This window comes from Stenotrophomonas pictorum JCM 9942 (assembly GCF_001431585.1).
In the GTDB taxonomy this organism is placed as follows: Bacteria; Pseudomonadota; Gammaproteobacteria; order Xanthomonadales; family Xanthomonadaceae; genus Stenotrophomonas; species Stenotrophomonas pictorum.
This window is the reverse complement of record NZ_LLXS01000067.1, coordinates 1-57,671: the sequence shown is the minus strand read 5'-3', so window position 1 is coordinate 57,671 and position 57,671 is coordinate 1. Positions and strand designations below refer to the sequence as shown.

The 57,671-nt window shown below is 66.7% G+C and carries 50 protein-coding genes and 1 rRNA gene (1 of these 51 running past the window's edge); 19 read left to right on the top strand and 32 right to left on the bottom strand.

The features are described 5' to 3' along the window. The 13 genes from hglS to ARC78_RS15580 all read right to left on the bottom strand — a co-directional run. Window positions 1-279, bottom strand: partial view of a 2-oxoadipate dioxygenase/decarboxylase HglS gene (hglS, locus tag ARC78_RS15640; RefSeq protein WP_054659548.1) — the beginning only. 1,080 nt of this gene lie to the left of the window's left edge; only the first 279 of its 1,359 coding nucleotides appear in the window; it begins with the start codon at window positions 277-279; its stop codon lies beyond the left edge, outside the window. Between the two features lie 94 nt (window positions 280-373). Continuing rightward, entirely contained in the window at window positions 374-844 is a 471-nt protein-coding gene (locus ARC78_RS15635; protein ID WP_145974375.1) for a hypothetical protein, read from the bottom strand. 116 nt (window positions 845-960) lie between these two features. Beyond that, entirely contained in the window at window positions 961-1,707 is a 747-nt protein-coding gene (locus tag ARC78_RS15630; RefSeq protein WP_057506616.1) for an HAD family hydrolase, read from the bottom strand. A gap of 82 nt (window positions 1,708-1,789) precedes the next feature. Beyond that, window positions 1,790-2,149: an EF-hand domain-containing protein gene (locus tag ARC78_RS15625; protein ID WP_054660413.1), complete on the bottom strand. Its 360-nt coding sequence runs from the start codon at window positions 2,147-2,149 to the stop codon at window positions 1,790-1,792. 221 nt (window positions 2,150-2,370) lie between these two features. Further along, the gene (locus ARC78_RS15620) at window positions 2,371-2,751 is read right to left on the bottom strand and encodes a hypothetical protein (protein WP_057506615.1); all 381 of its coding nucleotides are present in this window, start codon (window positions 2,749-2,751) and stop codon (window positions 2,371-2,373) included. 55 nt (window positions 2,752-2,806) lie between these two features. After that, window positions 2,807-3,469, bottom strand: coding sequence for a M15 family metallopeptidase (locus ARC78_RS15615; protein WP_057506622.1), 663 nt, complete (start codon window positions 3,467-3,469; stop codon window positions 2,807-2,809). Between the two features lie 50 nt (window positions 3,470-3,519). Then, window positions 3,520-5,604, bottom strand: a complete 2,085-nt coding sequence (locus tag ARC78_RS15610) for an N-acetylmuramic acid 6-phosphate etherase family protein (RefSeq protein WP_057506614.1) — start codon at window positions 5,602-5,604, stop codon at window positions 3,520-3,522. 57 nt (window positions 5,605-5,661) lie between these two features. After that, a complete protein-coding gene (locus ARC78_RS15605; RefSeq protein ID WP_096144994.1) occupies window positions 5,662-6,408 on the bottom strand; it encodes an N-acetylmuramoyl-L-alanine amidase in 747 nt (248 codons plus the stop codon). Window positions 6,409-6,549: 141 nt separating this feature from the next. Then, window positions 6,550-9,441 (bottom strand): TonB-dependent receptor, encoded by a 2,892-nt coding sequence (locus ARC78_RS15600; RefSeq protein ID WP_057506613.1) that lies wholly within the window; start codon window positions 9,439-9,441, stop codon window positions 6,550-6,552. Window positions 9,442-9,915: 474 nt separating this feature from the next. Next, entirely contained in the window at window positions 9,916-11,484 is a 1,569-nt protein-coding gene (locus ARC78_RS15595; RefSeq protein ID WP_241772768.1) for a serine hydrolase domain-containing protein, read from the bottom strand. Between the two features lie 22 nt (window positions 11,485-11,506). Beyond that, window positions 11,507-12,286 carry an N-acetylmuramoyl-L-alanine amidase gene (locus ARC78_RS15590; protein WP_057506612.1) on the bottom strand — a complete coding sequence of 260 codons (780 nt, stop codon included), beginning with the start codon at window positions 12,284-12,286 and terminating at the stop codon, window positions 11,507-11,509. Next, a complete protein-coding gene (gene lysA / locus ARC78_RS15585) occupies window positions 12,283-13,545 on the bottom strand; it encodes a diaminopimelate decarboxylase (protein ID WP_241772767.1) in 1,263 nt (420 codons plus the stop codon). Before lysA ends, ARC78_RS15590 begins: the two co-directional genes overlap by 4 nt. 105 nt (window positions 13,546-13,650) lie before the next feature. Then, window positions 13,651-16,647, bottom strand: a complete 2,997-nt coding sequence (locus ARC78_RS15580; RefSeq protein WP_054659150.1) for a TonB-dependent receptor — start codon at window positions 16,645-16,647, stop codon at window positions 13,651-13,653. Between the two features lie 407 nt (window positions 16,648-17,054). On the opposite strand from ARC78_RS15580, the gene ARC78_RS15575 reads away from it, so the two are divergent. The 6 genes from ARC78_RS15575 to ARC78_RS15550 all read left to right on the top strand — a co-directional run bounded on the left by ARC78_RS15575 (window position 17,055) and on the right by ARC78_RS15550 (window position 23,922). Further along, window positions 17,055-18,515 carry a C40 family peptidase gene (locus ARC78_RS15575; protein ID WP_054659148.1) on the top strand — a complete coding sequence of 487 codons (1,461 nt, stop codon included), beginning with the start codon at window positions 17,055-17,057 and terminating at the stop codon, window positions 18,513-18,515. After that, a complete protein-coding gene (locus ARC78_RS15570; protein WP_054659146.1) occupies window positions 18,512-19,609 on the top strand; it encodes a dipeptide epimerase in 1,098 nt (365 codons plus the stop codon). The genes ARC78_RS15575 and ARC78_RS15570 overlap by 4 nt, the downstream gene beginning before the upstream one ends. A 151-nt stretch (window positions 19,610-19,760) precedes the next feature. Further along, entirely contained in the window at window positions 19,761-20,609 is an 849-nt protein-coding gene (locus tag ARC78_RS15565; RefSeq protein ID WP_057506610.1) for a MurR/RpiR family transcriptional regulator, read from the top strand. A gap of 17 nt (window positions 20,610-20,626) precedes the next feature. After that, window positions 20,627-21,400 (top strand): L,D-transpeptidase family protein, encoded by a 774-nt coding sequence (locus ARC78_RS15560; protein ID WP_057506619.1) that lies wholly within the window; start codon window positions 20,627-20,629, stop codon window positions 21,398-21,400. Beyond that, window positions 21,397-22,677, top strand: a complete 1,281-nt coding sequence (locus ARC78_RS15555; RefSeq protein WP_054659683.1) for a dicarboxylate/amino acid:cation symporter — start codon at window positions 21,397-21,399, stop codon at window positions 22,675-22,677. The genes ARC78_RS15560 and ARC78_RS15555 overlap by 4 nt, the downstream gene beginning before the upstream one ends. A gap of 81 nt (window positions 22,678-22,758) precedes the next feature. Further along, window positions 22,759-23,922: a PQQ-dependent sugar dehydrogenase gene (locus ARC78_RS15550; protein ID WP_054659686.1), complete on the top strand. Its 1,164-nt coding sequence runs from the start codon at window positions 22,759-22,761 to the stop codon at window positions 23,920-23,922. Between the two features lie 59 nt (window positions 23,923-23,981). Here the strand turns inward: ARC78_RS15550 and ARC78_RS15545 are convergent, their stop codons facing one another. The 4 genes from ARC78_RS15545 to tsaD all read right to left on the bottom strand — a co-directional run bounded on the left by ARC78_RS15545 (window position 23,982) and on the right by tsaD (window position 29,230). Next, window positions 23,982-26,159: a glycoside hydrolase family 3 N-terminal domain-containing protein gene (locus ARC78_RS15545; protein WP_057506609.1), complete on the bottom strand. Its 2,178-nt coding sequence runs from the start codon at window positions 26,157-26,159 to the stop codon at window positions 23,982-23,984. Window positions 26,160-26,274: 115 nt separating this feature from the next. Next, the gene (locus ARC78_RS15540; RefSeq protein ID WP_054660368.1) at window positions 26,275-27,537 is read right to left on the bottom strand and encodes a mechanosensitive ion channel family protein; all 1,263 of its coding nucleotides are present in this window, start codon (window positions 27,535-27,537) and stop codon (window positions 26,275-26,277) included. 148 nt (window positions 27,538-27,685) lie between these two features. After that, a complete protein-coding gene (folB, locus tag ARC78_RS15535) occupies window positions 27,686-28,045 on the bottom strand; it encodes a dihydroneopterin aldolase (protein ID WP_054660366.1) in 360 nt (119 codons plus the stop codon). A gap of 147 nt (window positions 28,046-28,192) precedes the next feature. After that, entirely contained in the window at window positions 28,193-29,230 is a 1,038-nt protein-coding gene (tsaD, locus tag ARC78_RS15530; protein WP_057506608.1) for a tRNA (adenosine(37)-N6)-threonylcarbamoyltransferase complex transferase subunit TsaD, read from the bottom strand. A gap of 198 nt (window positions 29,231-29,428) precedes the next feature. Here tsaD and rpsU point away from each other — a divergent pair, with 198 nt between their 5' ends. The 6 genes from rpsU to ARC78_RS15500 all read left to right on the top strand — a co-directional run bounded on the left by rpsU (window position 29,429) and on the right by ARC78_RS15500 (window position 34,718). Then, window positions 29,429-29,644, top strand: coding sequence for a 30S ribosomal protein S21 (rpsU, locus tag ARC78_RS15525; RefSeq protein WP_002808376.1), 216 nt, complete (start codon window positions 29,429-29,431; stop codon window positions 29,642-29,644). A gap of 146 nt (window positions 29,645-29,790) precedes the next feature. Then, window positions 29,791-30,237, top strand: a complete 447-nt coding sequence (locus ARC78_RS15520) for a GatB/YqeY domain-containing protein (RefSeq protein ID WP_054659735.1) — start codon at window positions 29,791-29,793, stop codon at window positions 30,235-30,237. A gap of 252 nt (window positions 30,238-30,489) precedes the next feature. Beyond that, on the top strand, window positions 30,490-31,386 hold the full coding sequence (locus tag ARC78_RS15515; protein ID WP_057506607.1) for a YihY/virulence factor BrkB family protein: 897 nt from the start codon (window positions 30,490-30,492) through the stop codon (window positions 31,384-31,386). A gap of 57 nt (window positions 31,387-31,443) precedes the next feature. Next, the gene (gene dnaG / locus ARC78_RS15510; RefSeq protein WP_057506606.1) at window positions 31,444-33,177 is read left to right on the top strand and encodes a DNA primase; all 1,734 of its coding nucleotides are present in this window, start codon (window positions 31,444-31,446) and stop codon (window positions 33,175-33,177) included. Between the two features lie 21 nt (window positions 33,178-33,198). Continuing rightward, the gene (locus ARC78_RS15505; RefSeq protein WP_054659333.1) at window positions 33,199-33,690 is read left to right on the top strand and encodes a protein tyrosine phosphatase family protein; all 492 of its coding nucleotides are present in this window, start codon (window positions 33,199-33,201) and stop codon (window positions 33,688-33,690) included. 53 nt (window positions 33,691-33,743) lie between these two features. Further along, complete coding sequence (locus ARC78_RS15500) at window positions 33,744-34,718, top strand: bile acid:sodium symporter family protein (RefSeq protein WP_057506605.1); 975 nt, start codon at window positions 33,744-33,746, stop codon at window positions 34,716-34,718. Window positions 34,719-34,752: 34 nt separating this feature from the next. Here ARC78_RS15500 and ARC78_RS15495 read toward each other — a convergent pair whose 3' ends face one another. The 5 genes from ARC78_RS15495 to ARC78_RS15475 form a co-directional block, all read right to left on the bottom strand. After that, entirely contained in the window at window positions 34,753-35,562 is an 810-nt protein-coding gene (locus ARC78_RS15495) for a hypothetical protein (protein ID WP_054659331.1), read from the bottom strand. 156 nt (window positions 35,563-35,718) lie between these two features. Further along, window positions 35,719-36,612 (bottom strand): heme o synthase, encoded by an 894-nt coding sequence (gene cyoE, locus ARC78_RS15490; protein WP_054659329.1) that lies wholly within the window; start codon window positions 36,610-36,612, stop codon window positions 35,719-35,721. A gap of 4 nt (window positions 36,613-36,616) precedes the next feature. Next, complete coding sequence (locus tag ARC78_RS15485) at window positions 36,617-37,780, bottom strand: COX15/CtaA family protein (RefSeq protein ID WP_054659327.1); 1,164 nt, start codon at window positions 37,778-37,780, stop codon at window positions 36,617-36,619. 10 nt (window positions 37,781-37,790) lie between these two features. Next, complete coding sequence (locus tag ARC78_RS15480; RefSeq protein WP_083468491.1) at window positions 37,791-38,366, bottom strand: hypothetical protein; 576 nt, start codon at window positions 38,364-38,366, stop codon at window positions 37,791-37,793. 27 nt (window positions 38,367-38,393) lie between these two features. Then, the gene (locus ARC78_RS15475; RefSeq protein ID WP_057506604.1) at window positions 38,394-39,116 is read right to left on the bottom strand and encodes an SURF1 family protein; all 723 of its coding nucleotides are present in this window, start codon (window positions 39,114-39,116) and stop codon (window positions 38,394-38,396) included. Window positions 39,117-39,173: 57 nt separating this feature from the next. Between ARC78_RS15475 and ARC78_RS15470 the strand changes: the two genes are divergently transcribed. Further along, complete coding sequence (locus tag ARC78_RS15470; protein WP_054659890.1) at window positions 39,174-39,392, top strand: twin transmembrane helix small protein; 219 nt, start codon at window positions 39,174-39,176, stop codon at window positions 39,390-39,392. Between the two features lie 47 nt (window positions 39,393-39,439). On the opposite strand, the gene ARC78_RS15465 is transcribed toward ARC78_RS15470, so the two are convergent. The 6 genes from ARC78_RS15465 to ARC78_RS15445 form a co-directional block, all read right to left on the bottom strand. Next, on the bottom strand, window positions 39,440-40,315 hold the full coding sequence (locus ARC78_RS15465; RefSeq protein ID WP_054659888.1) for a cytochrome c oxidase subunit 3: 876 nt from the start codon (window positions 40,313-40,315) through the stop codon (window positions 39,440-39,442). A 22-nt stretch (window positions 40,316-40,337) separates the two neighbouring features. Then, complete coding sequence (locus ARC78_RS15460) at window positions 40,338-40,925, bottom strand: cytochrome c oxidase assembly protein (protein WP_256202371.1); 588 nt, start codon at window positions 40,923-40,925, stop codon at window positions 40,338-40,340. Beyond that, complete coding sequence (locus ARC78_RS17075) at window positions 40,922-41,056, bottom strand: hypothetical protein (RefSeq protein WP_275043996.1); 135 nt, start codon at window positions 41,054-41,056, stop codon at window positions 40,922-40,924. The genes ARC78_RS15460 and ARC78_RS17075 overlap by 4 nt, the downstream gene beginning before the upstream one ends. A gap of 14 nt (window positions 41,057-41,070) precedes the next feature. Beyond that, a complete protein-coding gene (gene ctaD / locus ARC78_RS15455; RefSeq protein WP_054659884.1) occupies window positions 41,071-42,681 on the bottom strand; it encodes a cytochrome c oxidase subunit I in 1,611 nt (536 codons plus the stop codon). 65 nt (window positions 42,682-42,746) lie between these two features. Continuing rightward, a complete protein-coding gene (coxB, locus tag ARC78_RS15450) occupies window positions 42,747-43,670 on the bottom strand; it encodes a cytochrome c oxidase subunit II (RefSeq protein WP_057506603.1) in 924 nt (307 codons plus the stop codon). A 17-nt stretch (window positions 43,671-43,687) separates the two neighbouring features. Next, a complete protein-coding gene (locus tag ARC78_RS15445; protein ID WP_054660081.1) occupies window positions 43,688-44,161 on the bottom strand; it encodes a DUF2244 domain-containing protein in 474 nt (157 codons plus the stop codon). Window positions 44,162-44,454: 293 nt separating this feature from the next. Here ARC78_RS15445 and putA point away from each other — a divergent pair, with 293 nt between their 5' ends. Continuing rightward, complete coding sequence (gene putA, locus ARC78_RS15440) at window positions 44,455-47,673, top strand: bifunctional proline dehydrogenase/L-glutamate gamma-semialdehyde dehydrogenase PutA (RefSeq protein ID WP_057506602.1); 3,219 nt, start codon at window positions 44,455-44,457, stop codon at window positions 47,671-47,673. Window positions 47,674-48,436: 763 nt separating this feature from the next. Here the strand turns inward: putA and ARC78_RS15435 are convergent. Then, a complete protein-coding gene (locus ARC78_RS15435) occupies window positions 48,437-49,888 on the bottom strand; it encodes an outer membrane protein transport protein (RefSeq protein ID WP_057506601.1) in 1,452 nt (483 codons plus the stop codon). A 216-nt stretch (window positions 49,889-50,104) separates the two neighbouring features. Here ARC78_RS15435 and ARC78_RS15430 point away from each other — a divergent pair, with 216 nt between their 5' ends. Both ARC78_RS15430 and ARC78_RS15425 read left to right on the top strand, forming a co-directional pair. Next, window positions 50,105-50,797, top strand: coding sequence for a rhomboid family intramembrane serine protease (locus tag ARC78_RS15430; protein ID WP_054660552.1), 693 nt, complete (start codon window positions 50,105-50,107; stop codon window positions 50,795-50,797). Window positions 50,798-50,832: 35 nt separating this feature from the next. Further along, on the top strand, window positions 50,833-51,156 hold the full coding sequence (locus ARC78_RS15425) for a DUF1820 family protein (RefSeq protein WP_057506600.1): 324 nt from the start codon (window positions 50,833-50,835) through the stop codon (window positions 51,154-51,156). 45 nt (window positions 51,157-51,201) lie between these two features. On the opposite strand, the gene ARC78_RS15420 is transcribed toward ARC78_RS15425, so the two are convergent. Next, window positions 51,202-52,620, bottom strand: coding sequence for a S41 family peptidase (locus ARC78_RS15420; protein WP_057506599.1), 1,419 nt, complete (start codon window positions 52,618-52,620; stop codon window positions 51,202-51,204). Between the two features lie 109 nt (window positions 52,621-52,729). Then, the gene (locus tag ARC78_RS15415) at window positions 52,730-54,010 is read right to left on the bottom strand and encodes a murein hydrolase activator EnvC family protein (RefSeq protein ID WP_057506598.1); all 1,281 of its coding nucleotides are present in this window, start codon (window positions 54,008-54,010) and stop codon (window positions 52,730-52,732) included. A 109-nt stretch (window positions 54,011-54,119) separates the two neighbouring features. Between ARC78_RS15415 and ARC78_RS15410 the strand changes: the two genes are divergently transcribed. From ARC78_RS15410 to ARC78_RS15400, 3 genes are all read left to right on the top strand, one after another. After that, on the top strand, window positions 54,120-54,773 hold the full coding sequence (locus tag ARC78_RS15410) for a DUF4097 family beta strand repeat-containing protein (protein WP_054660750.1): 654 nt from the start codon (window positions 54,120-54,122) through the stop codon (window positions 54,771-54,773). A 59-nt stretch (window positions 54,774-54,832) separates the two neighbouring features. After that, a complete protein-coding gene (locus tag ARC78_RS15405; RefSeq protein WP_057506597.1) occupies window positions 54,833-56,539 on the top strand; it encodes a M28 family metallopeptidase in 1,707 nt (568 codons plus the stop codon). Between the two features lie 188 nt (window positions 56,540-56,727). Next, a complete protein-coding gene (locus ARC78_RS15400) occupies window positions 56,728-57,192 on the top strand; it encodes a PepSY domain-containing protein (RefSeq protein ID WP_054660427.1) in 465 nt (154 codons plus the stop codon). A gap of 243 nt (window positions 57,193-57,435) precedes the next feature. Here ARC78_RS15400 and rrf read toward each other — a convergent pair. Then, window positions 57,436-57,550, bottom strand: a 5S ribosomal RNA gene (gene rrf / locus ARC78_RS15395). Window positions 57,551-57,671 lie beyond the last annotated feature (121 nt).

The window sequence follows — 57,671 nt, the reverse complement described above, 5'->3', positions numbered from 1 at the left end:
CATGCCCATCACCGCGAACAGCCGGCGCAGCGTGGCCAGCTCCTGGGCGGTGCCGACACGGATCGCGCCGTGGCGCTCCACGTCCAGGCGCTCGCGCTCGCCGCTGCGCTGCATCTGCTCGGCCAGCGCCGGCTGGGCGGCGAGCACTTTCGCGTTCACCTCTGCCACCAGTTCCACCAGCGTGCCGTACAAAGGCACTTCGGTGCGGTACATGTGCGACATCGCCTGCGAGAACAGGCTGCGGATATGGTCGGGCGAAACGAAACGGTCGGCGGTCATGACAAGGCGCGCTGGCGCGGAATCGAAGGAAGCGGCCATTTTCGCCCGGAAGCGGTCACAAAGCCTATCCGCACAGCAGCAAAGCCGCGTGTCCTCAGTCGCTGGCTGCCGCCTTGAGCGCGGCAGCGTCGCGCTGCGCGCGATCCCCGAGCTGGCGCTTCAGCAGCGGATCCAGCGTGATCGGCCGGTCCCAGTGGTCGAAACTGGCGACGATGGCGTGGCGCAGCGCGCGCCAGTGCAGGTTATCCGGCGCCGGCTGCCGGCTCTCCACAACCTCTCTCCAGCCGGTTTGCGGCAGGCGCGTGCGGGCGCGTACCCACTCGCGACAGCCGCCACCGGCGACCTGGCCCCAGACGCAGGCGAAATAGATATCCCCGGCGTTCCAGCCGTGCTCCTGCAGCAGCGCGGTCACATAGCGCGGATGGGCGCCGGCATAGCGCGCCAGCTCATCGACGAACGCATCGGGATAGCGCGCGGCATAGGCATTGATATCAGCCAGCTGGCGATCCACCCAGGCATCACCGGTGCCCGGGGCATAGGCCGGCGCGACCGTCTCCGTTTGCACGGGGGCGGGATCTTGCGCATGCACCCCCGGCACAGCCATCAGTGCCGCACACCAAAGCAGCACGCCGTGCAGGCGCCCGGTCCGGGGATGAGGCTGTGGCACCGGCGCGGACATGCTCAGCGGCCCTGCGGCGCCGCCTGTGCGGCGATCGCACGCACCGCGTCCGGCCACTGGTGGGCGGTATCGGCCTGGTGCAGCCGCGGCGCATCGGCCGACACCCCGTGCTCGGCTTCATGCGCCCAGGTCACCGCATACGGGGTATGGATGCCCCAGCCGCCCAGACCGAGCACCGGTTCGATATCCGAGCGCAGCGAGTTGCCGATCATCACGAAGCGCTCGGCCGGCAGGTTGAACTCGGCCAGCACCCGCGCATAGGTGGCGGGGTCCTTCTCCGAAACAATCTCGATGCGCGGGAACAGATCCCGCAGCCCGGAGCGCTCGATCTTCTGCTCCTGGTGGAACAGATCGCCCTTGGTGATCAGCACCACCGGATAGTCGGCGGCAATGGCCGCCACCGCCTCGCGCACGCCGTCGATGACATCCACCGGATGCTGCAGGGTGCGGCGGCCGATCTCGATGATCTGGTGCAGGTGCGTGGCGGAGATCTTCTCGCCGGTCAGTTCGATGGCCGCTTCCAGCATCGACAGGGTCATACCCTTGGCGCCATAACCGAACACGGCCAGGTTGCGGCGCTCCACCTTCAACAGGTGCTGGGCGGTGCCGGCGTCGTGCAGGTCGATGTAGTGGCCAAGGATGCTCTCGAATTCCTGCTCGGCGGCGCGGTAGTAGTCTTCGCTCTTCCAGAGCGTGTCATCACCATCGAAGCCGACCAGGCCGATGGCGGAAATGTCTGCGCTGTTCATGGGCACAGGATAAACCCGGCCGCAGGCAGCTCAAAGAAAAGGGCGGCAGCGGCCGCCCTTTCCTCCCTCACCGCGGGGCGGCCTAGTTCTGCTGGGCCGCGACGTAACTGCGGTACTCGTCCGGGGTCAGCAGGCCGTCCTTGTCGCTGTCGGCCTGCTCGAACACCTGCGCCAACCCTGCATTGGCCTGCGCCTCGGTCTTGCTGATGCTGCCGTCACTGTCGGCGTCCATGCTGGCCCAAGTCTGGCCGCCATTGGCCGCCGCCGAGGCCTGGGCCGCATGCGCGGAAGCGTCCGCGGCAGCTTCCTGCGCCTGCTGTGCCTGGACCTGTGCGGCGGCAGCCTGCTCTTGGGCGGCACTTTGCGCCATCGCCGGCAGCGCCAGCGCCGAACCCACCACAGCAACCAGGGCGAACAGCGGGGTTCGATTACGAAGGGTCATCGGGTATTTCCTCGTCAGCTTGGAAAAGCGCATCAACTGCGCGGAACCAACCCTGACAAGCCTTGGCTGAACGGTCTTGTCGCTGGAAAACAGCGAAAGACATTGCCTTAACCCTTGTCGCACCAGCAGCGGCTACTGCGGCGTTAGCGCCTCGTGACAGGAAAGTAAGCGGCGCATTCAAGCGTTCCACCCATCGCGCTGATATGCGATTGGAACGGTATTTAAGCGACATCGCTGTCGTCAGAAGGCTGATGGCGCGAGATGAACCACCACCAACCCAGCCCGACGCCGATCACCGCACCGAGCACTTCCAGCAGCACCCGCAGGCCCAGTTGATCCGGATCGTGGATGCCGGCCAGCGCCAGGCGCGCGTACAGCGGCGACTCCAGCCGCACCATGCCCAGATAGAACAGGTTCCAGCTGTCCACGCCCGCGGCGAGGGCACAGGCGATCAGGCTGGCCCAGGCGATCGCGTGCCCGTGTGACAGCCCGTTGCGCCGGCAGACCTGCCACCACAGCGCGAACACGACGAAACCGATCGCCAGCGCGATCAGCGCCGCCTCCAGCGAGCCCAGCAGGCCGAAATGCAGAACCAGATTCATGGGCGCGTCGACCGCTCCGGAACAGGGACACGCAGTCTACCCGCCGGCACCGGCGTCACTGCACCGGGAAATCGTAGGCGGTGTCGGGCGTGGGCTCGGGCTGGAAGGTGAAATGCCACCATTCCATCGGGTAGTTGGCAAAACCCTCGGCCTGCATCGCGGCGACCAGCAGCTGGCGGTTGGCGCGTTGCGCGGCGCTGATGTCCGGGCTGTCGGTATGCGCCTTCAGGTCGAAGTGGTCGAAGCCGGTGCCCATGTCCAGTGCAACACACGGCCCCTGGCGGCAATCGAGCAGACCTAGGTCGACCGTGGCACCGCGGCTGTGCCCGGAGTGCTCGGCGATATAGCCGTCCAGCAGCCGGGATTTGTCGATGTTCGGGTAGTAGCGGGCTTTGGCCTGCTGGTCGGCCGGATCATGCGCCCAGACCACGAAGGCCTGCACCGCGCGCACCGGCCGATAGCAGTCGTACAGACGCAAGGCATGGCCTTGCGCCTGCAAGGCGCGTTGTACCCGTGCCAGGGCCTGCGCCGGGGCGTCGAGCAGATAGCAGTGTGGCGCCTCGTAACCGGGCACCGGACGGCCGGTGAAGTTGTCGCTGCCGGCGTAGCGCATCTCCAGGTCGAACCCCGGCGCCAGCGTGGCCACATCGCGCATGCCGGCCTGCTGCGGACCACTGGCCGGCGATACCGCCGGGGCGGCGCCGGCACTGGCCGCCATCAACAGCAGCCCCCAGCCACCGGTACGCGAAAAAACCATGCCAGCCTCCCTCACCGTGATTGTCCATTGTCCACCGCAGCGGCCGGCGGCGCCTGCGGCTGCGCGGCGTCCGCCCAGCCGCGCAGATAACCATTCAAGCCATGGTCGCGCAGCTGCTGCGCGGCACCGGGCCAGTCCAGCGGGTTGCCACTGTCCAGGCGCTCCAGCGCCGCGACGATCGCCAGTTCCACTTCCGGCAGTTTGCCCGTTTCGGGCAACACCGCGCGCCGGGCGATGGCCTCAAACAGCAGCGCGTTGGCTTCGGCATAGCTCAAGGCCGCGGTGGCACCGTGCCGCTGCCGCCAGCGCGCACTCTCCAGCACCGGATTGACGTGCGCCTGGATCAGGTAGGTGGCGCGGCCGATCAGCTTGAGGTTGCCCGGCTGCACCGCGGTCATGGTGTTGCCGACGGTGCGGCCAAGCCGTGCCATCACCGCGGTGGAATGGGCATTGAGCGCCATCTTCAGTGCCAGCGTGCGGTCCAGACCGAGCGGATCGTTGCCTTGCGGCAGGTCCAGCACGATGTCCGGCCCGGCACCGGCAGGCACCGGCACCGATTGGCTGCCATCCCGGGGCTGGCCCACCGTCACGGTGAGCACCCCGGCCCCGGCACGGTCGAAGGTCTGCCACCATTGCCGGGCCAGCGTATCCAGCGGTTCGTCGGCATAGCGCAGCAGCACGCCCAGATCACCGGGCTGCGGCGGCAGCCGCTGGCGGTTGTCCGCCGACCACGACAGGTCGTACAGCGCCTGCTGTTCGCCGCCGGCGCGTTCCAGGCTGCGCAGCGCGGTCTGGCGCAGGGCCGGATCGTCCACCTGCTCGAACGCGGGGCGGTAACGGGCCGCCTCCAGGCCCTGGAACGGCCGCTGCAGCAGCGTCTCCCAGGCCGCCTGCGGCGTGTCCACCGGCGCCCACACGCGGATCCACGAGGCCGGCGGCGCGGTGTCGGTACGGTCCAGCGGCGCCAAGCGGAAGGTCGGCGCGCGCTCGGTGACATCGACGAACACCGGCATCAGCGCCTGCCCGGCCAGATAGGTCGCGTGATGGCCGTCGGCATAGGCCTGGGCCTCGCGCTGCGTCCAGCGCGCCAGCTGCGGCGCATGGGCCGCCACGGCCTGCTGCAGTCGGGCAAAGCCACGCAGGCGGGTGGCGAGGGTGTCGCGCGAATCCAGCCCCAGCCGCTGCGCATCGGCCGGCGCCAGCTGCGGCAGCAACAGCGCGCGCAGCGCATCCTCCAGCACCAGTCCGAGCACATACAGGCTGGTGGTGGTGGCCTGCATGCGGGTCGAGCCGGTGATCGCCTGCGGCCCGGTCGGCAGTGCGATCTTGCCGATGCGGGCGTCATCGAGCACCCGCTGGCTGCGCTCGAACGGGCGCAGCACCGCATCGGGGTTGTTGTAGACGAACCAGACCCGGTCGGTGCCGGGACCGCGCTGGTCGGCGGCGGCCAGCGCGGTCCCGATCACCGCCGAGGTCTCGCCGCCTTCGGTCACCGCGAACACCACATCCCCGGCGCCGATGCCGTCATCGCGCAGCTGCAGCGCGCCGATCAGCGGCAGGTCCTCGAAGCCTTCCAGCGAACTGATCAGGGCGCGGTCGCCGCCGGTGATCTGGCCGCGTACCCGCTCGCCCAGTGCTGGCGGCAGCCTCCCGGCGAGCTGCGGCCACACCGGATCGGCCTGCAGCCGGTGCCAGAACGGACGCCACAGCCCGCTTTCCAGGGTTTCGGCCAGACGCCCGGTCGAGCCGGTGCCGTAGAAATAGATCCGGTGGCCATCACGCAGCGCACCTTGCACCGCCGCCGAGGCGGCCTGCAGCGCGGCCATGCGCTGCGGATCGTCGGCCAGCGCCGCCAGCGCGATGGCCACATCCTCGTCCACCGACAGCAGCTGCGACAGCGCCTGCGCCGGATCGGCGGCGGCCACGTCGCTGAGGTTCCAGGTCTTGGGATGGCGCTGCTCGGTCAATAGCGTGTGCAGCTGGAACTGGCCGCGCTGCTGCACGAACTGGGTCGATTCCGCGGACGCCACCAGCCCCAGCCGCTCGCTGGCGGAGGCAAGCGGACACACCGCCAGCAGGGTCAGGGCGAGGCTCATGGCAAGGCACCGGTGACGGGAAGAAAAGACGGGTTTCAGCCGGGACATAGGCACCCCTCAGTGGCTTGCCGCTGGCGGCGGAAGATCGACCGGTGCCAGGGCATGCAGGATGCGCAGGTCCTCGGCATCGAGCGCCTCGCCGCCCTGGCCGCGATAGTGGTTGCGGAACGCGCGCACGGTGGCGGCGCGGTCCTCCAGCGGATAGCCGATCAGCCGCAACGCCGTCCACGGGTCGAACCCGGCCGGTGCCGGCGGCGCATCGGCGGCCGGCCAGCGGCCGAAGCCGGCCTCGGCCAGCCGCTGCCATGGAAACAGCGGGCCCGGATCGGGCTTGCGGGTGGGCGCCATATCCTGGTGGCCGATGATCTGCGTGCGCGGAATGCGCAGCCGCGTGCACAGGTCCTCCAGCAGCACCAGCAGGCTGTCGATCTGCGCCGCGGCGAACGGCGTGCTGCCATCGTTGTCCAGTTCGATGCCGATCGACACCGAATTGATATCGCGCCATCCGGCCCAGCTGCCGGCACCGGCGTGCCAGGCGCGGCGTTCGTCACTGACCAGCTGGAAACGCCGGCCATCGGCACCGATCAGATAGTGCGCGCTGACCGGGCCGCCACTGTTGCGGCCGCGCAGTGTGTCCAGGCTCTGCTGCACCGAGTCCTGCTGGGTGAAGTGGATGACGATCAGCACCGGCCGGCGCAGGTCCTGGTTGGCGGACGGCACCCAGGTCGCCAGCGGATTGCGCGACGGGGTCTGCGCGCAGGCCCCCAGCAGCGCCACCAGCGCCACGGGCAACAGCAGTTTCATCGGGGTTCTCATCATCACCGCGGTCCAGTAGCGACCCGTCCGGCGGTGGGCATTGCCCCGCAGCACGGGTCTGTCACGACAACCGTGCCACCGCCGGCGGACCGGCGGCGGCACCCTCGCACTTTCAGCATCCCGCCCGCATCAGCGGAAGCGGTATTCAAGCAGCACGTTGAACGAACGGCCGCGCGGGTCGGCCACGCGCGCCTCCCAGCCGGCGCCGTCGCCATCATCCAGATAGCGCACGGTGAACGGCGGATCGGTGTTGAGCAGGTTGCGGATGCCGAAGGTCGCCTTCAGGTTTTCCATGCCGCTCCAGGTCAGGCTGTAGTTGTAGGTGGTGTAGGCATCCACGTTCGGATCCCACGCCGGCGGGGTGTAGCCGTTGACGATGCCGCCGGGCTTCCAGTCCTTGTAACCGCCCCGGTAGACCTGGGTCAGCGTGTGCGCCCAGTCGCCGCGGGCCCAGCCCAGGCTGACGGTGTGCTTCCACTTGATCGGCAGGTTGAAGTAGCGCTCGTACTCGCCGACCAGGTTGTCGCTGTAGGGCAGGTTGTCGAAGGTCTTGGTCTTGAAGGTGTCCAGATAATTGCCGTTGAGGTGCACGTTCCAGGCACCGCCGGCCAGTTCGCCACGCAGGTTGGCGTCCAGCTCGATACCGCGGGTCAGCGTGCCACCGGTGTTGATGAAGCGCTGGTCGATCGCGATGATCGTGCCGCTGGCGTCACGGATGAAGTTGGACGCATACAGCGGGTAGTTCGCGGTCATCGTGGACAGGTTGAAACCGCTACGGATCGTGTTGGTGCGTTCGATCTCCCACCAGTCGACGCTGAGGTTGAAGGCATCCCACGGCGCCAGCACGAAGCCGATGCTGCGCTGTTCGGCTTCTTCCGGCTTCAGGTTCGGATTGCCGCCGGTGATGATGTCCGGGCGGATCTGCACGCTGCAGGCGGCCACGTCCGGGTTGTACTGGCCGCGCGGGCAGGTCGCCGGATCGGCCAGGTCCAGACCGGTGTACTGGGTCTCGGTGATGCCGCGGAACAGCTTGGCGAAGTCCGGCACCTTGAAACCGGTGCTGTAGGAACCGCGGAACACCAGCCAGTCGATCGGCTGCCACTTCAGCGAGTACTTCGGATTGGTGGTGCCACCGAAACCGTCATAACGGTCATGGCGCACCGCCAGGTTCAGCTCCAGGCTGTCGAGCACAGGCAGGTTGAACTCGGCAAACGCCGCTTTCACGTTGCGCTGCTTGGGCGACATGTAGTTGGCCGCATCGCCCGGCACGCCGAACACATAGGCGTTGCCGGCCAGCCATTCGGCCGGACCGCCGAATTCGTATTCCTCGCGACGCAGGTCCACCCCCACCGCGGCCTGCACCTGGTCCTCGCCCCACAGCGTGAAGCCGAGGCCGCCGCTGAAACTGGCATCGAAGGTGGTGGTGGTCGAGGTGCCCTCATAGATCTGCAGGCCGCTGGCATCGGCCGCGGCCAGCGCGTCACGGCCGGCCTGCGACTGCGCCTGGCCGGGCATCAGGAACGGATTGAGCAGGCCGCTCTTCAACGCGGCCTTCAGCTGCGGAGTGAAGTAGTAGCCGCCCGCGGTGGTCGATTCGGCCTTGCTCTGCGCGCGCGACAGACCGACATCGTAATCCCACGTGCCCAGCGTGCCGGTCATGCCGAACAGCAGGCGGTAGGCCTTGGTGCTGGTCTCGATCTGGCGCGGGCCGCAGACCTCGCAGCGCCAGCGGTAGGCGATCGGCCGGCCATAGACCAGGTTGGCCTGGTTGCCGAAATAGCCCTGCAGCTGGTTGTAGACCGCGTCGTAGGTGGCCTGGGTGTTGGCGTTGAGCTCGTAGGCGTCGAGCTGGGTGGCGCTGGCATTGATGCTGGTGGTGATCTGCTGCGCCTCGAACTGGCGCTTGGAGGTCACCTTCGAGCCCATCAGCTCGGCGTAGAACTCGTGGCTGTCGCCGAGCCGGAAGGTGGCGCGGCCGACACCCTGCACGGTATCCACCGGCTGCTGGATGGTGCGCGCGCGGCCATAGTCCCAGGCGCAGCCGAAGCTGGCGCCGGGGCTGGCCCAGATCTTGTCGTCGTACGGGCCCATCATGTCGCCGCCGGCCTCGCAGCCGGCACCGCCGGGCAGATCCAAGGTGTTGACCGTGGTCTTGGTCAGGCCGCTGGCCGGGTCGCGCAGGCCGCCGCCGATCAGGCTGCCGGTGCCGCTGACGATGTTGGCGAACGGGGTGCCACGCGTGTCCGGCGACAGCCCGCGCTCGGGCTGGAAGCTGTTGACGAAATCGCGCTGGTTGCCGCGCAGGATCTTGTTCTTCTTGGCGTTGACCGCGGCCCAGACGTTCCAGCGGTCGCTGTCCAGATCACCCCAGCCACCGAGCAGGCTGGCGTGGTAGATGTTGCCGCCGCCTTCCTGGGTGACGTCGGCGCCGGAGGTCAGGGTGATCCCCTGGTAGTTGGTGCGGGTGATGAAGTTGATCACCCCGCCGATGGCGTCGGTGCCGTACACCGCCGAGGCGCCATCGCGCAGCACTTCCACCCGCTCGATCGCGGCGAAGGGAATCGAGTTCAGATCCACCACCTGGCCGGCCAGGCCATGGGCGGCGACCCGGCGGCCGTTGAGCAGCACCAGCGTCGCGTCGGCGCCCTGGCCGCGCAGGTTGGCGCCGGACACGCCGTTGTTGCCGCGGGTTCCGGGTGGGGCGACGCCGCTGTTGGCGGCCAGGCTGTCCGGACCGCTGCTGGCGATGTTCAGCTGCTGCAGCAGCTGTTCGGCCGAGGTGATGCCCTGCGCCTCGATCTCGGCCTTCTGGATGATGGTGACCGGCAGCGCGGCCTCCACGTCGGTGCGCTGGATACGCGAACCGGTGACCGAGACGCGGTCCAGGGTGCGGGCCTCGGGCGAGCCGGCCGCAGCCGTGGCCGGCGAGGTCTGGGCGAAGGCGGCCAGCGGGCTGCCCAGTGCAAGCAGCACTGCGGCGCTGAGGTGGTGACGACGTGCGGGACGGGACAAGGCGGGCATGCTCTCTTTCTCTCCAAAGGGCGCATTACGGTGGGTGCTCTGGAAGCGGCCCGGTCCACTGCCCGCCCGTTTCCGGAAACAGGACGACCGTGCACCGCTCCCTCCTGCAATGGCGGCAACAAGGCCGCCAACGCATCACAGGGACGTCCCTCCCCGGGACGTCTCCCTCCTTCCCTGGTTGCACTGCCCGGGGTGCCTCCCTGTCAGCCCCGACCTGCAACTACCCGGGCCCGACCGGCGCCCGCCTGCTCCTGCCGCCCCCGCGGCCGGCTGCTGCTGGTGCCTGCGTGGACGCTTGCGTTCCGTTCAATACCGGCGCGGCTTGACGGACAGCACGGATTTACAGTTGTTTAACATGACCTGAATCAAACGGTCAATAAAGTATTCCCAAGCTTGGGGGTGCAGAAAAATAAAATATTTTTGTGCGCCGCAGCAGGCGATTCGCCGGGTGCCTGCCCGGCGCCGCCCGCCCGCTCAGGGGCAATCCCCCAGCCGGCGGAACTCCAGGTCCTGGAAGTCGTAGCTGAAGTCGATGTCCGGATCGATCGCGCGCAGCTGCATGCGCCGCTGCGTGCCGGCACCGGAGAACTCCAGCCAGGCCTCGGCGTCTTCGCCCAGCGCCAGCCACTGCAGCCAGCGCCGCCCACCGGACTGCACCAGCCGCGCGCGCATGGCCGGCGACTTGTCCGACACCCACAGCATCCCGCCTTCGCCGGGGCACAGCGTCACCCGGCCGAACCACGGATCGCTCCAGACCCCGGCATCGGCCCCGACCTGCGCCGGCGTCACCACCACCGGCGGCGCCAGCACCGGGCGCACCTGGCCGGCCGACCGCCGCTGCGCGGCCTCGCGCTCCAGCAGCCCGGCGTAATGCAGCACGTCGCCGGCCTCCTGCGGGGCGGTATAGCGCTTGAGCAGCGCCTGCATCAGCGCGGTGCGGGCCGCCTCGCCCTCGCCGTTGATCAGGATCACCACGCCGGTGCGCCGGTCCGGCAGCAGCGCCAGCGAGGAATACATGCCCGACAGCGTGCCGGTATGGGCGACCTTCCACTGGCCGTCCATGTCCGACAGCCGCCAGCCGTAGCCATAAGCGTGGAAGTGGGTGTTGTCCCAGTCGCGCAGGCGCTGGCCGACCGGCATCGGCATGTGCGCCGTCCACAGCGCGCGCCGCTGGGCGGCGTCCAGCCAGCCCGGCGCCTGCGCCGGATCGAGCAGCACCTGCATCCAGCGCAGCATGTCGTTGATGCTGCAGCGCACGCCGCCGGCCGCGGCGGACGGGAAGTCAGCCACGGTGTCCGGATCGGCGTCCACGGCGATATTGCGCGCGCCCTGGCGGTAATGCGGCCGGGCGATATTGCCGACCGCCGCGGCCGACCATTGCCCCACCTGGCAGCGCGTCAGCCCCAGCGGCTGGAAGATCTCCTCGCGCACCAGGGTCGCATACGGCTTGCCGGCCGCCGCCGCGGCGACCTCACCGGCGACCACATACAGCAGGTTGTCGTAGGCGTAGTCGGCACGGAAGCTGCCCACCGGCTTGAGGTGGGCCAGTCCGGCGAGGATGTCCTGGCGGCTGAAGCGGTTCGGCTCCGGCCACAGCATCAAATCGCCGGCGCCCAGCCCCAGGCCGCTGTTGTGGATCAGCAGGTCGCGCACCTGCAGATTGGCGGTCACCCACGGGTCGTACATGCGGAACCCGGGCAGATGTTTCGTCACCGGGTCTTCCCAGCGCAGCGTGCCGGCCTGGACCAGCCGCGCCAGCACCGCGCCGGTCATCGCCTTGGTGTTGGAGGCGATCTTGAACAGCGTGTCGGCATCGACCGGCGGCCCCAGACCGGCGGCCTGCTCGCCGCGGGTGACGACCTGCACGATCCGGCCATCCTCGATCACCCCGACCGCGATACCGGGCAGCCGGTAGTGCGCCATCGCCTGCTCGACCAGCGTCTCCACCGGTGCCGGCGAGGACGCCGGGGTGGCGGCAGAGGGAAGCGCCAGCCCGCAGGCGAGCGCCAGGGCGGCCATACGCGGCCAGGCGGTAAACGGCATCGTCAGGGTCCTCGGTCGTGGATCAGGGCGCCGGCACGGCGGCCGGCAACAGCGGCCGGGTCAGCGCATGCAGGATGCGGCGGTCTTCCTCCTCCAGCACCGCGCTGTCGCTGTCGATGCCGCGGAAGCGGTGGCGGAACGCGCGCAGCGTCGCCGCCGGATCCTCCAGCGGATAGCCCAGCGCGGCCAGCGCCAGCCAGCCATCGAACGCGGCTGGCGGCTCGCCGGCCGCCGGATCCGGCCAGATGCCGAATCCGGCCTGGTACAGGCGCCGCCACGGGAACAGCGGGCCCGGATCGATCTTGCGCCCCGGTGCCAGATCCTGGTGGCCGATGATCTGGCTGCGCGGGATGCCCAGGCGCGTGGTCAGATCGTCCAGCAGCACGATCAGCCGTTCGATCTGCACCTCCGGATACGGCGAGCGGCCATCGTTGTCGATCTCGATACCGATCGAGGCCGAATTGATATCGGTGATCGCGCCCCAGCGCCCGCCGCCGGCGTGCCAGGCGCGCTTGCGCTCATCGACCAGCTGGTACAGCGTGCCGTCCTTGCCCAGTAGGTAGTGCGCGCTGACCGGCCCGTTGCTGTTGGCCGTCTGCAGGGTGCGCAGGCTGCCTTCGGCGGTCTCGCCGGCGGTGTAGTGCAGCACCACCAGCACCGGCCGGCGCGTGTCGTGGTTGGGCGAGCGTGCCCACTGCGCGAGCGGATTGTGATGCGCACAGCCCGAGACCAGGGCCACCAGCAGCAGCGCCAGCAGGCCGCGCGCCCAGCGCGATCGGCATGCCACAGCGCCCGCGCTCATGTCCGCCTCCATTCGGTGGCCGGCAGTTCGGCCGCGAGCAGCTCGTCCAGCGTCTGCCGGCGCCGCACCAGCGCATAGCGATCACCGTCCACCAGCACCTCGGCCGGCAGCGGCCGCGAGTTGTAGGTCGAACCCATCGAGGCGGCATAGGCACCGGCGCCGAGGATCGCGACCAGCTCGCCGGCCGCGCAGGGCGGCAGCAGGCGATCGGTGGCGAAGGTGTCGCCGGTCTCGCATACCGGCCCGACCACGTCGTAGCGAACCGACGCCTGCCCGCCATCGATACGCACGATGTCGTGCCAGGCGTCATACAGCGTTGGCCGCAGCAGGTCGTTCATTGCCGCGTCCAGCACCAGGAAGCGGCGTTCCTGGCCGTGTTTTTCCAGCAGCACGCGGCTGAGCAGCAAGCCGGCCTCGGCCACCAGCCAGCGGCCCGGCTCGACCAGGATGCGGCCGCCGAAGCCGGCCAGCGCCTGCGCGATCGCCGCGGCGTACTCGCGCGCATCCGGCGCCTGTTCGCCTTCGCGGTAACGCACGCCCAGTCCGCCACCGACATCGATACTGGCGATGGGATGGCCCGCCGCTTCCAGCTCTTTCCAGAACGCGGCCATGCGTGCCAGTGCCTCGCGTACCGGCGCCAGGCTGAGCAGTTGCGAGCCGATGTGCATGTGCAGCCCGTCCAGGCGCACATTCGGCCATTGCGCCCGCGCCTGGAACCAGCCGCGGGCCTCGGCGATGGAAACGCCGAACTTGTTCTCGGCCTTGCCGGTGGAGATCTTGGCGTGGGTCTGTGCGTCCACGTCCGGATTGATCCGCACCGCGGCGGTGGCCATCAGCCCGCGCGCGGCGGCGATGCGCTGGAGGCTGTCCAGCTCGGCCCGCGATTCGATGTTGAAACGGCCAATGCCCACTTCCAGCGCCAGCACGATCTCCGCATCGGACTTGCCGACCCCGGAGAACACGATATCGGCCGCGGCGATGCCCGCGCGCAGCGCGCGTTCCAGCTCGCCGGCGGAAACGATGTCCGCCCCCGCGCCCTCCTCGGCCAGCAGGCGCAGCACCGCCGCGTTGCCATTGGCCTTGACCGCATAGCGGATACCGGCGTTCAGGCCGGACAGCGCCTGCCGCAGCGCCCGCACGCGCTGGCGCAGCGCCGGGGCCGAGTACACATACAGCGGCGTGCCTTCGCGTGCGGCCAGCGCCGGCAGATCCACCTGGTCGAACGTGGCCGGCAACCCGTCCCGGCGATGTTTTTCCACAACGTGCTCCAAAGCAGTGCTCCAGAAAAAAGGCGGCCCCACTGCACGGGGCCGCCGGAGGGGAATCTCAGAACCGATGGACCGTCATTGACGGACGCGGCCGGTTCAGAAGTTCCAGGTCACCACCAGATTCGTATAGCGCGGTGCCTGCCAATTGGTGCCTTCGCCGAAGTAAGGCATCTTTGTCCCCGGGGTGCTCTCGTAGCGGGAGTGCACATTGACCACGGTCTGCCGGTTGAGCAGGTTGTACACCGACAGGCGAGCCTTCAGGTCGATGCCTTCCACCGGCAAGGTCCACATCACGCTGGCACCCATATCGATCACCCAGGGCATGCGGCCGAAGGCGCCGCGTCCGGAATACTCCAGCTCGCGGGTCGCCCAGGTCGAGCAGTTGGCCTTGCACAGCCACCCGGAGCCACCGCCACTGTATTCACCCGGGCCACCGGCATTGCGGTTGTCGTCCGGCCACACCACGCCGAACGCGGTGATCGGGCCGCCCGAGCGGGCCGACAGCGTGCTGCCGAAGGACCATTGCTCATTGAGCTTGAAGGTGCCGCGCAGCTTGAACTGGTGGCGGGCGTCATTGAAGGTGACACCGAAACGCTCGTTGACGGCCGGGTGATCGTAGTACTGCACCAGGTTGGTGTCGTTGTAGCCGGTATCCGAATTGACCGGCCCTTCGATATTGCCCTCGCTCTTGGACAGCAGGTAGCTGGCATTGAACGACCACTTGTCATTCCAGGCACGGTCAACCTGGAACTCCAGCGCCTTGTAGGTACGCTTGGGACGCTTGTAGCCCATGATGTTGCCACTGCCCAGGGCCTTGTAGCCGTCCTTGGACGAATCCAGCGTCACCCAGCTCTCGGTATCCGGGCACCACAGCTGATTGGTTTCACCCGGGTTGATGATCGGCCAATCTCCGGAATACCAGGCGCAGCCTTCCACATGGTTGATGCGCGCATCTTCCACCGCACGCGTCATACGGCGGTAGGTGGCGTTCACGCCGTAGGACCACTCCTCGTTGATCGCCTGCTGGAAGCCCAGGATGTATTCGTCCTGGAAGACCTGCTTCAGGTCACGCGCCACCGCCGTGCGCACATCCGTCGGTGCCGGGGCATTGCCATCGGTGTTCACCGGGCCGATCTGCTGGCCGAGCACTGGAACCAGGTAGGTATTGCCGGTCGAGCTTTGCTTCTGTGCCCAGCCATTGAGCGCATAGTAGGTGTGCTCGTCGGTGGTACCACCACCGAAGTAGTCGGCGATCTTGTTGGTGAGCGGGGTGTAGTAGCGGCCGGCGTTACCAAACACCTTCATCGAGCCATCGCCCTTCACGTCCCAGCTGAAGCCCAGGCGCGGGGAGATCATGTCGGTGAACTTGCTCTTGGCAAAGGTCGCACCGGAAGCCAGCTTGTTGTGGAACTGGTCAAAGCGCACGCCAAGGTTCAACAGCAGGTTCGGCGTGACATTCCAGTTGTCTTCCACATAGAACGCCTGCGCCTTGGTGCTCACCGGCGAGCCGGTAACCTTGTAACGCGCATCGATGATGTCGGTGACGCCGGGGGGCAGCACCACGCCATTGACCGAACTACCGGCGTTCACCACCAGTGCCTGGTACATGAACCCGTCGCCCGGATAGACCACCGAGCTGTCCGAATCCATCACCTCCTGGTCCATGCCGAAGCGGACCAGGTGATCGCCCAAAGTCCATTCGAAGTCCAGGCGCGCCGCCTCTCGCTTGTCCTCGCGGCTGCTGATGGCGGCATTGGTCGGGTGGCAGCCCTCGTTGGTCTTGGGGCCGTACTTCTTGGTGTAGCTGGACGCCAGGGTGATGATGCTGCACTCGGCATCCAGCGGGCTGTTGCTCATGGCACTGCGCTTGTTGACGCCGTACATCGCCTTGGCGACAAAGTTGTCGGTGAGGCTGCCGGTATAGGTCAACGACCAGTTGTCGCCACCGGAGGAACCGCTGCTCTGGCCGCTGGAATCACCGAAGATGTTGGTATCCCAGTTGTAGTTCTCATAACTGGTGGTGACCGAATCGGCCTTGTCCGAGAATGCCAGCAGCTCCAGGCGGTTGTTGTCGTTGATGTACCAGTCGAGCTTGGTGCCCCAGAAATCGTTGTTGCTCTTGGTCTTCCACGCCTCGGTGGTGTCCACGTCCTGCGATTTGCTGTCGCGGTTCTCGTACATCGCGAAGAAGAACAGCTTGTCCTTCATGATCGGACCGGAAGCCCACACATTGGTCTTCGTCAGCGGGCTGCGATCGCGGCTGGTACGGTCGCGCTCGTCGATGGTGCCGTCGCTATGGAAATGGTCCTTCTTCGCCGAAGCCCATGCCGAGGGCTCCATGGTGACTTCGACGCCGCCCTTGAACTCGTTGCTGCCGGAACGGGTGATGGCGTTGATGACGCCACCGGTGCTGCGGCCGAACTCGGCCGAGTAGCCTCCGGTCTTGATCTGGAACTCTTCGTAGAAATTGAAGGGCACCGTCGAGAAGCCCTGGCGACGATAGGGGTCGGTGACGTTCAGCCCGTTGATGTAGGCCACGTTCTCGGCGACGGAGGAGCCGCCGAAGCTCAAGCCGCCGAAGCTTGAGCCCGAGCTCACCACGCCCGGCGCCAGCAACGCGACCGCGGCCACGCTCTGGTCCACCGGCATGCGCGAAAGCTCTTCGCGGTTGATGTTGAATGAGGACTCGGTCGAGTACACGTCCACGCGGTTGACGATGCGCGAACCAAGCACCTGCACCGAATCCAGAGTCACCGCGCCGCCGGCGGTGGCGCCACCGAGGTTGACCGTGGTGGTGCCGCCCAGCGACACGTTCACGCCCAGCGGTTCCTTGTCGGTCTCGCCATCACGCTTGACCTGCAGGCTGTAGTCGCCGACCGGCAGCTGGCTCAGGCGGTAGGCACCATCGGCGCCGACGGTCACGGTACGGGTCAGACCGGTGGCCTTGTTGGTGATGGTGATCTGGTCACCGGAACTTGCCCGGCCGGCGATCGCACCGGTGGCACTCTGTGCCATCGCGCTCGGCGCCAACGCCCCCAGGCACGCGCCCAGCGCAACCGCCAAAGCCGCTTTCTTCAACATTTTCGTGTTCATCCCCTGCTCTCTCCTGCAGATATTGAAAGTACCGCGCAAAACAACTTGTTATGCCGCTGCCCGTGGCACAGCCGGTCACTGGCAGTGGGAGTTCCCCTGATCGAAACGGAAAGGCTGCCTGTCCCGGCGCGCCAGCAGGCGACCGCGTTGCCCACCCTCGCCCGGCTCGCCTGTCGCTCCCTCCGACATGCCGACCGTCAGGCCCGGCAACGCACCGCCCGGACATCGATTGGCGGGAAGCAACGGGATGAAGATTTGGCGAATGGCTGGATCCACGGCAACACTTCTCTGGTGCAGGGTGGTGACGGCTGTGTACCACGCACCCGACAGCCGGTCAATAATTTATTCTTGCTTTAATTGGCGAAAGGAATAAATATTCCAAGGCACCATCAGAGGGGAACGCTCCAATGACCACCATTCCGGCGCAGCTGTTGCACCGACGCCTCGCCCCGCTGACCCGGGCCCTGATTCTTGCCACGGCGCTGTGCGCCGGACCGGCGTTCGCGCTGACCCTGTCACCGCCCAAGCCGGCCGCGCAGGCACCCGCCTACGCCGGCATCATCGGACTGGAGGAACGCCTGCTGGCGCCGCAGCCGTGGATCGCCCAACTGCCCGATGCCGACAAGCTGATCCTGGACCGCGCCGCCATCGCCGCGCAGAACGCGCGCATGCGCCAGCTCGACACTTCGATCATCGACCTGCGCGCCCTGCCGGCGACACTGCCGGAAGTACTGGTGCGCGAGCACATCGACGGCATCTCCCGCCTGCCAACCCGCCCGCTGTACGACGTGCAGGGCAAGCGGGTCGGCGCCGACCAGCTGCGCGCGATCAGCGACAACCTGGCGCTGGAGCGCATTCCGGCCAGCCGCCCGATCCAGTACGGGCTGGTGGTGCACCGCGCCGCGCTGCGTGCTTTCCCCACGGCGCTGCGGGTGTTCAGCAGCCAGGGCGACACCGACATCGACCGTTTCCAGGAGTCGGCGCTGTTCCCCGGCGACGCGGTGGCGGTGCTGCATGAAAGCGCCGACGGCCAATGGGTGTTCGTCGCCAGCGAACGCTACGCGGCATGGATGGAGAAGCGTTTCATCGGGATCGGCAGCGCCGGGCAGGTGTTCGGTTACGGCGCGCAAGGGCCGTACCGGGTGATCACCGCGGGCAAGGCCTTCACCGCACACACACCGGAGGAACCGCGTGTGTCCAACCTGCAGCTGGAGATGGGCCTGCGCGTGCCGGTGCTGGCCGACTGGCCGGCGATGGAGCCGGTCAACGGCCAGCAGGCCCATGCCGGCCATGTGATCCAGCTGCCGGTGCGCAACGACGATGGCAGTCTCGGCTTCGCACCGGCGCTGCTGCCGCGTTCGCAAGAGTCTTCCGACGACTACCTGCCGCTGACCCAGGCCAACCTGATCACCCAGGCGTTCAAATTTCTCGGCGAGCGCTACGGCTGGGGCCATTCCTACGACACCCGCGACTGCAGCGGCTTCGTCTCGGAGATCTACCGCAGCTTCGGCGTGCTGCTGCCGCGCAACACCAGCGCGCAGGCGATCAGCCCGGCCTTGAACCGCGTTCCTTTCACCGACAAGGACAGCAAGGCCAAGCGCAGTGATGCGATCGCCGGGCTGCAGGTCGGCGACCTGGTCTACATCCCCGGCCACGTGATGATGATGCTGGGCGACGCCAATGGCCTGACCTGGGTGATCCACGACACCTCCGGTGGCAGCTGGTACGGCGCCGACGGCAAGCGCGTGCACGCCAGCCTCAACGGCGTCTCGGTGACCCCGCTGCAGCCGATGATGGCCAGCGACACCGCCAGCTATATCGACCGCATCACCAACATCCAGCGCATCCGCCCGCAAGACACCAAATGAAGATCACCGACATCGAACTGGGCATGCTCCGCGTGCCACTGAAAACACCGTTCAAGACCGCATTGCGCACCGTGGAATCGGTGGAGGATGTGGTGGTTCTGGTGCGCACCGACACCGGCCATACCGGCTACGGCGAGGCCCCGGCCACGGCGGTGATCACCGGCGACACCCACGGCTCGATCATCGAAGCCATCAACAGCTTCATCAAGCCGCGCCTGATCGGCGAGGACATCGGCAACCTCAACCGGATCTGTGGCCTGATCCAGTCCTCGCTGGAACGCAACACCAGCGCCAAGGCGGCGGTGGAAATCGCCATCTACGACCTGTGGGCGCAGCTGCACGGCGCGCCGCTGTACCAGATGCTGGGCGGCGGCGACCCGGTGATCACCACCGACATCACCATCAGCGTGGACTACATCGACAAGATGGTGGCCGACTCGCTGTCGGCACTGGACCGCGGCTTCGAATCGCTGAAGATCAAGGTCGGCAAGGACATCGGCCTGGACATCGAGCGGGTCAAGGCGATCCACGCCGCGGTCGAAGGTCGCGCCCTGCTGCGCCTGGATGCCAACCAGGGCTGGACCGCCAAGCAGGCGGTGTACGCGATGAACGCGCTGGAGAACGCCGGCGTGGTGCTGGAACTGCTCGAGCAACCGGTCAAGGCCAACGACATCGCCGGCATGAAGTACGTCACCGAGCGGGTCAACACGCCGGTGATGGCCGATGAGAGCGTGTTCAGCCCGCACCAGGTGTTCGACCTGATCCAGCAGGGCGCCGCGGACATCATCAACATCAAGCTGATGAAGACCGGCGGCATCTCCAACGCGATCAAGATCGCCGACATCGCCGCGCTGTACGGCGTGCCGTGCATGATCGGCTGCATGCTCGAATCGAGCATCAGCGTTGCCGCCGCCGTGCACCTGGCGGTGGCCAAGTCCGGTGCGATCAGCAAGGTCGATCTGGATGGTCCGTCGCTGAGCCAGTTCAATCCGGTCGAAGGCGGGGTGATCTTCAACGAATCGGAGATCAGCATCACCAATGCGCCCGGCCTGGGCATCATCGAAGTGCGCGGCCTGGAGATGATCGCCGCATGATCGCGATGGCAGCGGCAACCGTTCTCTCTCCGGTTGCCGCTGCCGTCTGCGGACCACGGTCTGCCCGCGGCGGCGTTCCCCTCATCGCCATGAGGCGCCACGGCCGGCCGCAATCCCGTAGAGTCGCCCCCAGCCCAACCGCCGATCGCTCATGGCCCCGCTGCTGAAAATCCGCGCAGAACGCGAACACATGTCGGCGATCGAACGTCGCATCGCCGATTTCATCCTCGACAACGCCCACCTGCTGCGCGACTACTCCTCGCAGCAGCTGGCCAATGCGCTGGATATCAGCCAGTCCAGCGTGGTCAAGTTCAGCCAGAAGCTGGGCTTCAAGGGCTACCCGGACCTGAAGTATTCGGTCGGTGCCGCGGTGGCGGCGGCCGGCAACGGCGAGAGCACGCGCTGGCCGCCCGAGGAGCAGGCCGGCGGCTATCTGCTGGCGGCCGAGACCCTGCGCCGCGCCAAGGCCGGCGCCGAAGAGGAAACCATGGCGGCCAATCCGCAGGCCGATGTGGAAGCGGTGATCGCACTGATCGATACCGCACCGAAGGTCTTCATCTATGGTCTGGGCGACGACGGCCTGTACGCGCGCGAGTTCGCGATGCGGCTGTCGCTGCTGGGCATCCTCACCGTGCAGCACGCCGATCCGATTTTGATGACCGCCAATCTGTCGGCCGCGCGCGCGGGCGATGTGATGCTGGTGTTCTCCGAGTTCGGCAAGCTGCCGCAGCTGTGGCAACTGTCGCGCCAGTTCCAGGAGGTCGGCGGCAAGGTGGTGTCGATCACCCGCCATACCGCCAACCCGCTGCGCGCGCATGCCGATGCGGCGCTGGCGATCTGCGCGCACGACCCGCAGCCGCAGATCGCGCAGCTGCTGTACCGTTGCTCGCTGCAGTACCTGCTGGATTTCGTGTTCGTGCTGCTGTGCCAGTCCAATCCGGACCGCCAGCGGCAGCTGGCATTGAACCAGGAACGCATCCAGCAACTGATCGACAACTGATGACCGGAGCCGCCGCCATGTCTTTTCTGTTCCGTTCCACTACCCGGTGGCTGCTGTCCGCGCTGGCCTGCGTGGGACTTGCATCGAACGCCAGTGCCACGCCGCTGGACAACGCCCGCCAGCTGATCGTGGTCACCGCCCCCTCATGGGAAGCATCCTCCGGCCAGTTGCAGGCATTCGAGCGCACGGAGAACGGCTGGCAGGCGCACGGCACCGGTTTCGAGGTGGCCCTGGGCAGCAGCGGCAGCGCCTGGGGTATCGGCCTGCATCCGCCACAGAACGGCGGCCCGCAGAAGCGCGAGGGCGACGGCCGCAGCCCGGCCGGCATCTTCACCATCGGCCCGGCGTTCGGTTATGCCGGTCATCTCGGCACCGCACTGCCCTACCAGCCGATGCTGGCCACCAGTTACTGCATGGATGTGCCGGCTTCGCCGCTGTACAACCGCATCGTCGATGCCGCCAAGGTCGGCACCGGGGCGGTGAAAGGCTCCACCGAGGCGATGCGCCTGGACCTGCACAACAACGGCGATGTGCGCTACCGCGAAGGTTTCGTCATCGAGCACAACCCGGGCAACGTGGCCGGACAGGGCAGCTGTATCTTCGCGCACCTGTGGCGCACCCCGGGCGAAGCCACCGCCGGCTGCACCGCGATGGCACCCCGGCAGATGAGCGATCTTCTGGCCTGGCTCACGCCTGACGCCACCCCACTGTTTGTGCTGTTGCCGCACGCCGAATACGGGCGCCTGCAGTCCAGCTGGGGCCTGCCGGCGCTGGTGGAGACCGCACATTGAGCACGCCCGCACGCCGCTTCACCCTCTCGGCCCCGGTCAAGGTGCTGATCGCGCTGCTGATCGCCGCAATCGTGGGTCTGTCGCTGACCGCCTATGACCCGGCACTGGCACTGCGGATTGCCGATGTGCTGCGCCCGATCGGCCGGCTGTGGCTCAACGCCCTGCAGATGACCGTGGTGCCGCTGGTCACCGCACTGGTGATCGTCGGCGTCAACACCGCCAGCAATGCCGCCGCCTCCGGCCGTACCGCGCGCAACGCGATCATCGTGTTCCTGGTCCTGCTGGTGGGCTCGGCCGCGTTCTCCGCGGTCATCACGCCGGCGTTGCTGGATCTGCTGCCGCGCGATGCCGACAACATCCAGGCCTTCCGCGACGCGCTGCGTTCGCCCACCACTACGGCCACCCCGCCCAGCGCCGCGCAGTGGATCAGCTCCTTGATCCCCAGCAACGCGCTGGCGGCGGCCGCCTCCAGCGCGATGCTGCCGCTGGTGGCCTTTGCGATGTTCTTCGGCTTTGCATTGAGCCGCCAGGAACCGGAGCGCCGCGACCGCATCCTGGACATCATCCGCATCATCGCCGACACCATGATCACCATCGTGCGCTGGGTGCTGTGGGCCGCACCGGTCGGCGTGTTCGCGCTGGTGTTCGTGGTCTGCGCCGAAGTGGGCATGAGCATCCTCGGCGTGCTGGGCTACTACATCGTGCTGATGTGCGTGATCTACATCCTGATCACCCTGCTGCTGTACGTGGTGGCCCGCTTCGCCGCCGGCGAGCCGTTCGGCCGCTTTGCCCGTGCGCTGGTGCCGGTGCAGGTGATTGCCGGCAGCACGCAGTCGTCACTGGCCTCGCTGCCGGCCATGATCGACAGCGCGCGCAACCGGCTGGGCTATCCGGCCGGGCTCACCTCGCTGGTGCTGCCGATGGCGGTGTCGCTGTTCCGCATCACCAGCCCGGCGCAGTACATCGCCGTGGCCAGTTTCATCGCCTGGCTGTATGGCATCGACGTGCACGCCTCGCAGTACGCCGTGGCGGTGCTGCTGGCCGCGGCGATCAGCATGGGCTCCACCGGCCTGCCCGGCCAGGCCAATTTCATGACCAACAACCTGCCCATCACCCAGAGCCTGGGGCTGCCGGTGGAACCGCTGGGCGTGCTGCTGGCGGTAGACACCATCCCCGATGTGTTCTGCACCATCGGCAACGCCACCGGCGGCGTCACTGCCACCGGCATCGTCGCCAGGCACACGCCAGCAGATCCCCAAGCGGCCGCGGAAAGCTGAGCGAGGCGGGGCGCCGACACGGCGCCCCGACATGCGGTACAACACGCCCCTGGACATCGCTTCCCGCCACTGGAGATCCCCATGCCCCGTTCCACGCTGCTGGCCATGACCCTGGCTCTGGCACCGATCCTGTTCACCAGCGCCTGCGCCGCCGCACCCGATCCCGCTGCGGACACGGCGGTGAAAGCCGCGCACTGGCCCTTCGCCGTCACCGACGTCGCCCGCTTCCGCGAGCCGTGGGCAATGACGTTCCTGCCTGACGGCAGCCTGCTCATCACCGAGAAGGGCGGCAAGCTGATCCATTTCGACCCTGCCAGCGGCAACCGCGGCGTGGTGAGCGGCACACCGGCCGTGGCCTATGGCGGCCAGGGCGGTTTCGGCGATGTGGTCGCGCATCCGCAGTTCGCCGGCAACGGGCTGGTCTACTACAGCTACGCCGAGGAAGGCGATGGCGACACCCGCGGCGCGGCGGTGGCACGCGCCAAACTGGTGCTCGATGCCGACGGCGGCGGACAACTGCGCGAGGCGCAGGTTGTCTGGCGACAGACCCCGAAAGTCAGTGGCGGCGGCCACTACGGCCATCGTCTGGCGTTTGGTCCGGATGGCAAGTTGTGGATCAGCTCCAGCGAACGGCAGAAGTTCGATCCGGCCCAGGACATGAAGGCCAATCTGGGCAAGATCATCCGCCTCAATGACGATGGCGGCATTCCCGCGGACAATCCGTTCGTGGCCCAGGGCGCGCCGGCCGACCAGGTATGGTCACTGGGCCATCGCAATGCGCTGGGCCTGGCATTCGATGCCAACGGCAGACTGTGGGAACACGAGATGGGCCCCAGGGGCGGTGATGAGCTGAACCTGATCCAGCGCGGCGGCAACTATGGCTATCCCATCGTCTCCAACGGCGACCACTACGACGGTCGCGATATTCCCGACCATGACACCCGCCCGGAATTCATCGCCCCGGTAGTGACCTGGCGGCAGGTGATCTCACCGGCCGGTTTCATCATCTACAACGGTGCGCTGTTCCCGCAGTGGCAGGGCAGCGGCTTCATCGGCGGGCTCTCGTCCAAGTCGCTGGTGCGGGTGGCCTTTGATGGCGAGAAGGCCCGCGAAGCCGAACGCTTCGACATGGGCCAGCGGATCCGCGAAGTGGAGCAGGGCCCGGACGGCGCCATCTGGCTGCTGGAAGATCAGAAGGATGGCCAGGGCGGCCGGCTGCTCAAACTCACGCCCAAGGCCGGCTGAGCCGCCTGCGCATGCGCCGCCGGTCCGGTGGCGCATGCGTCACGGCCTGGATTGCCGCCTCAGGGCGGCGCCAGCAGCTCGAACGTCACCGCCTCGCCACTGACGGAGGAGGCGCATACCCACACATCGAACAATCCCGATTCGGCACGGAACTGGCCATCCACACCGGTGAACGCCAGTTGCTGGCGGTCCAGGTGGAACGTCACCGACTGCGACTGGCCCGGCGCCAGCGCGATCTTGGTGAACGCCTTCAACTCGCGCACCGGGCGCACGCGGCTGGCGACGCGGTCATGCACATACAGCTGCACCACTTCCTCGCCGGCCACGCTGCCGGTATTGGTGACCCGGGTGGTGATCCGCAATTGGCCATTCCACTCCAGCTGCGGCGCACTCAACTGCGGCGAACCGTAGGCGAAGGTGGTGTAACTGAGGCCATGGCCGAAGGCATACAGCGGTGCATTGGGAATTTCGCGCCAGCGCGCCTTGAACTCGGACATGCTCGGCAGTTCCGGGCGACCGGTCCGGGGGTGGTTGTAGTAGAACGGCTGCTGTCCGGAGACCTGCGGAAAACTGACCGGCAAACGCGCCGAGGGGTTGTAGCGGCCAAACAGCACATCGGCCACCGCATGCCCGGTCTGCGTCCCCAGATACCAGCTCACCGCGATCGCCTGCGCATCGCGGACCGCGCCCTGCAGCGCCAGTGCGCGGCCGTTGCGCAGCAGCACCACCAGCGGCTTGCCGGTCATCGCCACCGCCTCGGCCAGCGCCTGCTGCGCCGGCGGCAAGGTGATCTCCACCCGCGACTGCGCCTCGCCGCTGTACTGCTGCGGCTCGCCCAGCGCCAGTACCACCACGTCGGTGCGCAGGGCCGCGGCCACCGCCTGCTCGATGCCGCCGGGCAACGGGGCCTCCAGCGCACAACCGGCCACGACTTCCAGCGACGCAGGGTCTTCGAGCTGCGCCCGCAGCCCGCTGTCCAACGGCACATAGCGCGTCTTGTCGCCGAACAGCGTCCAGCAGCCTTCAATGTTGTCGCGGTCCGGACCGAACGGGCCGATCAGCGCGATCTTCTGCCCGCGCGTGCGCAGCGGCAGCAGGCCGCGGTCATTTTTCAGCAGCACGATCGAACGCCGCGCTGCCTCGCGCGACAGCGCGTCGTGGGCGGCGACGGGGGAACCATCGGCTTCGCGCAGCGGGTCCAGCGAGCGGTACGGATCATCGAACAGGCCAATGGCTTCTTTCAGCTGCAGCATCCGCCGCACCGATTCATCCAGCAGCGCCATCGGCACCTGCCCGCTTTCGACCAGCGCCGGCAGGTGTTCGGCATAGAAGCCGCTCTGCATGCTCAGGTCGAGCCCGGCCAGAAACGCCTTGGCGGTGGCATCGCGCTCATCGGCGGCGTAGCCGTGCGCAACCAGTTCCATGTCGGCGGTGTAATCGGACACCACCACTCCGGGAAACCCCCACTCCTGCCGCAAAATACCCGTCAGCAACGCGTGGTTGGCGCTGGCCGGCACGCCATTGATGTCGTTGAACGCACTCATGACCGCCAGCGCGCCTGCGTCGAACGCCGCCTTGAACGGCGGCAGGTGCACATCGCGCAGGGTCTGCGGCGAGATATCCACCTGCGCGTATTCCATGCCGCCCGCCACCGCGCCGTAGGCGGCAAAATGCTTGGGCGTGGCCAGCAGTGCGTCATCCGCCCGCAGGTCCTCGCCCTGGAAGCCGCGCACCCGCGCCGCGGCGAAGGCGCAGCCCAGCACCACATCCTCGCCCGCGCCCTCGGCACCGCGGCCCCAGCGCTGGTCGCGGGCGATATCCACTGCCGGCGCATAGGTCCAGTGGATACCTGCCGCTGTGGCTTCGACCGCCGTGGCGCGGGCGGTGCGGCGGGCCAGCTCCGGTTCGAAGCTGGCCGCTTCGCCCAGCGGGATCGGAAACACCGTGCGCATGCCGTGGATCACGTCGGCGGCCAGGATCACCGGAATGCCGAGCCGGCTCTGCTCCACCGCGACCTGCTGGATGCGGCGCCCGGCTTCAACGCCGACACCGTTGAACAGCGAGCCGACCCGGCCGGCGCGCACCTGCTCGAGCACCTGCTCGGCGTTGCGCACGTTCGCCTCCGGGTTCACGTCCGGCGCGAACGGACGGACCATGTCGGCGAACACCCCCAGCTGCCCGACCTTTTCCTCCACGGTCATGCGCGCGATCAGCGATTCGATACGGTCCGAGGCCACCGGAAGTCCTTTGGGCAAGACAGCTGCAAAGCGCGGATTCTAGCGCCGCGCATGTTAAGCGCCGGGCCAGCGCGGACCTGCAGGCCACCGGCCGGCCTGGCGACACCGGCCTTGTTCAGTCCCGCGGCGCTATGCGCTGCTCACGCACACTCATCAACATCGCGTCGCTGGACTCCTGGAACACCCGCAGACCGAACTCCGGCAGGATCGCCAGCAGGTGGTCGAACACATCGGACTGGGTACGTTCGTAGGTTGCCCACTCGGTGGGCGCAAAGCAGTAGATCTCCAGCGGCAGACCCTGCGGGGTGGGCGCCAGCTGGCGGACCAGCAGCGTCATGTCCTGCCTGATGTCCGGATGGCTGCGCAGATAGCGCTCGATATACGCGCGGAACGTGCCCAGGTTGGTCAAGCGGCGCGCGTTGACCGGCTCCGGGTGCTGCGCGGCCAGTTGCGCGTTCCACTGCCCCAGCTCCTGCTGCTTGCTGGCCAGGTAGTCGTCGAGCAGGTGGAACTGGCCCAGCCGCTCCAGCCCCGGCGCATCGAGAAACCGCACGCTGTGCTGGTCCAGATACAGCGAACGCTTGATCCGGCGCCCGCCCGACTCCTGCATCCCGCGCCAGTTCTTGAACGACTCGGTGACCAGCTTCTTGGTCGGGATGGTGGTGACGGTCTTGTCGAAGTTCTGCACGGTGACGGTGTGCAGGGCGATGTCGATCACGTCGCCATCGGCGTTCTGGCTGGGCATCTCGATCCAGTCGCCGATCCGAACCCGGCCATCGCCGCTGATCTGCACGCTGGCCACCAGCGACAGGATGGTGTCCTGGAAGATCAGCATGAACACCGCCGTGGCCGCGCCCAGGCCGGTGATCACGTGCAGCAGCTTCACTCCCGCCAGCGTGGCCACGATCGACAGCCCGGCCAACACGAACACCACGATCTTGGCCACCTGCAGAAAGCCCTTGATCGGCTTGTTGCGCGCATCGGCGCGGCGCTCGTAGAACGCGTTGAACGCATCCAGGGCATGCGACACCGCCAACGCGATGGTCAGCACGGTCCACGAGTGCGCCAGGGCCTGCAGGCCCTTGACCAGTCCCGGTGGCAGTTCCGGCACGATCGCCAGGCCGACGGCAATCACCACCGAAGGCACGATATTGGCCAGGCGGGCGACCACCCGCAGCGAGTGATGGGCGCTGTGCTGCGGGCCGGAGAAGCGCTCGATCACCTTGCGCAGACCACGCAGCAGGATGTGCTTGGTGAGAAAGTTGGCCAGCCAGGCCAGAAGCAGCAGGGCCACCAGCACCACCGCCGGATAGGCCATGGGATACGGCGCCAGCAGGTTTTCCAACTGGTCCAGCCAACGGATTCCGATTACCGCCATCGCGTGTTGTTCCTCTTGTTGGGATTGCAGCAACGCACCTCCAGCCCCCGCCGCGGATGGGCCGGGCCGTCGCGGGTGGCGATCAGAAGGAGGGCGTGCCGCTGCCGCGCCCGGCCCACCGCCGGACGTGGCAAAGTCAGGCGGGATTTCAGTCCGCCGCGCGCGTGCGCTCGATGATCACCCCGACCGCGCGAGCGCCACGCACCGCACCGGGCTTGCTCAGCTTCAACCGCAGCCAGTGCACGTTGAACTCGTCCAGCACGATCTGCGCGCAACGCTCGGCCAGTGTTTCCACCAGGCCGAAATCGGAGGCGCGCACGAACTCCATCAGGCGCTTGCTCACAGCCTTGTAGTTGAGCGTGTCGACGATGTCGTCGCTGGCGGCAGGCTTGCGGTTGTCAAAGCCCATTTCCAGATCGAACACCAGCGTCTGGCGGATACGCCGCTCCCAGTCGTAGATGCCGATCAGGGCGTCGATTTCCAGCCCTTCGATGAATACCTTGTCCATTGCATCCGTCGCAGTGAATGAATGGCCATGGTAACGGCAGCTTGCTGAGTCTGCGGTGGATGCTGACGGCACTTGGCCAAATACGCGGGTTTTCGTGCCCATTGGCCGCCTTCATCGGGAAGGCGGCCATCTGTGCCGCAGCGTTGCTCAGGTGCCGGCGTGCAGCGGCGGCAGCGTGGCCATATCCCAGCGCGGAGTGACCTTGATCTCGGCCGGACTGTGCTGGCCGGCCTGCAGGCGCAGGGCACCGGCAAAGGCGATCATCGCGCCGTTGTCGGTGCACAGCGCCGGACGCGGGAAACACACCCGGCCGCCACGGCGCTGCGCCGCATCCTGCAGCTTGGCGCGCAACCGCTTGTTGGCGCCGACACCGCCAGCGACCACCAGCACATCGCAGCCGGCCGCATCCAGCGCACGTCCGCACTTGATGGCCAGCGTGTCGACCACCGCATCCTCGAAACCACGCGCGATGTCGGCACGGGTCTGCTCACTCTGGTCACTGTCGCGCCAGGCCAGCAACACCTGGGTCTTGAGACCGGAAAAACTGAAATCCAGCCCCGGGCGATCGGTCATCGGACGGGCGAACTTGTAACGCCCGGGCGTACCGGTCTCGGCCAGCCGGGCCAGCTGCGGCCCGCCCGGATACGGCAGACCCATCAATTTGGCGGTCTTGTCGAAGGCCTCACCGGCGGCATCGTCCAGGGTTTCGCCGAGCAGGCGGTACCTGCCGATCGCGTCGACCGCGATCAGCTGGGTATGGCCACCGGACACCAGCAGCGCCACGAACGGCGGCTCCGGCGGATCATCCTCCATCAGCGGCGCCAGCAGGTGCCCTTCCATGTGGTGTACGCCGATGGCCGGCACGTCCAGTCCCCAGGCCAGCGCGCGTGCCACCCCGGCACCCACCAGCAGCGCGCCGACCAGACCGGGCCCAGCCGTGTAGGCCACCCCGTCGATCTCGGACATGGCGATGCCGGCCTCGTCCAGGGTCTGCCGGATCAGCGGCAGGGTCTTGCGGACGTGGTCGCGGCTGGCCAGCTCCGGCACCACTCCACCGTATTCAGCGTGCAGCGCGATCTGGCTGTAGACCGCATGGGCGCGCAGCGCCGCCGCACCGGACAGGCCGGTGTCGTACACCGCCACGCCGGTCTCATCGCAGGATGATTCAATACCGAGAACTTTCATGCCACTATTGTGGACCTGCGCGGAGGTCTTGGCGATGCATCAAGATCCGCCCGCAGCCTTGCAGTGGCGGGCTTGCAGCCACTGGCCGCGCGTAGGCGGATGACCTGCTTGGCCCTGCCCTCTTGCATGGCTCGCCAAAGCCGATATAATGCGCGGCTCGCCGGGCGTGACCCGGTTTCATTGTGTCCCGGAGATTCCATGCCCAGCGTTAAAGTCCGCGAGAACGAGCCCTTCGAGTTTGCTCTCCGCCGCTTCAAGCGCACTTGCGAAAAGGCCGGTGTGCTGGCCGAAACCCGCAAGCGCGAGTTCTATGAAAAGCCGACCCAGGAACGCAAGCGCAAGGCTGCTGCTGCCGTGAAGCGCCAGCTGCGTCGTTCCTCGCGTGACGTTACCAAGCGTCAGCGGCTGTACTGATCGTACGTGACTCCTGAACGGGGGGCTCTGGCCTTCCGTCCTGGAGTAAAAGCCGGCACGCGCAAGCGTGGCCGGCTTTTCGCGTTCGCGGCGCTTGACTATTCCCAGCGCCTCACCGTATTCCCGATCCCGCAACGAGGTGATCCATGAGCCTGAAGCAACAGCTGACCGATGACATGAAAGCCGCCATGAAGGCCGGCGACAAGCACTCCCTGGGCGTGATCCGCCTGATCAACGCGGCCATCAAGCAGCGGGAAGTGGACGAGCGCATCGAGCTGGACGACGCCGCGGTGATCGCCGTGCTCGACAAGATGGTCAAGCAGCGCAAGGACTCGGTGACCCAGTTCGAAGCCGCCAACCGTGAAGACCTTGCCGCCATCGAGCGCGACGAGATCGGGGTGATCGAGCGCTACGTGCCGGCGAAGATGGGCGAGGCCGAGATCCAGACCGCCATCACCGCCGCCATCGCCGAAACCGGCGCCAGCAGCGCCGCCGACATGGGCAAGCTGATGGGCGTGCTCAAGCCCAAGCTGGCCGGCCAGGCCGATATGGGCCTGGTGTCCAAGCTGGTCAAGCAGGCCTTTGCCGGCTGAACCGGCCCGCCCGCGCTGTCCCGACAAGGCCCGCCAACGCGGGCCTTGTCGTTTGCGCAACTGCCGCAGACCCGCCAGCACAACGCTCCGGAGCCCTCGGCAGGGAACATGAAGCACGCTCCGGAACCTGCCTTCCCGCCCCTACGGCGGCAACGCCACGCAATCCCCAACACCACGCCCGGCACCCTCGTTTCATCCCGGCCCACGCCCGGTTTTGCTAGAACAACGCCCTGCCTTCAGCCGAGACCACCGATGCCAGCGAGCCGCCCCGCTTTGCACACCTTCAAATCCCGCCTGGAGCGGCTGCAGCAGAGCCTGCCGGCCGCATTGGTACGTCGCTTCATCGACACCGATGTGATGACCCAGGCCGCCTCGCTGGCGTTCTACACCCTGCTGTCACTGGCCCCGCTGCTGATACTGCTGTTGTGGCTGACCGCCTCGCTGTATCCGCCCGCGCAGCAGGCGCTGATCGATCAGATCGTGTCGCTGGCCGGGCCCAGCGTGGCCGCGGTGGCGCAGACCGTGATCGCCAATGCCCGCGCCCAGCCCGATCTGGGCTCGCTGGCCGGGATCTGGAGCCTGGCTTTGCTGTTGATCGGCGCCACCGTCGTGTTCGCGCAGCTGCAGGCGGCACTGAACCTGATTTTCCGTACCGATTCGACCCGCTTTGACGGCTTTGCCGGCTGGCTGAAGAAACGCGTGTTCTCCGCCGGCGTGGTGCTGGCGCTGGGCTTTCTGCTGATCGTCTCGATGGTCGCCACCACCGCGCTGCAGGTGGTCTTCGCTCAATTGCCCTCGTTGCTGCCGGCGGTGGGCTACACCACGACGCTGCTGCTGTACGCGCTGGGCTTTGCCTTCCTCTACCACTACCTGCCCGACCGCCCGGTCGACTGGCGCCAGGCCTTTCTCGGCGGCGCCATCACCTCGGCGCTGTTCACCTTTGGCCGCTACGCGATCGGCCTGTACCTGGCCAATACCGCGCCCGGCAGTGCCTACGGCTCGATGGGCGCACTGGTGATCATGCTGGTCTGGGTCTACTACGCCAGCGTGGTGTTCTTCGCCGGTGCGCTGATCACCGCGGTGATCGACGAACGCGCCCATGTCGCGCGCAGCAGTGCCACCGCGCCTGCCGGGGCCACCGCACCCTAGTACACTTGCATCACTCTTTTGCCATGACCGCCTTACGGTGGTGTGTTCTTTCGCCGCATGGCCAGACTTCCCGACGCCTTCATCGACGACCTGCTCGCCCGCACCGACATTGTCGAGGTGGTCGGCACACGCGTGCCGCTCAAGCGCCAGGGCAAGGAGTACGCGGCGCGCTGCCCGTTCCATGACGAGCGCTCGGCCTCGTTCACCGTTTCACCGACCAAGCAGTTCTATCACTGCTTCGGTTGCGGCGCGCACGGCACCGCGATCAGCTTTCTGATGAATTACGACCGCCTCGAGTTTCTCGATGCGGTGGAGGAACTGGCCAAGCGTGTGGGCATGGAAATCCCGCGCGAAACCAGTGCGCGCACCGCGCAGCAGCAGGACGACAGCCGCGACCAGTACTCGGCGCTGGATGCGGCCAGCCGTTTCTTCCAGAAGCAGCTGGAAAGCAGCGACAAGGCCCGCGCCTATCTGGATGGCCGCGGCGTGGACGCCGACACCCGCACCCGCTTCGCCATCGGCTACGCACCGGACGGCTACAGCGCGCTGAAGGATGCGCTGGGCAAGGACGAGCGGCGCATGAAGCTGCTCGAGCGCGTCGGCCTGTTCTCCAAGAACGACCGCGGCCACGTCTACGACAAGTTCCGCGACCGGGTGATGTTCCCGATCTTCGACCGCCGCGGCCGCGTCATCGCCTTCGGCGGGCGCGTGTTCGAGAAGGACGACGGCCCCAAGTACCTCAACTCCCCCGAGACCGCGCTGTTCCACAAGGGGCGCGAGCTGTACGGCCTGTGGCAGGTGCGCCAGGCCAACCAGAAGATTGAGCGGCTGATCGTGGTCGAGGGCTACATGGATGTGGTCAGCCTGTTCCAGTTCGGCGTCACCCAGGCGGTGGCGACGCTGGGCACGGCAACCACGCCGGACCATGCCGAGCTGCTGTTCCGCAACGCGCCGGATGTGTATTTCTGCTTCGACGGGGACGCCGCCGGGCGCCGTGCCGGCTGGCGCGCACTGGAATCGGTATTGCCCCGCATGAAGGACGGCCGTCAGGCGTTCTTCCTGTTCCTGCCCGATGGCGAGGACCCGGACAGCATCGTGCGCAAGGAAGGCGCCGCGGGCTTTGATACGCGCCTGAAACAGGCCACGCCGCTGTCGCAGTTCTTCTTCGACGAGCTGACCCGCGAGATCAACCTGGGCACGCTCGACGGCAAGGCACGCCTGGCCGAGCGCGCGCGGCCGATGCTGGCGCAGATTCCCGATGGCGCTTTTGCCGACCTGATGAAACAGGAACTCGCGCGCCTGACCGGTATCGGCAGCACCTCCGGCGCCATGCCCGCCGCCCCGCGTCCTGCCGCGCGCAACACGGTGCCGGTGCAGAAGCGCAGCCTGGTGCGCGCGGCCATCGCGATCCTGCTGCAGCAACCCTCGCTGGCGATGAATCTGGAAGGCCACCACGCCTTTGCCGGCCTGCGCCTGCCCGGCATCGAGCTGCTGCTGGAGCTGCTGGAGCTGGTGCAGCAACGCCCGGACATCAGCACCGGTGCGCTGCTGGAGCACTTCAACGACCGTGAGGAGCAGGCCGCCCTGCACAAGCTGGCGGCACAGGTGTTGCCCGGCGATGAGGCCAGCTGGGGGCAGGAACTGCAGGACGCGGTGATCCAGCTGGAAAAGCAGCTGCTGCAGCAGCGGCTGGATGAACTGCAGGCCAAGCAGCGCCAGCAGGGGCTGGACGACACCGACAAATACGAACTGCGCGAACTGCTAAAAACCCGCGCCAGCCTGCGCCTCTGACATCGGCAAGGAAACATCTGCATGCACATCCACCGCCTGCCATTGCTGCTTACGCTGATGCTCTGCGTCAGCGCTTTCGCCGCTGACACGCCCCTGCATCAGCCGCGCCCGGACCTGATCACCGCCGGCCAACCCAGCGCGCAGCAGCTGCGTGAGGCGGCCGCAACCGGCGTCACCACGGTCATCGACCTGCGCGGGCCGGAGGAGGATCGCGGCTATGACGAAGCCGCCCTGGCGGCCCAGCTGGGACTGCGCTACGTGCGCCTGCCGATCAGCGGCGCGACCGACATCACCGAAGCCAACGCGCGCACGCTCGATCGCCTGCTCAAGCAGGGCGACGGCAAGACCCTGCTGCATTGTGCGTCGGCCAATCGCGCCGGCGCGCTGCTGGCGCTGATCGAGGCCCGCACCCATGGCGCCTCCATCGATGACGCCCTCCAGCGCGGCCGTGCGGCCGGCCTGACCTCGCTGGCACCGGTCGTACGCACCACGCTGGAGACGCCCACGCCCTGAGCGGGCGCGCCATTCATCCACCTGATCATCCACCTGAAAGGAGGCTCTTGCCGATGATGCACTGGTGGTCGCGCCTGCGACCGGACAACTTCACCCTTGCCCTGCTGGCCACGGTCGCGCTTGCCACTGTCGCACCGATGACCGGCGCCGCAGCCACCGGGCTGGACCACCTCACCGATCTGGCCATCGCGGCGCTGTTTTTCCTGCATGGCGCGCGCCTGCCACGTGAATCCATCCTCGCCGGGATGCTGCACTGGCGCCTGCATCTGGTCATCCTGGGCTGCACCTTCCTGCTGTTTCCACTGCTCGGGCTGGCGTTCAAGCCCCTGGCCGGCTGGGCGCTCACACCGGAACTGTTTATCGGCGTGCTGTTCCTGTGCGCGCTGCCGTCCACCGTGCAGTCCTCGATCGCCTTCACCTCGATGGCCGGCGGCAATGTGCCGGCGGCGGTATGCGCAGCCTCGCTGTCGAGCATCCTCGGCGTGTTCCTCACCCCCTTGCTGATGACCCTGCTCACCGGCGCCGAAGGCGGCATCGCCAATCCGCTGCACGCCGTGGGCATGATCATGCTGCAGCTGCTGGTGCCGTTCGTCACCGGCCATCTGCTGCGACCATGGATCGCCGGCTGGGTGGAGAAACAGCGCGCGTTGCTGCGCTACACCGACCAGGGCACGGTCTTGCTGGTGGTGTATGCCGCCTTCGGCGAATCGGTCAACGAGGGGCTGTGGCACAAGACGCCGGCGCTGTCCCTGCTGACTGCCGCGCTGGTCTCGGTGGTGCTGCTGGCCATCGCCATGCCCGGCATCACCTGGCTGTCACGGCGCCTGGGCTTCAGCCGTTACGACGAGATCCCCATCGTGTTCTGCGGTTCGAAGAAGAGCCTGGCCACCGGCGTGCCGATCGCCAAGGTGCTGTTCGCCGGCGGCAGCCTCGGCGCGATCGTGCTGCCGATCATGATCTACCACCAGCTGCAGCTGATCGTCTGCGCGCTGATCGCGCAGCGCTACGCCAGACAGAACGGGCAGTAGCGGCCGGGGACGACGTCCGCGCGTCCCCGCGGTCTCATTTCAGCAACCGTCCTACGCTCAACTCCGGCATCCACACCCACAGATCGTACTGGCGGCCGGGTTCGGTACTCACGCGCAGCTCCCGGCCAGGTCTATCGCGCAGCGGCAACGATTTGCAGGTATCCGGCAGACATCCCCAGATACTGCCTTTGCGCGCGTCCAGCCGCACGCTGTACAGATCCAGATCGGCCAGCGTGGTGGCCAGCGGCCGCAACTGCATATCCGGTGGTGCGTCTGCCGGGCGCTGGCGCATGGCATGCACATTGCCGGTGAGTACCAGCATCCGCGCATTTCCCGGCATGCGCGCATAAACCTGCCGGAGTCTGGCCGCCATGGCGTCATCGCGGACCTGGTTGCCGCGCGTGCTGACCACAAGGTCATAGCCGATCACCTGCACCGCACGGCCTTGCACCCGCAGCGCGCGCACCGCTTCGATCAGCTCCAGCATGTCGTGGCTCCGCCGACCGTCGTGGCGGTCGCCGATCACGCTCCAGTAGCGCCCTGAGCGCAGGGCTGTCATCGCATCGGCATCACCTTCGGAAGCGAGATAGGCCGCCAACGCCGCGTCCTCGCTGCGCGGCAGTTCCAGCGCCAGCACCACCGGCGTGCCATCGCGGCTGTAGTCATCGACCAGCTGCCGTACCAGCAATGGCGTCTCGCGCGTACCGTGATATTCACCCAGTACCAGCAGCCGATGCTCGCCGGCGTGCTGGCGTATCTGCATGGCGGTTTCATCGGCGCGCGCCGTCGTGACCAGCCCCGCGGTCAACAGCAGCGCGGCCATCACGCGGGTCCAGAGCTGCATCCGTGCGTCCTTCGTTCCATCAAGGGTCGAAGAAGCGATGGCGGTTGCGCCAGCCAAATTCAAGGCATGGCCAGGCCGCATGTGCCCCCAACCGATGCTGACGTGCCGTTCAGCGGTCAGAAACAGCCGAACGATACGTGGCGCATCAGCCCGGGATCACAGCCACGGCAGCAGCCAGTGATCGACCAGCAGGAAAGCGAACAGCGCCATCAGGTAGACGATGGAGTAGCCGAACATCTTCATGTTGAACATCTCATCCGGCGGGTTCTGCATCTTCCATGCGTACCACAGGAACACCAGGTTCAACACGGTGGCACCGCCCAGGTAGAACATGCCGCTCATGCCGATGGCCACCGGCAGCAGGGTCACCACCGCCAGCACCACCGAGTACACCAGGATCTGCCTGCGCGTGTGCGGCACGCCGTGGGTGACCGGCAGCATCGGCACATCGGCCTTGGCGTAGTCGGCGCGACGGAAGATCGCCAGCGCCCAGAAGTGCGGCGGGGTCCAGATGAAGATGATCAGCACCAGCAGCAGGGCATGGGCCCAGTCGGAACTGCCCTGCATGCCGGTGATCGCCGCCCAGCCCAGCAGCGGCGGGGTGGCGCCGGCCAGGCCGCCGATGACGATGTTCTGCGAGGTCGCCCGCTTCAGATACACGGTGTAGATCACCGCATAGCCGATCAGCGAGGCGAAGGTCAGCACCGCGGTGATCACGTTCACCCACAGCACCAGGATGGTCATCGACAACGCGGTGAGCGCACCGGCGAACACCAGCACCTGGCGCGGCGAGACCTTGCCCACCACCAGCGGGCGCCACGAGGTGCGCGCCATCTGCGCATCGATACGCGCATCCAGCAACTGGTTGATCGCCGCCGCCGCGGCCGCCGCCAGCCAGATGCCCAGGAAACCCAGCGCGCCGGACAGCACCTGTTCGATGGTCGGCAACGCCGGGACCGCCAGGAACATGCCCACCAGCGCGGTGAACACGATCAGGGCCACCACCTTGGGCTTGGTCAGATCCCAGTAATCGCGCCAGGTTGTAGTCATGCCATCACTCCGGCGCGCGCAGCCGCGCCAGCAGCGTGACCAGTACGAACAACAAGGCGACCGCACCACCGTTGTGCATCACCGCCACCGTCAGCGGCAACGACAGCTTGACGTTGAGAATACCCAGCGTGACCTGCAGCACGATCAGCGCGCCCAGCGTGGTCGCCCAGCCGCGCATGCCCGGCAGGCGGAACAGCCGCACCGACAGCACCAACAGGTACAGCGCCACCACCACAGCCATCATCCGGTGCGCCATCTGGATGGCGATACGCGAGGCGCCGTCGAGCACGCCGCCTTCGTAGTCCACGCCGATGCCACGCCACAGGGTGAAACCTTCGCTGTAGTTCTGCTGCGGCCACCATTGGCTGACGCAGCGCGGAAAATTGTCCAGCGAGGCACTGCCGCCGCCACAGGCCAGCGCCGCGTAATTGGCACTGACCCAACCGCCAAGCGCGATCTGCAGCGCCACCAGCACCACCGCCGCGCGCAGCCACCAGCGCAGGCGCGGCGCCTCGGCCAGCGTGATCGGCAGGTGGGTGGCTTTCCACGCCATCCATACCAGCATGCCGAACATCAGCATGCCGCCCAGCAGGTGGCCCATCACCACGATCGGCTTGAGCAGCCAGGTGACCGTCCACATGCCCAGCAGCGCCTGGAATACCACCACCGCCAGGGTCAGTACCGCCGCGCGGGCCAGATCGATGTTGGACCAGCGCAGCGCCGCCAGCAGCAGAATCGCTTCACCGCCGATGGCCAGGATGCTGGAAGCCACATGTTCGCCGCGCATATACAGCGGTATCGCCAACGCCACCAGCGCCGAAGCGGTGATGATCTGCGCGAGGCCGCGCTTGCGCCGGCGTGCCGCCAGCAGCGCCAGGGTCAACACTTCCACGCCCAGCAGACCGGCCAGGAAGCGGTGCACCTGCTCAAGCCATGCCTTGTGGGTTTCCAGCGGACGGATCTCGCTGGCCACGTGCTGGGCCGCTTCCATCTGTGTCTGCGGCCAGGTGACGCGGCCATAGCAGGTCGGCCAGTCCGGGCAACTCAGGCCGGCATCGGACAGCCGCACGAACGAGCCGAACATGATGGTGCTGGCGGTCATGATCAGCGCGAACCACGCCAGGCGGTGGAAATTGCGGTACAGCGCCGGACGCGCGGAGGCATTCATCGAACGGGACTCACATCAGTTTCAACAGCTTGGATAGATCAGCCCGCAATCCACCCGGCTCAAAACCCGGCGCATAGCGGAGTACCACAAAGCCATTGGGATCAATCACATACACCGGGATACCGGCCGGGTCATCGACCCCCGGCAGTTTGGCCCGGAACGCAGGCTGGGGCTGCAGCACTTTCAGTGCCGGAGTGGCTGCCACCTGCTCCGGCGGCGTGCCCAGCCACAGTATCTCGACATTATCGGCGTTATGGCCGAACAACTGCCACACCTTGTCCAACTGCTGCGACAAAGTGACGCAGGCCGGGGCGCAGCCACGGGGAGGGGCCAGCAGGATGCGCCAATGGCGCTGGCCCGGATTCCATTCATAGGCAGTGCCGTCGACCAGCTGCAGGCGCTCGCTGCGCAGATCCAGCGCCGGTTGCAGCATCTGCCCATGATGGCGGTTGATCTGCGGGGTCCAGCCGGAAAAGCGCAGGATCCCGGCCAGTGCCATCGAACCGAAGAACATCGCAAAAATCAGCAACAGCACGCGGCGACCACGATTGCGTATGGCGAGCTGGTCGGGGGTCAGAGCATTCATGCCGGGCATCTTCCCATGTGAGGGGGTTCAGCGCCTGCGCGCCAGACGCCGACGCACATGCAACAGCGTGGCGATCAGCAGCACCGTCAGCGCCATGGCGAACCATTGCACCGCATAGCCGAGGTGACGCGAGGGCGGCAAGGTGTTGGGCAGCAGGTCCAGATCCCGCGCATAGCCCAGCGGCAGCGCCGGATCCAGCCGCAGCACCCGCGGCGCGAGCGGCACCTGCTCCAATCCCAGCTGGGCGGCAATGGCGGGCAGATCGATACGGGTAGCCAGCCAGGTCTGCGGCTGCGTCGCCGGCACCAGGGCTGGCCCCAGTGCGATTCCGGCAGCCGGCGCGGGCGCCCACAGCCCGCGCAGCGCGTGCGTGCCCTGCTGGCCGGACAACGGGGGCAGCGCGCGATCGGCCGGCAGCGGCAGCCAGCCCAGATCGACCAGCACCGCCGGACCAAGCTCCGCCCGCGCGGCCTGGTACACCTTGATGCCGGCGCGGCCCTCGCGCAACTGGTTGTCCAGCAACACCGTGCCCGGAACAAACCGCAATCGATCCTCTATCCAGTGCAGGGCATCGGGCGAGCGCACCGCCTCGGCCAGCGTCACCGTGCTGGCGCTTGCCGACGGCAGTTGCGCCAGCAAGTGTTGCTTTTCGTGCATGCGTTGCAGCTGCCAACTGCCCAGCACCATGAACACCGCCGCCACGGCGAAGGCGAGCACCCATCCGGAAAAGACCGTGTGCTGTCGCGTCATGACAAGCCGGCCGCGAGCAGGTGATATAGCGGGGACTTCCCACCCGCCGAGCCGCGCATGAATGATTCGCTGAAGACCCTGCTGGTAATCGCGTTCTTGATCGTCATCGTCTGGAATCTGGGGGCCGGCCTCTACTACCTGATGATCGATCGCGGCCAGACCAAGCGCACGGTCAACGCGTTGACCCGGCGCATCGCCCTGTCGGTGGCGCTGATCCTGCTGGTGGTCCTTGGCATCTACAGCGGCTGGATCAAGCCGCACGGAGTCGGCGGCTGAGTCCGGCCACGGCCGCGTTGCCCGATGCGACGCGGCCGGCGCATCGCCTACAGCACGTAGACGAACAGGAACAGCATCAGCCACACCACATCGACGAAGTGCCAGTACCACGCCGCCGCTTCGAAACCGAAGTGGTTGTCGCGGCTGAAGTGGCCCTTGGCCGCACGCAGCCACATCACCGCCAGCATGATCGTGCCCAGCGCCACATGCGCGCCATGGAAACCGGTGAGCAGGAAGAAGGTGGAGCCGTAGATACCCGAGCCCAGGGTCAGATTCAGCTCCTTGTAGGCGTGGATGTATTCCTCGGCCTGGAAGAACAGGAACACGCAACCCAGCACCACCGTCGCGCCCAGCCACAGCAACAGCTGCTTGCGTCTACCGGCCTTGAGCGCGTGGTGGGCAATGGTCAGCGTGATGCCCGAACTCAGCAGTATCAGCGTATTGAGCAGCGGCAGCCCCCACGCCGGAATGGTCTGGAACGCCCCGCCGATATCGCCGGGGCCATTGGTCGGCCACGCCGCCGAATAGCCGTCCCACAGCAGTTCGTTGGTCATCACCCCGTGACCTTCACCGCCCAGCCACGGCAGGCCCATCTGGCGGGTGTAGAACAGCGCACCGAAGAACGCGCCGAAGAACATCACCTCGGAGAAGATGAACCACACCATTCCCATCCGGAACGAGCCATCGACCTGGTGGTTGTAGCGCCCGGCCACCGACTCGCGGATGACATCGCCGAACCACAAAAACAGGGTGAAAACCATCATCGCCACCCCGGCGAAGAAGGTCCAACGCCCCCAGCCGGCGTCGTTCAACCAGCTGGCCACTCCCACCATCATCACCAGCATGGAAATCGAGCCGACGAAGGGCCACTTGCTGTGGCTCGGCACGAAGTAGACATTGGCATCAGAGGTGTTGTGGGCCATGGCTTGCTTCCGGGTCCGTGATCTAGGGGGCCGCATGCGCAGCGGTCGCGGCCGAGGCCGAAACCAGCTGCTCTGTCAGCGCATCATTCTTGAAGAACGTGTAGGACAAGGTGATCGTTTTGACGTCGGCCGGCAGGTCCGGATCAACGATGAAACGCACCGGCATGTCGCGCTTTTCCCCGGCCTGCAAGGTCTGCGCGGTGAAACAGAAACATTCGGTCTTGTTGAAGTAGCCCGACGCCCGTGCCGGCGCCACCGACGGCACCGCGCTACCGACCAGCGCGCGATCGCTGTCGTTGCGGGCAAAGTACAGCGCCTCGTTCAATTCGCCCGGCACCACATCCATCGTCAGCCGTTCCGGATGGAAGGCCCACGGCAGCTTGGAATTGACCCCGCCATCGAACTCCACCCGCACCGTGCGTTTGCTGGTGCCGGCCGAGGCCGCCGCCGGCGGGCTCGCACCGCGCTCCAGCCGCACGCCGAACACCTTCTCGCAGGCGATACGGTACAGCGGCACCAGCGAGAAGGTCAGCACAAACACCGCCAATGCCACGCCAATCAGCCGGCCCATGCCGGCATTGCGCTCGGGTTTGGGCGCGGGCGTGGTCAATGCGCCAGAACGCCGGAAAGGATGAAACCGGCGTAGATCGCCACCGCCAACAGCCCCACCACCAGCGCGGTGCGGCGCGAGCGGCGGCGACGCAGCGCCAGCTCCTCAGGTTGCAATGGGCGAGGGTCCATCTGTTTCCCCTGTTTCAGTGGGTGACGTCATCGTGGGCCAGATCGCCCGGCTTGATGACCGGTGGCACGGTGAAGGTATGCGCCGGTGCCGGCGACGGCAGCGTCCACTCCAGTCCGCGCGCGCTTTCCCACGCCCGGGCCTCGGCGCGTTTGCCGTTGCGCAGCGAGCTCAGCAGGATCGCCGCCATCAGGAACGGGGTGACGAACATGCCGAACGCACCGATCGAGCTGACCAGGTTCCAGTCGGCGAACACCGGGTTGTAGTCGGGGATACGGCGCGGCATGCCCGCCAGGCCAAGGAAGTGCTGCGGGAAGAACAGCAGGTTGACGAACACCATCGTCCACCAGAAATGCACCTTGCCCCAGAACTCGTTGTACATGCGGCCGGTCCACTTCGGCCACCAGTAGTAGACCGCGGCGATCAGCGCCAGCACCGCGCCGGTGACCAGCACGTAGTGGAAGTGCGCCACCACGAAATAGGTGTCGTGGTACTGGAAGTCGGCCGGCACGATGGCCAGCATCAGGCCGGAAAAACCGCCAATGGTGAACAGGATCACGAAGGCGATGGAGAACAGCATCGGTGTCTCGAAAGTCAGCGAGCCTTCCCACATCGTGCTGACCCAGTTGAACACCTTCACCCCGGTCGGAATCGAGATCAGCATCGTGGCGAACATGAAGTAGATCTCGCCCCCCAGCGGCATGCCCACCGTGAACATGTGGTGCGCCCACACGATGAACGACAGGAACGCGATCGCCGCGGTCGCGTAGACCATGGCCTGGTAACCGAACAGCGGCTTGCGGCTGAAGGTGGGGAGGATCTCGCTGACCACACCGAACGCCGGCAGGATCATGATGTAGACCTCCGGATGGCCGAAGAACCAGAAGATGTGCTGGTACATCACCGGGTCGCCACCACCGGCGGCATTGAAGAAGCTGGTGCCGAAGAACTTGTCGGTCAGCAGCATCGTCACCGCTCCGGCCAGCACCGGCATCACCGCGATCAGCAGGAACGCGGTGATCAGCCAGGTCCAGCAGAAGATCGGCATCTTCAGCAGGTCGATGCCCGGTGCGCGCATGTTCAGCACGGTGGCGATGATGTTGATCGCGCCCATGATCGAGCTGACACCGGCGACGTGGATGGCGAACACGCTGAAGGCGACGTTGTAGCCACCCTGCAACGACAGCGGCGGGTACATGGTCCAGCCGCCGGCCGGCGCGCCGCCCGGCAGGAACAGCGTCAGCAACAGCAACGTGAAGGCCACCGGCAGCAGCCAGAACGACCAGTTGTTCATGCGCGGCAGCGCCATGTCCGGCGCGCCGATCTGCAGCGGGATCATCCAGTTGGCCAGGCCGACGAAGGCCGGCATCACGCCGCCGAAGATCATCACCAGCGCGTGCACGGTGGTCATCTGGTTGAAGAATTCCGGCTTGACGTACTGCAGCCCGGGCTGCGCCAGCTCCATGCGGATCACCACACTCATCGCCGCGCCGACGATGAACATCAGGAAGCTGAAAAGCAGATACAGCGTGCCGATGTCTTTGTGGTTGGTGGAGAAGAACCAGCGTTCGAAAAAGCCCTGTTGGTGCCCGTGGTGATCGGAGTGCTCGACTGCGGAATTCGCCATTGCAACTACACCTCGTTATCCGTTTTCAGGCATCGCGCCGGCCGTCACGCCGGCACGCTGGAATATCAGGCACCGCTGGCTGTTGGCGCGAGCGCGGCTTCGGGTTGCGCCGGGGCGGTCTCGGGCACGGCCGGGGCGGGCGCGGGGACCTCCGGCGTCGCGGCAGCCGGCTTGCGCGCGGCCAGCCAGGATTTGAATTCGTCTTTGGACACGGCCTTGACCACGATCGGCATGAAGCCATGATCCTTGCCGCACAGCTCGGCGCACTGGCCGCGGTAGACGCCTTCGCGTTCGATATTGGTCCAGCGCTCATTGATGAAGCCCGGCACCGCGTCCTGCTTCCAGCCCAGTGCCGGCACCCACCAGGCGTGCACCACGTCATCGGAAGTGATGACGAAACGCACCTTGGTGTCCACCGGAAGCACCAGCGGGTTGTCCACCTCCAGCAGATAGTGCGGATCGGTGACCATCGTCGGCACCGCACCGCTCTGGCGGATCTGGTCGGATTTGCGGTCCATGCGGCTGGTGAAGGCCACATCCTCGCCGAGATATTCGTACTTCCACATCCACTGGTAGCCGGTGATTTTTACCGTCATTTCCGAGTCGCGGTAGTCGTACATGGCGATCAGTTTGGCGGTGGCCGGCCAAGCCATCACCACCAGGATGATGATGGGAATGACGGTCCAGATGATCTCGGCCTTGGTGTTGTGCGAGAACTGCGCCGCCACCGCCCCTTTTGACTTGCGGAACTTGAAAATGGCGTAGGCCATCGCCGCAAACACCAGGACGCCGATCACCGCGCATACCCACAGCGCGACCATGTGGGCTTCCCACGCCATCTGCGCGGTATGGGTAACCCCCTTGCCCATGTTGAGCTGCCATGGCGCGGGATCGGCCGATTGCGCCCACGCGCTTGAGGTCGCCAGCCCCGCGGCGGCAACGACCAATGCGGATTTCAACGCCCCACCCCACCTGCTGCTTTGCTTCATTGCCTAGACCCTTGACGTCATCGGTTGCAGCCGTTGCCGGTTGCGAGCAAGCCTTCAAGTGTCACCGCAAGTTCCCGACGTTCGGCGGGTGCGAGGAAACTCCCCACTTCGACCCGCCTGCCGCTGGAAACCAGCAGGACCCGTTCCTTCTCGGCAACCACGCGGACCCAGTAAGGGTGCGCGCGGAATACCGGTGAACTCCCGGCCGCGAGGAGGACCTCCACGCAGTCCGGTCCTACCCGGATCTCTTCCCGGCGCTCGCCGCTGCGCCAGACCGCACGCAACGCCACGCCCACCAGAAAGCTGTGCAACAGCGCGAAAGCCGGAGCGAGGCGGTTACCGGACCACCAAGCCAGGCTGGCCGTGAACCACATCAGTCCTGCCAACGCGGCGAACAACTGGACGAACTGCCGGGCCGTAAGCGCCCGTGGGGGATGCAGCACCAGCTGCGCATGTGAGCCATCGGAAACTGACCGAAGCACCTGGATCATGTCGCAACCGCGTCCATACCGCGGATAACGATCTGGATGGTAGCCGTGCCCAATCCCCCCGGCAAGCTTGCATTCATCATCGTTGCGAATGCTGCATTGCACACACGGATCCCCGGAAAACCCCTTCAAGCCCGTCATAAAAAATGACGGAATCGGCACAAATAACGTAAAACCCGTGAAAGCCGCCCAATCCGCCTGATACCAGTGGTTTACAGCTCCGTTGCAGCGCCCTGAGGCACTGGGAAAAAGCCTGTATCCGATTAAAATGGTCAAATCCCACTGTGGTCAGGCGCATGAACTCGACTCCTCCTTTTGATGCTGCATCTTCGCTGCCGACAGGCCCGTGTCTGCTCGCGCCGGAACTTCCGCCGACGCCTGCCGCGTTGCGCCAGGCCATCACCGACGCCTGGCTCAAGGACGAAGCCGGTCATGTGCGCGAACTGCTGGAACAGGCCCGCCTGCCGGCCGCCGAACAGGCGCAGATCCAGGCCACCGCCGCCGATCTGGTGCGCCGCGTGCGCGCCCGCGCCAGCAACCAGGGCGCGATCGAAGCCTTCATGCGCCAGTACGACCTGGGCAGCGAGGAAGGCGTGCTGCTGATGTGCGTGGCCGAAGCCCTGCTGCGCATCCCGGATCAGGAAACCGCCGACAAGCTGATCCGCGACAAGCTCGGCGAGGCGGACTGGAAAAAGCACATGGGCCAATCGGACTCGGTGCTGGTCAACGCCTCGACCTGGGGCCTGATGCTGACCGGGCACCTGGTCGATCTGGCCGATGCCACCAAGCGCGACGTGCATGGCGCCTTCAAGCGGCTGATCGGCCGCGTGGGCGAGCCGGTGATCCGCCTGGCTGTGCGCCAGGCGATGAAGATCATGGGCCACCAGTTCGTCATGGGCCGCACCATCGACGAGGCGCTGGCACGCTCGCACAAGGGCGACAACAGCAACTACCGCTACTCCTTCGACATGCTCGGCGAAGGTGCGCTGACCATGAAGGACGCGCGGCGTTACCTGGAAGACTACCGGCGCGCCATCCACGCGATCGGCAAGGACAACCTGGCACGCGGCGGCAAGGCCGATGGTGACGTCACCGCCTCGCACGGCATCTCGATCAAGCTCTCGGCGCTGTACCCGCGCTACGAACATGCCAAGCGCGAACGCGTGCTCCAGGACTTGGTGCCGGGCGTGCTGGAACTGGCACAGCTGGCCAAGTCCTATGGCATCGGCTGTACCGTCGACGCCGAGGAAACCGACCGCCTGGAGCTGTCGCTGGACATCATCGAGGCCGTGGTCAGCGATCCGTCACTGAAAGGCTGGGAAGGCTTCGGCATCGTCGTGCAGGCCTACCAGAAGCGTACGCCGTACACGATCGATTACCTGGCCGACCTGGCCCGCCGCATCGGTCACAAGCTGCAGGTGCGTCTGGTCAAGGGCGCCTACTGGGATGCGGAGATCAAGCGCGCACAGATCGACGGCCTGCCCGGCTACCCGGTGTTCACCCGCAAACAGAACACCGACGTGTCCTACATCGCCTGCGCCAAGCGCCTGTTCGGCCACCGCGATGCGCTCTACCCGATGTTCGCCACCCACAACGCGCACACCATCGCCGTGATCAAGCAGATCGGCGCCGGCCACACCTACGAGCACCAGAAGCTGCACGGCATGGGCGATGACCTGTATGCCGAGGTGATTCCGGCCGACCGCCTCAATGTGCCGTGCCGTGTGTACGCACCGGTCGGTTCGCACGAGGAACTGCTGCCGTACCTGGTGCGCCGCCTGCTCGAGAATGGCGCCAACTCCAGCTTCGTCAACCGCATCACCGATGACGAGGTTTCGATCGAGGATCTGATCCGCGATCCGGTCGAGGCGGTGTCCTCGTTCGCGTCCATTCCCCACCCGAAGATCCCGCTGCCCATCGACCTGCTGCGCAGCCAGAACCACGACAGGACCAATTCCATGGGCATCAACCTCGCCAACGACAACGACCTGCGCGCGCTGGCCGGGCAGCTCACTGCCGCCATCAAGCCGTGGCACGCCGCCCCGCTGGTGCCCGGCGCCACCGCCACGACCGCCGCACAGCCGGTCACCAACCCGGCCGACACGCGCGAGGTGGTCGGCCAGTGGCAGGCCGCCGATGCCGCCACCGTGCAGCAGGCGTTGAGCAACGCCGTAGCCGCACAACCAGCGTGGAACCGTACCCCGGCCGCCAGCCGCGCCGCCATCCTCGAACACGCCGCCGACCAGCTGGAAGCGCGCATTGCCGAGTTCATGGCGCTGTGCGTGAAGGAAGCCGGCAAGAGCCTGCCCGACAGCATCGCCGAAGTACGCGAGGCGGTGGACTTCCTGCGCTACTACGCCAAGCAGGCACGCGAGCAGTTCAGCCACGCCGAGAAGCTGCCCAGCCCGACCGGCGAGAGCAACGAGCTGCAGCTGCATGGCCGCGGCGTGTTCGTCTGCATCAGCCCGTGGAACTTCCCGCTGGCGATCTTCCTGGGACAGGTCAGCGCCGCGCTGGCCGCCGGCAACAGCGTCATCGCCAAGCCGGCCGAGCAGACCAACCTGGTCGGCTACTACGCGGTGAAGCTGCTGCATGAGGCCGGTGTGCCCGAAGGCGTGCTGCAGTTCCTGCCAGGCGATGGCGCCACGGTCGGTGCCGCGCTCACCGCCGATCCGCGCGTGGCCGGCGTGGCCTTCACCGGTTCCACCGAAACCGCCCGCGCGATCAACCGCGCGATGGCCGCGCGCGATGCCGCCATCGGCGTGCTGATCGCCGAGACCGGCGGCCAGAACGCCTTCATCGCCGACTCCTCGGCGCTGCCCGAGCAGATCGTCAAGGACGCGATCGGCTCGGCCTTCACCTCCGCCGGCCAGCGCTGTTCGGCCGCGCGCGTGCTGTTCGTGCAGGACGATATCGCCGACAAGGTGATGACCATGCTGGCCGGCGCGATGGCCGAACTGAAGATCGGTGATCCCGGCCTGCTGTCCACCGACGTCGGTCCGGTCATCGATGCCGATGCGCTGCAGATCCTCACCGACCATGCCGCCCGCATGGACCGCGAAGCGCGCCTGATCGCCGCCGCGCCACTGTCCGAGGCCGCCGCACACGGCACCTTCTTCGCCCCGCGTGCCTATGAGCTGAAGGACCTGAACCAGCTGCACAAGGAGATCTTCGGACCAGTGCTGCACGTGATCCGCTGGAAGGCCGACCAGCTCGACGCGGTGATCGCGCAGATCAACGCCACCGGCTACGGCCTGACCCTGGGCGTGCATTCGCGCATCGACGAGACCGTCGAGCGCATCGCCAACGGCGTCCACGTCGGCAACGTCTACGTCAACCGCAACCAGATCGGGGCGGTGGTCGGCGTGCAGCCGTTCGGCGGCCAGGGCCTGTCCGGCACCGGCCCCAAGGCCGGCGGCCCGCACTACCTGCTGCGTTTTGCCACCGAGAAGACGGTGACGGTGAACACCACCGCCGCCGGCGGAAACGCCTCGCTGCTGACCCTGGGCGACTGAGTCGGCCGCAGCACGGAAGCAACGAAGAACCCCGCGAAAGCGGGGTTTTTTGTTGTCCATCCAGCTCCGCTCACAGGCACGCCCCAGGCCCCGGCGGTGGTCGATCGAACCGATCCGATCACTGGACCGCCGCGTATCGCCACGTATCGCCACGTATCGCCGCGGTAGCGCTGACGGCTGCTGCGGCCGAAGCCCGGCGTGTACTCCCGTTCCACGCGGCCCCCGCGAGCGGCGCAATCCGGGGGCGCGGTCCTTGAAGGTCTGCGGCCGCTGGTCGATTTCGACCTCCCGATCCTTGAAGTCGACCAAGGTGTCGTCACTGAAGCCCTCATCGTCGATCACCGGCCCGCTCTGGCCGACGTGGTGAGGGCGCGCTGCTGCCGTTGACGGCAACGGGCTGGCCCGCGAGGGGGGCGGAAAATCCCCCACAGGATCGAAGCAGCCGTCATTACCGGCCGGTGGGGGTCGCCGTCCCAGGCCGCGCTGCCGCAGCGGAGCGTCACCTGCAACATCCGGCCGTTCGATGCGCACACCCGGATCACCATGGCTCCGCCGTCGGAAGTGATCCCCATGCGGGCTCATCTGCGCACAGCGCGGGGGCGTTGTCGATCAGCACCTCCGCGATCGACAGCCCGCCTATCGTCCCGCCGGCGCGATGCTGGCCGTCCGTTCCGGCGGCCAAAAAAAAACCCGGGAGAATTTCTCCCGGGCTGCGTTCTACAGTGGCACACGGCTACGGCAAAGTGCGCCGCGCCACGCCCGATCAGAACTTGTAGTTGACCGATGCGGCGAGGATGTCGCCACCCACGTCGTACTTGCCCTTCAGCGTGCTGCCGGTGGCCGAGACGATGTTGATCGCCGGCTCATTGGTGAACAGGTGGGTATAGCCGAAATTGAACTCGGTCTTCTCCGACGGCGTCCAGCCCAGACCGAACGACAGCCACTTGCGGGTCACATCCGGCACCTTGACGTCACGGTGCGCATAGCTGGTCGGGGTTTCGTCATAGGCCACGCCACCACGCAGGGTGATGGTGTCAGACAGCTTGTACTCGGTACCGATCGAGCCGAAGGTGGTGTCGTTGTAACCGAATTCCAGCACGTTGTCGGGCTGGTTCGATGCGAAATCCACGGTCACCTTGTCGAACGACGGCTTCCATGCAGTGCGGGTCACATCGCCCATCACCGTCCAGCGGTCGTTGATCCGGTGGGTGACGCTGGCGGTCAGCGACGCCGGCAGGGTCAGGGTAGCCTTGCCGCTGGTCGGTACGAACAGACCGCTGCCCGGCATGCCGAGGGCGACCTGCACCGCCGGCGGCACATCGAACTTGCCCTTGCCGCCGGTGATCTTGTGCTCGACCTTGGAGCGGTAGCTCAGCGCGATATTGGTGTCTTCGCTCGGGCTGAAGGTACCGCCCAGCACGTAACCGACCGCATTGTTGTCACCTTCCAGCGAGGCGTAGCCATCGGCGCTGCCCGGGTAGAAGCCCTGCTGCGCCGCAGCGCCAGAGGCCTGGCGGGCGGCGTTGGCGGCCTGGGCCGGAGTGCCACCGGCGGCCAGCACTGCCGCGGCAGCCTTCTGCTGCGCGGCGCCGTTGACCACGGCACCGAAGTCCACCGCGTTGGTCAGCTCGATGGTCAGGTGCTGCACGAACACGCTGGCACCAAAGGACACATACGGGTTGACGTCATAGGAGAATGCCGCGCCCAGATCGACCGCCTTCAGGTCGGTGGTCACGCCGTGGTAACGGCCCACCCAGTCCTTGTCGTAGTCGGTCTTGAAGCCGAACGGCGCGGTCAGCGACAGGCCGAAGTGCATGTTGTCGTTCTCGCCGAACGGCACATGGAAATAGGCCGCCGGAACCGGCGCGATCATGCCGGCGTCACCGCCGTTGCCGCCGCTGACCGGTGCACCGGTACCCGGGCCGCCGGTGCCGTTGTAGCGGGCGTCGAACTTCTCGAAATCGGCCGAGAAGCTGATGGCGCTCAGGTCCGCCTGGAACTGGCGACCGTCGAGCAGGCGCATCGAGGCCGGATTGGTGGCGACCACAGACGCATCACCCCAGGCACTGGTGGAACCGGCAAACGCACGGCCCAGACCCTTGGCGCTGTTCTCCTTGAGCTGGAAGGCGGCAGCATCGGCGTTGCTGAATGCGAGGGCGCCGGCGATGCCGACGGCCAGAGCGGTGATGCGGGCAATCGAGGAAGCGGTATGCATGTTGGAAGCTCTCTCCTGGAACTGATGAAAAGTCGTTGATGCGGGTGGCATTAACGGACTGCAGTAATAGCTTGACGATGAGCCGGAGACCCCTCCCGACATACCACGCCGTATGCAGTATCTCCCAGCTTGCTTAACTAAACAATAACGGCACCGAATTCAGTTTCCTGTTCCGAATGAAGCGCTTAGGCGAGGAACCGATTACGCTTCCGGCATATGTTCCTTTCCATCCCCTCCCGTAAGAAGCCCGGCCTGCGCTGGGCGGTGCCAGCGCTGGTTGCCGTCACTTGGATCGCCTTCCTGTGGTCGATCTCCCGGCCGACCGAGGCCTGGCGGTCGCTGTGGATGAACTGGGGGGCCCTGTCCACCGGTCTGGGCAACCCGCAGGAGGTCTGGGCGGCGCTGCGCGATGGCAGCGCGTTGCGGCTGTTCACCGCGCTGTTCCTGCATGCGGACTGGTCGCACCTGCTGGGCAACCTGGTGTTCCTGCTGATCTTCGGACTGCCGGCCGAACGCGTGCTCGGGCCATGGCGGCTGCTGCTGCTGTTCCTGCTCGGTGGCGCGGCCTCGAACCTGGCCGCGCTGTATGTGATGGACACGCCGGATCAGACCATCATCGGTGCCAGTGGCGCGGTTTCGGCATTGCTGGGTACCTATCTGGCATTGTTTCCCGGCGCCCGTCTGGGCGTGGTGGTGCCGCTGGGGCTGTTCCTGGAGTTCGTCCGCGCCCCGGCATTCCTGCTGATCGGCGTCTGGGCCGCACTGCAGGTGGTGTTCGCCTATATCGGCCCCAGCTTCGGCCAGGTGGCGTGGTCGGCGCATCTGGCCGGCTTTCTGTTCGGTATCGTCTACGGCCTGTATGTGCGCGCGGCCATCGCCCGCCGTCTGCGCAAGCGTCAGGGCTTCTAGCGCCCGGCCCCTGCGGCGGATTCTATAATCGCGGCATGAGTAGCAAACCGCTGTACAAGGTCACTTTCCTCAACCACGGCAAAATCTACGAGCTGTATGCCCGGCGCGTGGGTGGCAGCCATCTGTGGGGCTTCAACGAAGTGGCCGAACTGGTGTTCGACCGCCACGACGGACTGGTGGTGGACCCCACCGAAGAGCGCCTGCGACAGGAGTTCGGCGACACCCGGGTGTTGCACCTGCCGATGCAGAGCATCGTGCGCATCGAGGAAGTGGAGAAGAAAGGGCAGTCGGCGATCCGCGATGCCAGCACCGGCGAGAAGGTGGTCACTCCGTTCCCGCTGCCGGGCAAACCGCGCTGAACGGACCTGCGGCGGCCCCGGCAACATGCAGGGCCGCCGCGACGCTTACTTGTCGCCGTCGCTGGTCGGCACGGCTTGTTCCGGCTTGGCGGGAGCCTCCGGCTTGGCCGGGGCCGCAACCGCGGGCTTCGTCGCTGCGGCTGCGGCGGCCGGTTTGGGCTTCACTGCCGCGGCAGCCACCGAGCCGGGATGCTTGAGCTCGCGCAACGCTGCCTGCACCGGCGCATCGCCCGGCAACACCACCCCGGCCTTGCTGCCGGCAGCTTCGTCATCGCCGCGCAGGTGCCCGGGCAACTTGGCCTCGCTGTAGTCAGCCAGGCTGGCCGGCAAGTCCTTGGGCAGATCGGCCGGATCGGGCTGCAGCTCCACGTCGGGGATGATGCCGGTGGCCTGGATGGATTTGCCGCTGGGGGTGTAATAGCGCGCGGTGGTGAGCTTCACCGAATCACCGTTGTCCAGCGGCAGCACGGTCTGCACAGAGCCCTTGCCGAAGGTGCGGCTGCCGACAATGCGGGCCCGCTGGTTGTCACGCAAAGCCCCGGCCAGCACTTCGGAGGCGCTGGCCGAGCCGGCATCGGTGAGCACCACCACCGGTGCGCCCTGCATGAGGTCGCCCGGAGTGGCATCGAACGTCGCATCGCTGATGGAGATGCGCCCGCGCGTGCTGACGATGCCGCCCTTCTCCAGCAGGTCGTCGGCCACCTGCACCGCAGCGGTGAGCAGGCCGCCCGGATTGCTGCGCAGGTCCAGCACCAGCCCCTTGAGCTTGCCGCCGGCCTGGGCCTGCAGCTGCGCCACATGCTTCTGGAAGTCGCTGCCGGTATCGGCCTGGAAGGTGCTGATGCGGATATAGCCATAACCGGGCTCCAGCATCTTGCTGCGCACGCTGGTGACGCGGATGGTTTCGCGGGTGACGCTGACGTCGAACGGCTTTTCGCCCGCGCGCTCGATGGTCAGCACCACCGAGGTGCCCGCCGGGCCGCGCAACGGCTCCATCGCCTCGATCGCACTGATCGGCTGGCCATCGATGGCGATGATCAGATCACCGGCGCGCAGGCCGGCCCGGGCCGCCGGAGTGTCATCGATCGGCGATACCACCTTGAGCGTGTCTTCCTGCTGCTGCAGTTCCACGCCGATGCCTTCGTAGGCGCCGGTGGCCTGCTCGTCGAACGCCTGCGCGTCTTCCTTGTCGAAATAGGTGCTGTGCGGATCCAGCTCCAGCAACAGGCCGCGTACCGCCGACTGCATCAGCTTCTTGTCGTCGACCGGATCGACATAGGCCGCACGCGCCGCGTTGTAGACCCCGACAAAGCGGCGGATCTCATCCAGCGGCACGCGCGAGGTGACCGACTCCTTGGCATCGGGATCATCGGCGCTGACGGCCTTGTCCGGGGCGCTCTGTGCCAGCGCGACCGCAGGAGACAGGGCGAACAGCAGGGCTGCAGCAAGACGGGCTACGCGCATGAACCACTCCATGAGAAAACAGGCCCGCGCCCGAAGCGCGGTCGTTTCGATTATGCGCGATGCCCGGCTAAATTCCCGTTGAACCGGCGCCGGCGGCGCTCAGCCTGGGTTACTGGCGCTGCAGCCAGGTGGCCGGGTCCACCGGCTGGCCATGGCGGCGCAATTCGAAATACAGCGCGGTGGTGCCCTGCCCACCGGAGTTGCCCACCTTGGCCACCGCATCGCCGCGCTTGATCCGCGCGCCGGCATCTTTGAGCAACGCGTCGTTGTGTGCGTACAGGCTCAGGTAACCGTTGCCGTGATCGACAATCAGGATCATGCCGTAGCCGGTCATCCAGTCGGAAAACACCACGGTGCCATCGGCCACCGCGGTGACGGTGGTTCCGGCCGGGGCACCGATCAGCACGCCGGTGCTGCTGCGCCCGTCGGGCAAGCGGCCGCCATAACGGGCCAGCAGATTGCCCGACAGTGGCCAGCCCAGTCCGCCGACCTTCGGCGCCGGTGCATCGGCCACCACCCGTGGCGGCGTTTTGCCCGCAGGTGCGCGCGGACCGGTGCGCGCTGAACCGGCTCCTGTCGCCGCTTGCCGGGATTGCGCGGTGGCGGCTCGCCGTGCCGCGGCTCGGCGCTCGGTTTCGGCACGCGCCGCGGCGGCACGCAGGTTGGCCAGCACCCGCTCCAGCGAGCGCGCATCCTGGCCCAGCGCCTTTTCGCGTTCGCTGCGATCGTGGTAACGGCGCTCCAGTTCCGTCAGCATCGTCGCCCGCTGGCGCCGGTCACGTTCCAGCGCGGCAGCCTGCTGGCGTTGTTGTTCGCGCGCCTGTTGCAACTCCTGGCTGCGCGCCAGAATCTGCTGCTCGGTTTCACCCAAGGTCCGCAGGTCCGCGGTCAAGGCACTGATCGAGCGCGCCCGCTCGCGCTGCAGGTAACGGTGATAGGCCAGCTCGCGGTTGGCATCGGCCACGGTATCCTGCGACAGCAGCAGCTTCAGCGGCGCGTGCGTGCCCAGCTGATAGGCACCACGCAGCAAGGCGGCCAGTTGCTGGCGCTGGCGGGCCAGACCGCTCTCCAGCTCGGTTCTGCGCTGCTGCAGCGCGGCCAGTGACCGCTGCTCAAGCGCTACCGCCATCTCGGCCTCGGCCACCGCGCGGGCGCTGCGGGCGACCTTCTGGTCGGCCTCGCGCAACTGCTGGTTGACCTGTGCCCGCTGTTCTTCCAGCTGCCGGCGCTCCTGGGAAACGCTCTTCAGTTCGCCGCGTAGCTGCTGCAGCTTCTTTTCCGTATCGCGCGGCGCGGTCTGCGCCAGCAGCGGCCCGCTCACCAGCGCCAGCACCAGCAGCCAGCTGCCACGCCACCGGGACGGAATCGCTGCTTGACCGGGGCGGCGCATGTGGAAAGTCGGGCGCAATGCGGTTCCAATGACTTCAGGCAGGTGCGGATTGTAACCAAGCGTGGTGCCATCGGCTCCGGTCCATCGGAATACCCCTCCTGGAGGTCGCATGAAACGTGTATTTCTGCTGCTGGCCCTGACAGCCACCACCCCGCTGGTCCTGGCCGCCGATGACATCAGCAAGGTCAATGGCAGCATCCACACCGAGGCCAATGCCAGCTATGGCGATCTGGATACGGTCAACGGCAGCATCCAGCTGGCCAGCGGCGTGCAGGTGCGCGGCGTGGAAACCGTCAACGGCAGTATCCGCGCTGAAGACAACGTGCAGGCCCGGGCGATCGAGACGGTCAATGGTGGCATCCGCGCCGGCCGCAACCTGGTACTCGAACGGGGTCTGGAAACGGTCAACGGTGGCATCTATGTCGATCGCGGCAGCCGTATCGGCGGCGATATCGAAACGGTGAATGGTGCGATCGGGCTGGTCGGCACCCAGGTCGGCGGCGACATCGAAACGGTCAACGGCGACATCACCGTCGGTATCGATTCGCATGTCAAAGGCGGCATCAAGGTGAGCCGCCCCTCCTTCAACATCTCGCTGACCGCACCGCGCAAGCCGCGCGTTGTGATTGGTCCCAATGCGGTGGTCGAGGGCGCGCTGGTGTTCGAACGTGAGGTGACCCTGTACGTGCATGACACGGCCCGGACCGGTCCGGTCAGTGGCGCCACGGCGCAGCGCTTCAAAGGTGAAAGTGCGCCGCGCTGAGCAGGCAGCCGGCGTGCATCCCGCCTAGAATCGGGTATCGAACGCAAACCGGAGTTTTCATGCATCGCAAATTGTTGTTGTGCCTGGCCGCCAGCGCCGCGCTGGTCGCCTGCAAGCAGGAGGCGGCCGCACCGCCGGCCACCGCAGCGCTGCCGACCGCGGTCCCGGCGCACGCGTTCGCCAGCGCCATCAATGCCGCCGACTTCGCCGAGCTGGTCAAGACCCTGGCCTCGGATGAGTTCGAAGGCCGCGCGCCAGGCAGCAACGGCGAGGAACTCACGGTCAACTATATCCGCGACCAGATGCAGCGCATCGGCCTGCAGCCGGGCAACGGCGACAGCTGGTTCCAGGACGTGCCGATGACCGAAACCACCGCCGATCCCAACACCGTGCTGAAGATCCAGCGCGACGGCACGGTGCAGGAACTGACGTTCGGCACGGACATGGTCATCGGTACCCGCAGCGGCCAGCCGGAAATCAAGATCGCCGACAGCGACCTGGTCTTTGTGGGCTACGGCGTGGATGCCCCCGAACAGGACTGGAACGACTACGCCGGCCAGGACTGGACCGGCAAGACGGTGGTGATGTTCGTCAACGACCCCGGCTTCCATGTCGATGACGCCAAGCTGTTCGACGGCAAGCGCATGACCTACTACGGGCGCTGGACCTACAAGTTCGAGGAAGCCGCGCGCAAGGGTGCTACGGCCGCACTGATCGTGCACGACACCGCCGGTGCCTCCTATGGCTGGGACGTGGTGAAGAACTCCTGGGGCGGCGCGCAGTACGACCTGCCGGCCACAGAGGACAAGGAGCCGCGCCTGCAGGCACAGGGCTGGCTCAGCGCCGACGCGGCGCGGCAGCTGTTCGCCGAAGCCGGGCTGGATCTGGACAAGGCCTACCGCGATGCCAGCAAGCGCGGCTTCAAGCCCGAACCGCTGAAAGCCAAACTGTCACTGGATCTGCAGAGCACCATCGCACAAAAGAAGTCGCGCAACGTGGTGGGTGTGCTGCCCGGCGGCAAGCGCGCCGACGAAGCCGTGCTGTACATGGCGCACTGGGATCACCTGGGCAAGCACGAGGGCGAAGAAGGCGACAACATCTACAACGGTGCGGTGGACAACGCCACCGGCGTGGCCGGCATCCTCGAGATCGCCGACGCCATGGCGCACCAGCCCACGCCGCCGGAACGCTCGGTGGTATTTCTGGCCGTCACCCTGGAAGAATCCGGGCTGCTGGGTTCGCAGTACTACGTGAACCACCCGACCTTCCCGCTGGATAAGATCGCCGGCGTGATCAATATCGACGCGATGTCGGTCAATGGCCGTGCGCGCGACATGACCGTCACCGGGTTTGGCAGTTCCGAGCTGGAAGACATCCTCAAGCCGCTGGCAACCGGGAAGGGCCGTACGCTGCATGCCGAAGCGGCCGTACAGAGCGGCTTCTACTTCCGCTCGGACCACTTCAACTTCGCCAAGGCCGGCGTCCCGGCGCTGTACGCAGACGGCGGTGAAGATCTGATCGACGGCGGCACCGCGGCAGGCAAGCGTGCCGCCGAAGCCTATGGAAAGGAGCGTTACCACGGTCCCAAGGACGAGTACGATCCGGCGACCTGGAAGCTGGACGGTGCCATCGAAGACCTGGAACTGTTGTACGGCGTCGGCAGCCATCTGGCCGGCGGCGATGCGTGGCCGAACTGGTACGAGGGCAACCCGTTCAAAGCCAATCGCGATTCGATGATGAAAAACAAGCCAAACGGCAAGCCCTGAGCTACCCACCGCTCCACTCAAACGGCACCTTGACGGCGCCGTTTTTCGTCCTGCGACGCCAGCGCATGCCCTGAAGCCGCCGGCTTCATGAGACTGAACAGTGCACATCCCCGCAACACCTCCTTCACCCGGTCTGCGAGCCGTGGCACCCAACATTGCCCGTGCCACCCATCAATGGAGAACGAGCGATGCATTTTCGGATCCTCACCACTTCCCTGCTTGTTGCCGCCTTCGGCGCCGCGGTTCCGGCCTATGCGCAAAGCGCCTCCAGTGATCCGGCCGCCGGCAGCAACGGTCTGACCCAACGGGAGGTCAGGACCCTGCTGGAAGAGCAGGGATACCGCGACATCAAACAGATCCAGTTCGACGATGGCCTGTGGGAAGCCCATGCGGTCAGCGGCAACGGCAAACGCCTGGAAGTGAAAGTGGACCCGCTCCGCGGCCGGATCTATCCCGAAGATGGCACCGCCGTTTCACGCATGAACAAGGACGAGATCCATGCCTCCCTCAGCGCGCAGGGTTTCTCCAATATCCGCGACCTGAAGTTCAAGGACAGTCTCTGGCATGCCGAAGCCGACAATTCCAACGGCCGTAAAGTCGAGCTGCGGATCGACCCGGAGGACGGCACGATCGTCACCGCCCGCAATGACTGAGCCCGCCGCAGTGTCGAGCGCTCACACCGACCCGTTCTTTCACATCACCGCCCCGGGTATTGCTTCTCGCTGGGCGCATGCGGTGGTGATGCGCCAGCGGGCGCGCTGAACGCCATTTTCTGGCGGCTGTCCCCCAAGCCCGGCCGCTGCCGGGCTTTTTGTTGCCGGCGTCCTTTACGGCCTGCAGCAGGGCGTGGCGCAATAAAAAACCCCGCTGCGTTAGCAGCGGGGTTTGGTTGTAACTCCTGACGATGACCTACTCTCGCAAGGCTTGAGCCTCACTACCATCGGCGCGGCTGCGTTTCACTTCCGAGTTCGGGATGGGATCGGGTGGTTCCACAGCGCTGTTTTCATCAGGAAGACGGTTGGAGCAGCGCAGTGCGCCGGCTCGGATGCGGTTTCCGTGCAGTTCCCACCGCGGGTGCGGAAGGAGCCTGGTAAAAGCAAATCCCCGCTGCGTATGCAGCGGGGATTTTAGT

Coding starts and splice junctions, on each gene's coding strand:
- ARC78_RS15630 (WP_057506616.1), bottom strand. CDS start 1,707: ATGAACAGCGCAGACATTTCCGCCATCGGCCTGGTCGGCTTCGATGGT.
- ARC78_RS15625 (WP_054660413.1), bottom strand. CDS start 2,149: ATGACCCTTCGTAATCGAACCCCGCTGTTCGCCCTGGTTGCTGTGGTG.
- ARC78_RS15620 (WP_057506615.1), bottom strand. CDS start 2,751: ATGAATCTGGTTCTGCATTTCGGCCTGCTGGGCTCGCTGGAGGCGGCG.
- ARC78_RS15615 (WP_057506622.1), bottom strand. CDS start 3,469: ATGGCGGCCAGTGCCGGCGCCGCCCCGGCGGTATCGCCGGCCAGTGGT.
- ARC78_RS15610 (WP_057506614.1), bottom strand. CDS start 5,604: ATGAGCCTCGCCCTGACCCTGCTGGCGGTGTGTCCGCTTGCCTCCGCC.
- ARC78_RS15605 (WP_096144994.1), bottom strand. CDS start 6,408: ATGAAACTGCTGTTGCCCGTGGCGCTGGTGGCGCTGCTGGGGGCCTGC.
- ARC78_RS15600 (WP_057506613.1), bottom strand. CDS start 9,441: ATGCCCGCCTTGTCCCGTCCCGCACGTCGTCACCACCTCAGCGCCGCA.
- ARC78_RS15595 (WP_241772768.1), bottom strand. CDS start 11,484: ATGCCGTTTACCGCCTGGCCGCGTATGGCCGCCCTGGCGCTCGCCTGC.
- ARC78_RS15590 (WP_057506612.1), bottom strand. CDS start 12,286: ATGAGCGCGGGCGCTGTGGCATGCCGATCGCGCTGGGCGCGCGGCCTG.
- ARC78_RS15580 (WP_054659150.1), bottom strand. CDS start 16,647: ATGAACACGAAAATGTTGAAGAAAGCGGCTTTGGCGGTTGCGCTGGGC.
- ARC78_RS15575 (WP_054659148.1), top strand. CDS start 17,055: ATGACCACCATTCCGGCGCAGCTGTTGCACCGACGCCTCGCCCCGCTG.
- ARC78_RS15570 (WP_054659146.1), top strand. CDS start 18,512: ATGAAGATCACCGACATCGAACTGGGCATGCTCCGCGTGCCACTGAAA.
- ARC78_RS15565 (WP_057506610.1), top strand. CDS start 19,761: ATGGCCCCGCTGCTGAAAATCCGCGCAGAACGCGAACACATGTCGGCG.
- ARC78_RS15560 (WP_057506619.1), top strand. CDS start 20,627: ATGTCTTTTCTGTTCCGTTCCACTACCCGGTGGCTGCTGTCCGCGCTG.
- ARC78_RS15550 (WP_054659686.1), top strand. CDS start 22,759: ATGCCCCGTTCCACGCTGCTGGCCATGACCCTGGCTCTGGCACCGATC.
- ARC78_RS15540 (WP_054660368.1), bottom strand. CDS start 27,537: ATGGCGGTAATCGGAATCCGTTGGCTGGACCAGTTGGAAAACCTGCTG.
- folB (WP_054660366.1), bottom strand. CDS start 28,045: ATGGACAAGGTATTCATCGAAGGGCTGGAAATCGACGCCCTGATCGGC.
- tsaD (WP_057506608.1), bottom strand. CDS start 29,230: ATGAAAGTTCTCGGTATTGAATCATCCTGCGATGAGACCGGCGTGGCG.
- rpsU (WP_002808376.1), top strand. CDS start 29,429: ATGCCCAGCGTTAAAGTCCGCGAGAACGAGCCCTTCGAGTTTGCTCTC.
- ARC78_RS15520 (WP_054659735.1), top strand. CDS start 29,791: ATGAGCCTGAAGCAACAGCTGACCGATGACATGAAAGCCGCCATGAAG.
- ARC78_RS15515 (WP_057506607.1), top strand. CDS start 30,490: ATGCCAGCGAGCCGCCCCGCTTTGCACACCTTCAAATCCCGCCTGGAG.
- dnaG (WP_057506606.1), top strand. CDS start 31,444: ATGGCCAGACTTCCCGACGCCTTCATCGACGACCTGCTCGCCCGCACC.
- ARC78_RS15505 (WP_054659333.1), top strand. CDS start 33,199: ATGCACATCCACCGCCTGCCATTGCTGCTTACGCTGATGCTCTGCGTC.
- ARC78_RS15500 (WP_057506605.1), top strand. CDS start 33,744: ATGATGCACTGGTGGTCGCGCCTGCGACCGGACAACTTCACCCTTGCC.
- ARC78_RS15495 (WP_054659331.1), bottom strand. CDS start 35,562: ATGCAGCTCTGGACCCGCGTGATGGCCGCGCTGCTGTTGACCGCGGGG.
- cyoE (WP_054659329.1), bottom strand. CDS start 36,612: ATGACTACAACCTGGCGCGATTACTGGGATCTGACCAAGCCCAAGGTG.
- ARC78_RS15485 (WP_054659327.1), bottom strand. CDS start 37,780: ATGAATGCCTCCGCGCGTCCGGCGCTGTACCGCAATTTCCACCGCCTG.
- ARC78_RS15480 (WP_083468491.1), bottom strand. CDS start 38,366: ATGAATGCTCTGACCCCCGACCAGCTCGCCATACGCAATCGTGGTCGC.
- ARC78_RS15475 (WP_057506604.1), bottom strand. CDS start 39,116: ATGACGCGACAGCACACGGTCTTTTCCGGATGGGTGCTCGCCTTCGCC.
- ARC78_RS15470 (WP_054659890.1), top strand. CDS start 39,174: ATGAATGATTCGCTGAAGACCCTGCTGGTAATCGCGTTCTTGATCGTC.
- ARC78_RS15465 (WP_054659888.1), bottom strand. CDS start 40,315: ATGGCCCACAACACCTCTGATGCCAATGTCTACTTCGTGCCGAGCCAC.
- ARC78_RS17075 (WP_275043996.1), bottom strand. CDS start 41,056: ATGGACCCTCGCCCATTGCAACCTGAGGAGCTGGCGCTGCGTCGCCGC.
- ctaD (WP_054659884.1), bottom strand. CDS start 42,681: ATGGCGAATTCCGCAGTCGAGCACTCCGATCACCACGGGCACCAACAG.
- coxB (WP_057506603.1), bottom strand. CDS start 43,670: ATGAAGCAAAGCAGCAGGTGGGGTGGGGCGTTGAAATCCGCATTGGTC.
- ARC78_RS15445 (WP_054660081.1), bottom strand. CDS start 44,161: ATGATCCAGGTGCTTCGGTCAGTTTCCGATGGCTCACATGCGCAGCTG.
- putA (WP_057506602.1), top strand. CDS start 44,455: ATGAACTCGACTCCTCCTTTTGATGCTGCATCTTCGCTGCCGACAGGC.
- ARC78_RS15435 (WP_057506601.1), bottom strand. CDS start 49,888: ATGCATACCGCTTCCTCGATTGCCCGCATCACCGCTCTGGCCGTCGGC.
- ARC78_RS15430 (WP_054660552.1), top strand. CDS start 50,105: ATGTTCCTTTCCATCCCCTCCCGTAAGAAGCCCGGCCTGCGCTGGGCG.
- ARC78_RS15425 (WP_057506600.1), top strand. CDS start 50,833: ATGAGTAGCAAACCGCTGTACAAGGTCACTTTCCTCAACCACGGCAAA.
- ARC78_RS15420 (WP_057506599.1), bottom strand. CDS start 52,620: ATGCGCGTAGCCCGTCTTGCTGCAGCCCTGCTGTTCGCCCTGTCTCCT.
- ARC78_RS15415 (WP_057506598.1), bottom strand. CDS start 54,010: ATGCGCCGCCCCGGTCAAGCAGCGATTCCGTCCCGGTGGCGTGGCAGC.
- ARC78_RS15410 (WP_054660750.1), top strand. CDS start 54,120: ATGAAACGTGTATTTCTGCTGCTGGCCCTGACAGCCACCACCCCGCTG.
- ARC78_RS15405 (WP_057506597.1), top strand. CDS start 54,833: ATGCATCGCAAATTGTTGTTGTGCCTGGCCGCCAGCGCCGCGCTGGTC.
- ARC78_RS15400 (WP_054660427.1), top strand. CDS start 56,728: ATGCATTTTCGGATCCTCACCACTTCCCTGCTTGTTGCCGCCTTCGGC.